Below are 53799 nucleotides of genomic sequence, written 5' to 3' on the forward strand. Positions count from 1 at the left end.
ACCGCACACCATCCGGTGTGCGGTCGAGGACCGTGTTCGACCCAGTACCTACGCCGTCAGGAGATCTTTCGGCGGTACGCGCCAGTGGCCAGGACGTACGCGATCACGAGGATGCCGACGCACCAGCCCAGCGCGACCCAGATGTCGGTGCCGACCGGCTGCTGGGCGAGCAGGTCGCGGATCGTGTTCACGATGGAGGTCACGGGCTGGTTCTCGGCGAACCACCGCACGGGGCCGGGCATGGTCTCGGTGGGGACGAAGGCCGAGCTGATGAAGGGCAGGAAGATCAGCGGGTAGGAGAACGCGCTCGCGCCGTCCACGGTCTTGGCCGACAGGCCCGCGATGACCGCGAGCCAGGTCAGGGCCAGGGTGAACAGGACCAGGATGCCCGCGACACCGAGCCACGCCAGCACACCCGCACCGGAGCGGAAGCCCATGAGCAGGGCCACCAGGACGACGAGGGCCACGGAGACCAGGTTGGCGACGAGCGACGTCAGTACGTGACCCCAGAGCACCGCCGAACGCGCGATCGGCATCGACTGGAACCGCTCGAAGATGCCGCCCTGCATGTCGAGGAACAGCCGGTAGGCGGTGTAGGCGATACCGGACGCGACGGTGATGAGCAGGATGCCGGGCAGCAGGTAGTTCACGTAGCTGCCGGCGCCGGTGTTGATCGCGCCGCCGAGCACGTAGACGAACATCAGCATCAGGGCGATCGGGGTGACGGCGGTGGTGATGATGGTGTCCGGGCTGCGGAGGATGTGGCTCAGGGATCGCCCGGTCAGGACGGCGGTGTCGCCGAAGAAATGCTTGCTCATGGTCTCGTTCCTCACTTGTCCGTGCTGGCGGGGCTGCTGACGGGGCTGCTGGCGGGGCTGCCGGTCGGGTCGCCGGCGTCGCCCGCACCGGTGGCGGGACCGCCGTCGCCGACGACGGCGAAGAACACGTCCTCGAGGGTGGGCTGCTTCTCGACGTACTCGACCTTGGCCGGCGGGAGCAGGGCCTTGAGCTCGGCGAGGGTGCCGTCGACGATGATGCGGCCCTGGTGCAGGATCGCGATCCGGTCGGCGAGCTGCTCGGCCTCGTCGAGGTACTGCGTGGTCAGCAGCACGGTCGTGCCGTTCCGGGCGAGCTCCTTGACGGCGTCCCACACCTCGATGCGGGCCTGCGGGTCGAGGCCGGTGGTGGGCTCGTCGAGGAAGATGATCGGCGGGTTGCCGATCAGGCTCATCGCGATGTCCAGGCGGCGGCGCATGCCGCCCGAGTAGGTGGCGGCCTTGCGCCCGGCGGCCTCCGTGAGCGAGAACCGGGCAAGCAGGTCGTCGGCGATCTTGCCGGGGTCCTTCAGGTGCCGCAGCCTGGCGACCAGGACGAGGTTCTCCCGGCCGGTCAGGACCTCGTCGACCGCGGCGAACTGACCGGTCAGGCTGATCGACTCGCGCACCTCGGCGGCCTGCGTGGCGACGTCGAACCCGTGCACGCTCGCGGTGCCGCCGTCGGCCCGCAGCAGCGTGGACAGGATCTTGACGAACGTGGTCTTGCCCGCGCCGTTGGAACCCAGCAGGGCGAAGATGCTGCCCCGTGCGACCTCGAGGTCCACGCCCTTCAGGACGTGCAGCTCCTTGTACGACTTCTCGATGTTCTGCACTCGGATCGCGGGTTCGCGGCTCCGCTCGGCGTTCGTGCTCATGTTCTTCCCTTTCTCGGGAACGGTGGGAAACGGTGGGTAACGGTTTTTGGGTAGGGGGTAGCCAGGGAGGTGGTTCGGGTTCTTTCTCGGGCCGACGACGCCGGTCCGGGCCTCAGGTCAGGCGGGGCTCACGCCCAGCCGGTGCGCGGAGAGGTCGAGGGACCTCAGGGCCGCCGGACGATGACGTCGCCCCAGCCCGTGCTGGCGTGGATCTCCGCGGTGGCCTCGTTCTCGACGGGGCCGTCCGTGGGGGTGAGCTGGTTGCGGACGGTTCCGTGCTCCGAGGCGATGTCGAGCCAGGCTGCGGTGCCCTCCGGCACGTCGACCTCGATCGAGCCGTAGGACGTCGTGAGCGTGACGCTGCCCGACTCGACCCGGTCGACGCGGATGCCCGCATGCGCCGACTTCACGCTGAGCGTGCCGTGGACGCGGCCCACGGTGATCTCGGAGTGCGCCCCGACGACGTCCAGGGTCCCCGTCACGGATCCGACGGTCGTGGTCCCGTTGCTGGCGCGGACGGTGCCCTCGCCGGAGAACTCCGTGATCCGGACGCCGCCCGCGCTCACCTTCATGGAGGTGGGTCCCGTGGCCCGGCCGACGACGACGGACCCGGCGGAGACCTTGAGGTCGAGGCGGGCCGCCTCGTCGATCCGGACGTCGCCGCCGTTGAGGGTCAGGTCGACCGTGCCGAGCCGGCCCTCGGAGTACAGGGAGCCGGCCTTGCCGCTGAGGTGCGAGCCGACCGGCAGCTCGATGCTGACCTTCGCGCCGCCGGCGGCGAACGGAAGGACGTACTGCTTCCAGGAGGACGGGTAGATGATCGTGACGGCGTCGCCGTCACGCTCGACGCGGGTCTCCTCGGCGGCGCGTACCGAGCCCGACTTGGCGGGGTCGGCGGGCAGGACGGTCACGACGACGTCGTCGCGCTCGGAGGCGACGACGTGCAGGTTGCCGAAGGGGACGTCCACGACGACCGGGACGGGGCTGGTGGCGGAGAAAGTGGGCATGACGGCTCCAGGTGAGGACAAGGGCGGGAAGGTGAAGGGGCAGCGAGCGGGCTGCGCGGCGAGTGGTGTCGGAGTGGTGTCGCCGCGGTCAGCGCACCCAGCCGGTGAGGCGGTTTCCGCTCGGCGGCCCGGAGGGGGCCTGCGGGGCGGGGCGCCCGGTAGGCTGGTCGAGCGCGGCGGCGACCGCCCGCACCAGCCAGGTGTTGACCGAGACGCCGTCACGGGCGGCGGCCGCCTCGGCCTGTGTCTTGAGGTGGTCGGGCAGGCGCAGGGTGGTGCGCGTGGTGGCGCCCGCCTCGGCGTCGGCGGGCGCAGTGCCTGCCGGCCCGGCGGGGGCGGGTGCCGTCGGGGTCTGCCCGGCGACGACGGTGGCGACGCCGGTGCCGACGGCGGTGGGCGCCGTGGGCACGGAGGTCGGCACGGCGGCCGCTGGTGCCGCGACGACGAACTCGGGCTCACCGCCGCGCAGCCGCACGTCGACCGACCCGGGTGCGAGCTCAGCGGAGATCTCCCCGGCTGCGGCGGACAGGGCCTCGAGCAGGACGAGCCGCGCGGCGGCGTCGAGCGGGGCGGTCAGGCGGCCGGCGATCTCGCGCACCTCTTCCCCGCCCGCGGCGGCCGCGGTGGAGAGCTGGCGCTGCAGCTCGTCGACATATCTCGTGAGGTCCATGACCCCACTATGACACCACTCGTGGTGTCAGTGCAAGAGTGATGACGTCATCTGCGACACCAAAGCGGTGTCACGTGGTGTCGTGGGTCTGAAACCGCAGGTCAGAGACGGTAAGTCCTAGCGGCCACCCGGCTGGACGAGCCCGTTCTCGTACGCCGCGATGACGAGCTGCGCGCGGTCGTGCGCGTTCAGCTTCGTCATGACCCGGTTGACGTGCGTCTTGGCGGTGTGCGGAGAGATCGCCAGCAGCTCCGCGATATCGGCGTTGGAGCGGCCGGTGCCCACGAGCGCCAGCACCTCCGCCTCGCGTTCGGTCAGGTCGTGCAGCGCCCGCGACGGCTCGCTGGTGTGCAGACGTTCCGAGCGCACGTACCTGTCGATCAGCGTCCGGGTGGCGACGGGGGACAGGAGGGCGTCGCCCCGGTGGACCGCCCGGATCGCGGCGGCGATGTCGTCCCGTTCCGCCCCCTTGCCGATGAAGCCGCTCGCACCGGCGCGCAGCGCGCCCACGATGTACTCGTCCTCCTCGAACGTGGTCAGCACGAGCACCCGGACCGCGGCGAGGTCCGGGTCCGCGCAGATCTCCCGGGTCGCGGCGATGCCGTCCAGGCCGGGCATCCGGATGTCCATCAGCACGAGGTCCGGACGGCGCTCACGGGCCAGCGCGATCGCCTCGTACCCGTCTGCGGCCTCCCCTGCGATGGTCAGGCCGTCGCTGTGCGTGATCAGGTCGGCGATCGCCGAGCGGATCAGTGACTGGTCGTCGGCGATGAGCACGGAGATCATGAGCAGCTCCCTCCTCCGGGGGCGGGCGCGGGGGCGGGTACGGGGGTCGGCAGGTCGGCGTCCAGCGCCCACGAGCCGACGCCGGCCCTGCCGTGGGTGAGCGTGCCGCGGACGGCCTCGACACGCTCGCGCGCCCCGACGAGGCCGTGCCCGGCTGCGGCAGCCGTGACCCGCGCGGGGACGGGGTTGACCACCGTGACGTGCAGCCGGTCCGGCAGGTACTCGAGCACCACGTGCGCCCGGTGCTCGACGCCGTGCTTGTGGGCGTTGGTCAGCGCCTCCTGGATGACCCGCAGCGCGACGACGTCGACGGCCGCGGGCAGCTCGCGCGCCTCGCCGAGCCTGCGCACGGTGACGTCGAGGCCGTGGCCGCGGAACTGCCGCAGGATCTCGTCGAGCTGGGCCAGGCCGACGGGTGAGGCTCCCGGCCCGGCGTCCGGCGGGGCGGGGTCGCGCAGCGTGGCGAGCAGGTCGCCGATCTGGGTGAGCACGGTCCGCGAGGCCTGGCGGATGACGGCGAGCGAGTGCTCGGCGTCGTCGGGCCGCTCGCGCAGGGCGGAGCCCGCGACGCCCGCGTGCAGGTTGATGACCGCGATCTGGTGCGCGACGGCGTCGTGCAGGTCGCGGGCGATCGCGAGCCGGTCCTCCGCGACGCGTTGGTTGGCGAGGGCCTCCCGCGTCGCCTCGGCCCGCTCCGCGCGTTCGGTGACCGCCGTGAACTGTTCGCGCTGCACCCGGATCATGTCGCCGAGCGCGCCGAAGAGCAGGACGAGGAGCAGGAACTGCATGGGCCCGCGGCTGATCGCGACGACTCCCGCACCGCTCACGAGGACGCCGGCGCCGAGCGCCAGCCACAGAGCGCGCCATCGGGGCAGCGCGCCGCTCGCCGTGAACGTGGCGATCGCGACCGCCAGCACCACCCCGGGGTTGAACAGTCCGAGCGGCACGCTGAGCCAGACCAGGGCCACGGTGGCCGCGAGAGTCAGGACCGGTCGCCGCCGGCGCAGCAGGAGCAGCGCGGCAGCCACGAGTGCGACGGCGAAGAAGCCGGTGTGCCACACGGGCATCCGATAACCGTCGAGCGGGAGCGGGCTCGTCAGCAGCACCGCGACGGACGCCGCGGCGTGACCGGCCCACCGGGGGATCCGGTGGGTGTGGCCGAGCTGCACGTCGTCGTTCCGTGGCATCTCGTCCTCCTGTCCGCCGTCCGTCGGGCGCCGTCCGCCGCTCGCCGGCCGCGCCCGCCAAGCATCCCGTACCCGACGGGTGCGCGCGTCCCGCCCAGGGGGTATCGGGGAGTACTACCAGCGCGGTACCGAAGAGTCATCGTCAGGACGATTCGCGCGCAGGCGCCGTCGCCCAGAGTTGGCCACGTCAACAACTCCGGCACCACGAGAGAGGCGGCCGACGTGGTCTCCCCACTGCTCTCCGTCAGCAACCTGCACAAGACCTACGGCTCCGGCCCCAGCGCCTTCGAGGCCCTGCGGGGCCTGGACCTGGACATCGCCGAGGGCGAGTCCCTCGCGATCATCGGCAAGAGCGGCTCGGGCAAGTCGACGCTCATGCATCTGCTCGCGCTGCTCGACCGGCCGACGTCGGGCAGCATCACCCTGGACGGCGTCGACACGTCGAAGCTCTCCGCCAGGCAGCTCAACCAGACCCGCAACAGCACCTTCGGGTTCGTGTTCCAGCAGTTCTTCCTCAACGCACAGGCGAGCGTGCTGGACAACGTGACCCTGCCGCTGAAGATCGCCGGTGTGGCCCGCCGCGAGCGCCTGGCCCGCGGGATGGCGGCCCTGGCGCAGCTCGAGCTCGACGACAAGGCCGACAACAGGGCGAACGACCTGTCCGGCGGTCAGAAGCAGCGCGTGGTCATCGCGCGGGCGCTGATCAACGAGCCGCGCGTGATCTTCGCCGACGAGCCGACCGGGAACCTGGACACCGCGACGGGCGCCGTCGTCGAGGACATCCTCTTCGACCTCAACCGCAGGCGGGGCATCAACCTGGTGGTCGTCACGCACGACGAGGACCTGGCGTCCCGCTGTGACCGCAGCATCTTCATCCGCGACGGCCTGATCGCCGCGCGCGAGGCGGTGGCGGCATGAGGGGCGTCGACATCGTCTCCACCGCGTTCCGGAACGCCTTCCGGTCCAGGCTGCGCACCAGCCTCACGGTCCTGGCGATCTTCATCGGGGCCTTCACGCTGTCCCTGACGAACGGCCTGGGCACCGGCATCAACCGGTACATCGACGACACGGTCGCCTCGGTCGGCGTCGACGACGTCATGACGGTCACCAAGGCGAGCGAGCACACGCCCGCCGACGGCCCCGCCGAGTACGACCCGAACCAGATCGAGGTGGACAACGGCCCGCCCGGCTCGACGGCCACCGCCCTGACGGACGACGACATCGACACGATCGCCGGCATCGACGGCGTGGAGAGTGTCGAGCCGCTCAAGACCATCGCGATCGACTACGTCCAGCACGACGGCGGGAGCAGGTACCAGCTCTCCGTCACCCAGTTCGTGCCGGGGATGAGGGCCGAGCTCGCGTCCGGCAGGCAGGTCGACCTCGACGCCGCAGGCCCCCAGCTCGTGCTGCCCGAGGGCCATCTCGAGCCGCTGGGCCTCGGGAGCGCCGCCGACGCCGTCGGGCAGACCGTCACGCTTGCCGTCACCGACGGCACCGGGACCCAGACGACGACCGAGGCGACCGTCGTCGGTGTCGCCGAGCCCGGCGTGATCAGCATGGCCGGCGCGATCCCGAACGACGCCCTCACGCAGGAGCTCTACGACCTGCAGACCACCGGGGCGCCCGAGGCGGAGACCACCCGGTACGCGCAGGCCTCGGTCGCGTTCGACGCCTCGGGGGGCGCGCAGGGTACGGAGGCGCTGCAGGACCGGCTGGCCGACGCCGGCTTCACGGGCAGCACGCTGGAGGACCAGCTCGGCACGATCACCGCCGTCATCGACGGCATAGTGCTCGTGCTCAACGGGTTCGCGGTGATCGCGCTGGTCGCGGCCGGTATCGGCATCGTCAACACGCTGTTCATGGCGGTGCAGGAGCGGACCCGCGAGGTCGGGCTCATGAAGGCCATGGGGCTCTCCAGCGGCCGCGTCTTCTCCCTGTTCAGCATCGAGGCGGTGGTGATAGGGCTGGTGGGCAGCGCGGTGGGCGTGCTAGGGGCGGTCGGTGCGGGGCAGCTCGTGAACGGTGTGTCGGGAGACCTCCTGGCGGACCTGCCGGGGCTGGCCCTCATCGCCTTCGACCCGGTGAGCGTCGCGACGGTGGTGCTGGGTGTCATGGCCATCGCGTTCCTCGCGGGTACCCTGCCGGCCCTGCGCGCGGCTCGCCAGGACCCGATCTCGTCCCTCCGCTACGAGTAACGGTCACCACCCCGTTGAGTGCTGGGTATTTGTGAATCTGACGCCTCGGATTCACAAATACCCAGCACTCAACGTGTGAGATGCGGGTGGGGGCGGGTGGTGCCAGCGTGGACGTGTTGCAGAGCCGACCACACAGACCGGAGCGGACGATGAGAGCACTCACGTGGCAGGGCCGGGAGCACGTCAGCGTCGAGACGGTCCCCGACCCGCGGATCGAGGAGCCGAACGATGCGATAGTGCGGGTGACCTCGACGGCCATCTGCGGGTCCGACCTGCACCTGTACGGCGTGCTCGGCGCGTTCCTCGACTCCGGTGACGTGCTCGGGCACGAGGCGATGGGCGTCGTCGAGGAGGTCGGCCCGCTCGCGGGGAACCTGCGTGTCGGCGACCGCGTGGTGGTCCCGTTCGGGATCGCCTGCGGGCAGTGCTGGATGTGCACGCACGGCCTGCAGTCGCAGTGCGAGACCACGCAGGTCACCGCGGAGGACAGCGGCGCGGCGCTCTTCGGCTACACCAAGCTCTACGGGCAGGTGCCCGGCGGTCAGGCGGAGTACCTGCGGGTGCCGCAGGCGCAGTACGGTCCCGTCGTCGTGCCGGACGACGGCGCACCCGACGAGCGGTACCTCTACCTCTCGGACGTGCTGCCCACCGCGTGGCAGGCGGTCGAGTACGCGCAGGTGCCCGACGGCGGTTCGGTGGTCGTGCTCGGCCTCGGACCGATCGGCCAGATGGCGGCCCGCGTGGCCGCCCACCGCGGGGCGGGGCTCGTCGTCGGCGTCGACCTGGTGCCCGAGCGGCTGGCGATGGCGGCACGGCACGGCGTCACGGTCCTCGACTCCGAGCGCGACGACGTCCTGGCCGCCGTCCGCGACCTCACCGCGGGCCGCGGGCCGGACGCGGTGATCGACGCCGTCGGTATGGAGGCGCACGGCTCGCCGGTCGCCGAGACCATGCAGAAGGCCGTGGGCTTCCTGCCGGACGCCGTCGGCAAGCCGCTGATGGAGCGCGCGGGCACCGACCGGCTCGCCGCGCTGTACGCGGCCATCGACCTCGTGCGCAGGGGCGGCACCATCTCGCTCTCCGGCGTCTACGGCGGCGTACGGGACCCGCTGCCGATGCTGCGGCTGTTCGACAAGCAGGTGACGATCCGGCAGGGACAGGCGAACGTCCGGCGGTGGACCGACGAGCTGCTGCGCCTCGTGGCCGACCCCGCCGACCCGCTCGGTGTGCTCGACCTGCGGACCCACCGCTGGCCGCTCGAACGCGCCGCCGAGGCCTACGCGATGTTCCAGCGCAAGGACGACGGCTGCGTGAAGGTGGTGCTCGACCCGGCGGCCTGACCGGCTTACGCGGCGGGGCCGTCAGGCTGCAGCGTCAGCCGCGGTCCGCAGGTCGGCGACGAACGCGTCGAACGTGGCGCCGAACTCCGTGCGGTCCCGCAGCCGCAGCAGTGCCGACGGGTGCGTCGTGATCACGACGTCGTGCGCCTCGCCGTCGAGCACCTGCCCGCGCTCGGCGCCGATCCGCACCTCGCGCCCCAGCACCGCTCGCGCCGCCGTCGCCCCGAGTGCCACCACCACCCGCGGCCGCACCGCCGCCAGCTCCGCCTCCAGCCACGGCACGCACGCCCGGATGTGCGCGACGTCGGGCTTCTTGTGCAGCCGGCGCTTGCCCCGCTCGGTGAAGCGGAAGTGCTTGACCGCGTTGGTCAGGTACACCTCGTCGGGGTCCAGGTCCGCCGCGTGCAGCGCGTCTGCGAGCATCCGGCCAGCCGGCCCGACGAACGGCTCGCCCTCCCGGTCCTCCCGGTCGCCGGGCTGCTCACCGACCAGGACCAGCGCAGCGGAGGCCGGGCCGGACGAGAACACCGCCTGGGTAGCGGGCCCCCACAGCTCGCAGCCCCGGCAGTCGTGCACCGCCCGGGCGAGCGTCTCGACGTCGGCGTTCGCGGGCACCCACTGCTCGGCCCCGGGGCGGGCCGGCTTGGTGCCGGCGCCCTTCGTCCCAGCAGTTCTCGTCCCCCCAGACTTCGTTCCCGCAGACTTGGTTCGTGCGGTCGCGGCACGTGGCACGGGACACCTCCTCGCGTTCGTGTCTCCAGCCTGTCTCTACCCTGGTCCGCGCGCTCTGCGTATGACACTCCACGCATAGCGGACCGGGTGATATCGAGGCACTATGACCCGGTGCCGATGGTCACTGGACAACAACATAGAGCTGAGATCCCCGGCGCGGACGCCGGGGTAGCTGGTGTGGACATCGGCGGGACGGGGTCGCGCCTGCGGGTCGACAACGGACGGCCGGGCGGGGTCTACGAGCTCACGGGCCCGCCCGCGACCATCGTGAACGGGCGCTCCACGGTGCCCGACGTGGTGCGGGGCCTGTGCCGTGACTTCGCGGCCGAGTTCGGCGGGCGGCCCCGGGTCGCGGCGGCCGCCGTGGGGATGCGGGGGTTCCGGTCGCAGGCGCAGTCGGGGAGCCTGGACCCGAACCGCGTGCACGACATCCTGGCCGAGGAGCTGCGCACCGACTCGACGGCGGTGTCGAGCGATGCGGTAACGGCCCATCTGGGTGCCCTCGGTCCCGGACCCGGTGCGACGCTCGCCGTCGGGACCGGCGCAGTGGCCGTGGCCTGCGACGACGTCGGCAGGTGGCACCTTGCGGACGGCATGGGGCCGCACGTGGGCGACAACGGCGGCGGCGCCTGGATCGGCCGGCGCGGGCTCGACGCCGCGGCCCGGTCGATGGACGGCCGCAAGGTGGGTGCGTCACCCGGACTCGTCCAGTCCGCCGAGCGGCACTTCGGCCGGCGCGAGCAGTGGACGACGGTCAACGACGTCTCCCTGTTCGCCGGGTTCGCGCCGCAGGTCATCCAGGCGGCGAGCCGCGGCGACGTGGCCTGCCGCGAGATCCTGGACGAGGCGGCCAGGTCCCTGGCGGACGGGTTGTGCGCGGTGCTGAGCCACCCCGGCGTCGAGCCGATCGCGGTGACTACGGGGAAGCTCCTGATGCATGCGCCGTCGTTCCGGTCGATGGTGCTCCAGCAGCTCCTGGAGAAGCGCGACGACGTGCGCGTGCAGCCGAGTGCCGGGCTGCCGCTCGACGGTGCGCTCAGCCTGGCCAGGATGTTGGCCGCGCACCCGGCCGTCGTCCGGGAGCACGTACCGCTGCTGGCGGTCCGGATCGGTGCCTCGGACTGGCTGGACGACTCCATCACGATGCCGCGCGTGGTGCTCCCGGCCGGCCGGCCGACGCGTGCGGAGAACGAGCCTGCCGCCTGGGCCGTCGAGATCCGGTCCGACTTCGAGTGGTCCGCCGACGAGCTCCTGGAGGACGTCGTGGGACCGGCGACACCCACCGCCGCTGTCGTGCCGCTGACCGGGGCGCGCCTGGTGGTCGGTCGGGCGTCGCGCAGCCGCGGCGTCGTGCCGGACATCGTGTGCGAGGACACCGGCGTCTCCCGCAGGCACTGCGAGATCAGCTGGGTCGACGGCGGCTGGAGCGTGATCGACCTCGGCTCGGCCAACGGAACCTACGTCGCCCCGCGCGGCGAACCCGTCCCGGCCGAACCGCTGCGGTCGGGGGAGCGGCGCTGGCTGTCCGACGGCGACCGCATCTACGTCGGGGGCTGGACCTGCCTGACGGCGCGGGTCGTCACGGCGAACGTGCACTGAGCGGGAGCGCCGGCGGTGGATCGGGTCCGTGCCGGTCGGAGCGGTGCCGGGTGATCGGCCCGGAGCAGGCCGACCGGAGCCGCCGCGCGGTGCTAGGTAGTGCCGGGGAGCAGGTGCCGGGTCTGCTGAACTTCGTTCGTCTACGCCCCTCAGATTTCAGCTGAGCCGAATAGTTCAGCACAGGCGACAAACACGTGGCTGAGTCGAACGCAGATCGGCTCACCTGGCACATGCTGCAGGGGTACACCTTGCCCGCCGGACGGTTCGTCGGCGGATTCACCTGGACCGTTCCCGGCCCTGCTCCTAGGTTGGCGGCATGTCCGGCATCGAGCTCGCCCGCGCCTACTGGGCCGACGTCGTCCGCCCGATCCTCGACCGCGAGCTGCCCGAGGTGCCGCGCGCCGCCGGGCGGCTCGGCACCGGCTCGGACGTGCTGGGGCTCGACGACGAGACGTCCCGTGACCACGACTGGGGGCTGCGGCTAACCCTGCTGGTCCCGGCGGACCGGGTGGACGAGGTCGACCGGGTGCTGACCGCGTCGCTCCCGGCGTCCTACCGCGGATCGCCGACGGCCTTCCCGCTCACCTCCGACATGACCGTCCGGCACCGGGTCGAGATCACGGCGCCGGGACAGTTCGTCCGGTCGCGCACCGGTCTCGACCTCGCCGGCGGCGGGAACAGCGCTCTGCGCCTCACCGACTGGCTGTCGCTGACCGGCCAGTCGGTGCTGGAGGTCACCGCCGGGCCGGTGTTCGAGGACACGTCCGGCGAGATCACCGCGCTGCGCGACCGGCTGGCCTGGTACCCCCACGACGTGTGGCTGCACGTCCTGGCGGCGGACTGGACGCGGATCGCGCAGGAGCTCCCGTTCGTCGGCCGCACCGGGCAGCGCGGCGACGATCTCGGCTCGCGGCTGATCGCGGCGCGGCTCGTCACGGCGCTCCTCCGGCTCGGCTTCCTGCTGGAGCGGCGCTGGCCGCCCTACCCCAAGTGGGCGGGGACGCTGTTCACGCGGCTGCCCGTCGCGCCGTCAGCGGGCGGACCCCTGGCGGCGGCGCTCGCGGCGGCGACCTGGCAGGAGCGGGAGGCGGCCCTGCACGCGGCGTGCGAGGTGCTGCACGAGCGGCAGCGCGCCGTCGGCCTGCCCGCGTTGGACGGAGCCGCCTGCGAGCCTTTCTACGACAGGCCCTTCACGGGCCTGCGCGACGTCGCGGGGGTGCTGCGCGCGGCGGTCGCGGACCCGCAGGTGCGGGCGCTGGCGCACCGCGGGGGAGTCGAGCAGTGGGTCGACGACGTCGGGACGCTCACCGATCCCGGCGTCCGGCGGCGCCTTGCCGCGTCCTGACCCGCCGCGGAGGACGACCTGTGGACGGCGGGGCGGTGGATGTCACCGGTCCGACGTACTCTGACCGGCGATGATTACTCGTGCAGAAGGTGCGTACCTTGGCGCGCTCCGGGCCTTCCAGGAGCCGATGCTGGACCTGCTTCACCGCAGGTACGCACCGCTCGTCGTGTCGCTGCTGTCCCTGGTGTTCACGCCGGAGCGTCCGACGGTCCCGGTCGCGGAGGCGCACACCGAGATCGGCGACGCGCTCGACCAGCTACGTGCCCAGGGCCATGAGTTCAACGCCGACGGCACACGCGCCATCCCGCTCGGCAGCGCGCGGGAGCTGTGCAGGCAGTGGTCCGACGTCGGGTGGCTGAAGCGCCAGATCGTGGACGGCGACATCGAGGTCTACCAGCTCTCGGCACATGCGGTCGGCGCGCTCGAGGTCGCCGGCCGGGCGGGCGGCGCCAGGTCGCGGGTCTCGGAGTCCCGCGTCCGGACCCTCCTGGACGCAGTGGAGCGGCTGGCACAGGACGCCGACCCCGACGTGGCGGTCCGCATGGCCCGCCTCCAGACGCAGATAGACCGGCTGCAGGCCGAGCTGGTGCGGCTCGACCGGGGCGGGGAGGTCGACGAGGTCGACGACGACGAGCTGCTGGAGGAGGCGGAGAACGTCCTGCACCTGGTGCGCGAGCTGCCGGCGGACTTCGCACGGGTGGCGGAGTCGATCAAGGCGATGCAGCGGGACGTCGTGACCGCGCTGCGCCAGGACGAGCGCCCGTCCGGCGACGTGCTGCGCGAGTACCTGGAGCGCGGCGAGCAGGTGATGACGACCACGCCGGAGGGCCGGGCCTTCGCCGGGGCGCTGCGGCTGATCGGTGACCCGCAGCGGATCGACGAGCTGTCGCTGCAGCTCGACACGGTGCTGCGCCACCGTTTCACGGGCCGGCTGCCGAACCAGCAGCGCACCGAGCTGCGCGACATCGGCCGGCGGATCGAGCAGGGTGTCGCCGAGGTGATCAAGGCCCAGCGTCAGGCGTCCCACGTCATCACCACCCAGGTGCGCAACCACGACCCGCTGCGCGACCGGCAGGTCGACGAGCTGCTGCGCGAGGTGATGATCAGCTTCCAGGCGTGGATGCCGGCGACGCGCCGCGGCCAGGAGGTGGACCCGTTGCGCAGGCTGCCGGTGGCGGACGTCGCGCACCTGCGCCAGTCGACGAGCGACCTGAGCCCGCCGCAGCCCCCGGCCCCGCTGCAGACAGCGGACGACGGCGCGGACACCGACCTGGAGGACGGCGCCCGGGAGTGGGGCGGACCCCACTACGCCGAGCTGCGCGAGCACCTCGCCTCGTTCGCGGGCGCGGCGGGCGGCAACGGTGACGGCGACGTCGGCCGCGCCGACCTCGCCGAGGTGTTCCGGGCCGCACCCGAGTCGATCCGGCGGCCGGTGGACCTCCTCGGCCTGCTGGAGCTCGCCGATCACCAGGGCATGACCGAGACCGACGAGGTGGCGGTCGTCGAGGCGATCCGGCCCGACGGCACCCGGCGGCGGTTCGCCTTCGGCGGCGTCACGGTGCGGACGGGGCCGGACGCCGAGCAGGACACAGACACAGACACAGACACAGAGCAGGACGCGAAGCTGGACACCGAACGACGTACGAAGGACTACGCACATGAGTGAGACCGCCGTCGAGGAGCACGTCGCAGAGATCGACGGCGAGGTAGAGACAGAGACGGACGGCGAGGCAGAGACCGGCGGCGGGGCAGAGACCGACGGTGGGGCGGAGACCGACGGCGGGTTCATCGCGCCGGTGCCGATGGAGGAGGACCCGGAGGAGCTGTTCGCCGGCGACTCCGGGACGCTGGACGCCGCGGTGCGCCGGGTGCTGGTGCGGCTGCTGCGGGGCAGGTTCCTCGTCGCGGAGCGGAACCGGGCCCAGTGGAAGGTCCTCCTGGCGAACCAGCAGGTGATCGAGTCCCGGCTGCACGACCTGTTCATCCATCTCGTCGTGGACCACGACCGGGGCATCGCGTACAAGAAGCAGGTCCGCCCCGCCGAGCTGGACGTCCCGATCCTGCTGAAGGACGACCCGTACACCCGCGCCGAGACGCTGGTCCTGGTCCACCTGCGCACGGTCTTCCAGCGGGAGCAGGGGGCGGGGGAGTCGTCGGCCCGGGTGGACGTCGAGGAGGTCGAGCAGACGGTGCTGACGTTCTTCGACCCCGACGACAAGAACCTGGCCGCGCGGCAGACGGAGATCCGCACCGCCGTCCGGCGGCTGGAGAAGGAAGGGCTCATCGAGGAGGAGTCCGAGGGACGGTTCCGCGTCACGCCGCTGGTCGAGATCGTGCTCAGCAACGAACGGCTCGGCGAGCTGCGGGAGTGGCTGCGCACACAGACCCAGCAGACCCAGCAGACCCAGCAGAACCAGCAGGTCCAGCCACACGAGCAGAGCCAGCCAGACCAGGAGAACCAGCGATGACGATGATCGACACCCTGTTCGGGATGATCCCAGCGGCGTCGACCGGCCAGCAGTGGGTCGCGCGCGACCTCCAGCTCGTCAACTGGGGCGGCTACGACGGTCACCACCAGGTACGCCTGGCCGCGACGGCGACCCTGCTCTCCGGCGGCTCCGGCTCCGGCAAGTCGACGCTCATGGACGCCTACATCGCGCTCCTCATGCCGCACACCACGCCGTTCAACGGTGCGTCCAACGGCAGCGTCGTCGGGCGGCCCCGCGGCAAGGACCAGCGCAACATCCTGTCCTACGCGCGCGGCAAGATCGACGAGTCCCGGACCGACGACGGCACCCGGCAGCGGGTGCTGCGAGGCGACGGCCGGGACACCTGGTCGGCGATCGCGATGACGTGGGTGGACCAGTCCGGTACGAGCTTCACCGCTGTGCGCGCCTGGTACGTCCCGTCCGCCGCGCGCACCCTCGAAGAGGTGGTGCCGCTGCGTGCCACGTGCGACGGCGCCTTCGACCTGCGCGGCCTGGAGCGGGCCGCCGCCCAGCGGCTCGCCCGTACCGAGGTCACCACGGCGGGGCTGACCTGCTTCGACACCGACCGGGAGTTCACGGCGCGCCTGCACTCGACGCTCGGCATCGGCGCGTCGGGCGACGGCAACAAGGCCGTGGCGCTGCTCGGCCGCATCCAGGCCGGCCAGCAGATCACCACCGTGGACGCCCTCTACAAGGCGATGGTCCTGGAGGAGCCCGAGACCCTGGCGAAGGCGGACGAGGTGGTCGAGCACTTCGACAAGCTCGCCGGCACCCGCGAGCAGATGATCACGGCCCGCCAGCAGGTGGGCGCGCTCGCTCCGATCCGTGGCTACCACGCGGCCATCGAGGGTGCGGTCGAGCGGCTGCGGGTCATCGACGAGATCGGTTCTTTCGCGGATGCCGCGTCGCCCGCCGCGCTGTGGCGCAACGGCCGGCGGCTCGGCCTGCTGCGCGCCGTCGAGCACGATCTCCAGGCCGAGCACCGCACGGCGCTGGGGCGCGCCGAGGAGACCAGGGTCCGGATCACCGCGGCGAAGTCCGAGCTGGACGGCGTGCTGGAGACCCTCCGCGCGTCGGGCGGCGACCGGCTGGCCACCGCGCAGCGCGAGCTGAAGGGCGTCGACTCGCGGCTGGCCGAGGTCGAGCGCGCCCGCGGCAGGCTGGACGAGGCCCTGGCCGTGCTGGAGGCGGAGGCAAGTTCGGAGGCCGAGTTCTCGGCGGTGGCCGCGCGCGCCGGTGCGGCCCTGGCCGACGTCGGCACGAAGAAGGCCGCACGCGACACGTTCGGCGAGGCGATGTCGGCGCGGAACGCCGCGCGCGCCGAGCTGGCGGAGCTCGAGGCCGAACGGTCGGCGGCCGCCGAACGGCGCGGCAACATCCCCGACCACCTGCACCGGGCGCGTGCCACGCTGGCCGAGGCCGCAGGACTGACCCCGGAGGACCTGCCCTTCGTGGGTGAGCTGCTGGAGGTCCGCACGGAGTTCGAGCCCTGGCGCGGGGCGTTCAACCTGGCGCTGGGCGGCTTCGCGACCAAGATGCTCATCGACTCGGCGCGCATCCAGGCCTTCCGCAAGGCGATCGACGCCGTCCCCACGTCCACGCGGATCCGGTTCGAGGGTGTGCCCACCGGGATGCGCGACGAGCTGGGCCTCGACAAGCGGACCCTGCCCGGCCGGCTCGACGTCCGCGGCGGGCCTTTCGCCGGCTGGCTCAAGCACGAGCTGGCGCAGCGGTTCGCCTACGTCTGCGTGGACACCCCGGGGCAGCTCGGGCAGCACAAGATGGCGCTCACCCGGTCGGGCCAGCAGTCCGAGGGCCACCGCGGCGCGCACGGCGGAAACCTCAGGTCCAACGTGCTGGGCTTCACCAACGGCCGCGCGCTGGCCGACCTCGACGAACGCCTCGGCGAGGCACGCGAACGGCTCGCGGAGGCGGAGCGCCGCGTCGCGGGCGCCGAGGCGCGCCTCAACCGGTACGACGACGAGCTCGCCGCCTATCGCACGGTCAGCGGCCTGACCTGGGACCAGGTGGACGTAGTCGCCGTCCGGGAGGAACGGTCCCGCTGGACGCAGGTCATCCACGAGGTCACCGCGGGCAATCCCGAGATCACGCGCCTGCGGGACCAGTCGGGCGCGCTCGAGAAGCAGATCGACGCCCTCAACCAGGACCTCGGCAAGACGACGGCCCGCGCCGACGCGCTGGAGGCACGCTGGACGGCCGTCACCGACGACGTCGACGCCGCCCAGCAGGCGCTCGACGACGCCGAGGCGGCCGAGGTCGCCGTCGGGCCGGACCAGGGTGAGTACCTCGACGCGCTGTTCCGGGCCGCCGACCTCGACGCTGCGAGCGGTGGTGCGGCGGCCGCCGCGGCGCTCGAGGCGTTCGACGGCGCGTTGCGGCAGGCCACCGAACGGCTCAAGGCGGACCGGGAGGCCGCGCAGACCGCCCTCGGCACGGCGAGGGACGCGCTCCGCCGGACCTTCGAGAACTTCCACGAGCGCTGGCACGACCCGAACCTCGGGACCGACCCGGAGGCGTCCTACGGCGACTACGACCGGATCCTGACGGACCTGGAGACCAGCGGGCTCCACGAGCTCGAGACGGACTGGCGCAACAGCCTCCTGCGTCTGTCCGGGAACGACCTCACCGACCTGTACCGGGCCCTGGCCGGCTCGGTCCGCGAGATCAAGGAGCGGATCGGCCCGGTCAACGACATCCTCGCGAACCTCCCGTTCGCCGACGACGAGCACCGCCTGCGGATCGACGCGCGCGACAACCAGTCGACGGTTGTCGCCGCGTTCCGCAAGGAGCTGCGCAACCTGCGCGAGTCGCTGACCCGCGAGGCGACCGACGCCGAGCGTGAGCGGCGGTACCTGCGGATGGCCAAGGTGATCGACCGGATCCGGCGGAACGCGCCCGACTTCGCCGACCTCGTCGACGTCCGGCGGCACGTGCGGCTCAGCGCCGAGAAGGTCGACCTGGACGGCAACCACGTGGCGCACTACGACGGCATCGGCGAGAAGTCGGGCGGTGAGTCCCAGGAGCTCGTCGCGTTCATCGTCGGCGCGGCCCTGCGCTACCAGCTCGGCGACGCCGGGGCGGAGCGGCCGCGGTACGCGCCGGTGTTCCTCGACGAGGCGCTCATCAAGGCCGACGCGCGGTTCACGGGGCGGGCCGTCGGCGCGTGGCGCGGGCTCGGCTTCCAGCTCGTCATCGGTGCGCCCAACGACAAGTACAGCGCCCTGGAACCGCACGTCGACCTGAAGTACATCGTCCTGAAGGATGCCACTGGCCGGTCCCGGACGAAGGCGGTGGCGGGCGTGGCCGAGCCTGCGGGGCAGCTGGTCACCAACAGCGCCGACTGACCGAGGCTCAGCAGGCCAGGGCGAACCACAATCCTCGCGATTACGGTTCGCCCTGGCCTGTGGACCCCGGTCGGTTGGTCGGTCCCCTCAGCGGCCGAGTGCTGGCTCAGCCCGCCGCGCCGTCCTTCAGCATCGGTGGGCAGGTGCCGCCCGGCTCGGTCAGCAGCTCGAAGTGCCACATCTCGTTCTCGTACACCTGGCACAGCCCGTAGTCGGTGCCGTGCTGGATCATCCAGTAGTCGGCCTCGGTCGGCCCGATGTCGACGGCCTTGCCGCCGATGTGCCGGGACTTCTCGGGCGTGGCGACGACGCGGCGGGCGGCCTCCAGGCTGCCGTGCTTCCGGACCGCCGCGTCCAGCAGCTCCTGCTGGTAGGCGGGGCTGCGCCAGCCGCTCGTGATCCAGAAGTCGATGTCGTCGGCCGCCGCGTCGGCCGCGGCCTGGCGGACGGCGTCGGCGAGCGCCGGGTCGAGGCCCGTGATCGCGGGCAGGTCGTCGTCGAGCGTCGCCGCGCCGTCTGGTATCTCGCCGCCTGCCACGCCGGTCGGGCCGGACGCCGTCGTGCCGTGGTCCAGGGCATCGTCGATCGTCTGGACGACCGGCGAGTCGACGCGGTCGAGCAGGGGGTAGACGCCGAAGAGCGCGGCGAGCAGCACCGCCCCGACCACGAGCACCGCCGGTGTGCGGCGGCCGCCGGAGCGGCCGCGGGCGGGTGCGCCCGCGTGCGCGGGCGGGAGCTGCGCCGGGGGAAGCTGTGCCGGCGGGAGCTGCGCCGGCGGAAGCTGAGTGAGGTCCTGTCGCGTCATGTCCCCAGCCCATCGCGGACGACGTTGCCAGGGCGTCTCCGTTTTTCGATATGCGCCCGATACACCGGGCGGTCGCGGGCACCGGAACGGGCACGGTCACACCCGCGGAGCGGCGGCCCCCTGGGCGTGCAGGACGGGCAGCTGGACCGTGACGCGGAGCCCGCCGTCCGCCCGGGGGGCGAGGGCGAGGGTGCCGTCGTGCGCGGTGGCGATGCTCCGGACGATCGCCAGCCCGAGGCCGACCCCGGCGTGGTCGCCGCGTACCCGTCCGGTGCCGCGCTGGAACGGTTCGGTGAGGGTCGAGACCAGCGCCGGTGTGAGCTGTTCTCCCGTGTTCTCGACGGTGAGCGCCACCGTTCCGGCGCGGACGCTGGTCGTGACCCGTACGCTGCCGTGCTCGGGCAGGTTGTGGACTATCGCGTTGTGGACGAGGTTGGTGGTCAGCTGCAGCAGGAGTGCGTACGAGCCGAGGGCCGGGGCGACATCGCCGGAGGTCTCGATGGTGAGGCCGTGCTTCTCCGCCAGGGGCAGCAGGGTCTCCGTCGCTTCCTCCGCGACGAGGGACAGGTCGACGGGCTCTCGGGCGAAGGAACCCTGGTCGGCGCGGCTGAGGACGAGCAGCGCCTCGGTGAGGTCGATCGCCCGCGTGTTGACGTACCGGAGGCGGTTGATCAGCTCGTCGGCGTCGCGTGCCGGATCGTCGCGGGCGACCTCGAGGAGGGTCTGGGTGATCGCCAGCGGGGTGCGCAGCTCGTGGGAGGCGTTGGCGGCGAATCTTCGCTGTTCGGCGATGTGCGCCTCGAGCCGCGCCAGCATGGCGTCGAACGTGTCGGCCAGCTCGCGGAACTCGTCCTGGCGGCCCTCGAGGTGGATCCGGTGGGACAGCGAGCCGGTCGTGCGGCGTGCGGCGTGGGTGATGCGGCGCAGCGGGCTGAGCATGCGCCCGGCGAGGACCCACCCGCCCAGGAGCCCGAGCACCAGCAGCACCGCCAGCGCCACCGTCGCCCGGGGGAAGAAGGCACGCGCCAGGTCGCCCTGGTTGGGGATGAACTCCGATCCGAGCCCGCCGGGTGCCGAGCTCCCGGGGGCGTAGGTCTGCTCGGGCACGTAGCGCAGCAGGAACACCCACACGATCGCGAGCAGCAGGACGCCGGTGACCATGAGGAACCCGGCGTAGCTGAGGGTGAGCCTGAGGCGGACGCTCATTCCCGGCTGCCTAGCCACGGTCCGCGTCCCGGCTGCCGTCGGCGGGCGCTGCGCCAGGTCCCGTGTCGATGCGGTAGCCGACCCCCGGCACCGTGGCGATGATCCAGGGTTCGCCGAGCCGCTTGCGCAGCGCCGAGACGGTGATGCGTACCGCGTTGGTGAACGGGTCGGCGTTCTCGTCCCAGGCCCGTTCCAGCAGCTCCTCGGCGCCGACGACGCCGCCGTCCGCGGCGACGAGCACCTCGAGGACGGCGAACTGCTTCCTGGTCAGCGCGACGTAGCGGCCGTCCCGGTAGACCTCGCGGCGGAACGGGTCCAGCCGGAGCCCCGCGAGCTCGCTGACCGGGGGCCTGGTGTGCCCGCGCCTGCGGTCGAGCGCCCGCAGCCGCAGCACGAGCTCGCGGAGCTCGAACGGCTTGGTGAGGTAGTCGTCGGCGCCGAGCTCGAACCCCGAGGCCTTGTCGTCCATCCGGTCGGCCGCCGTCAGCATCAGGATCGGGATGCCACTGCCCGAGGCGACGATGTGCCTGGCGACCTCGTCGCCGGACGGGCCGGGGATGTCGCGGTCGAGGACCGCGAGGTCGTAGGAGTTGACGCCGAGCAGCTCCAGGGCGGAGTCGCCGTCGCCGGCGATGTCGGCGGCGATGGCCTCCAGCCGCAGTCCGTCCCGGACCGCCTCGGCGAGGTAGGGCTCGTCCTCCACGATCAGCACGCGCATAGGGGAACCCTAGGCCGTGGGTGCCGTACGCGGCCGGACGCCCGACGCCGTCGTGCCGGGTGCGCACCGGCGGCGTCGGGCGTGCGGCTGCCCGTCGTGCGGGCTAGCCGGCGGCCTGCAGCTGCGGGTACAGCGCGGACAGCGGCCCGGAGAGCGCCTGCTTGACCCGGCGGCTCGTGTCGTCCGCGAGCACCTCGGGCTCGCCGGCCTCCAGCCCGTCGTAGATCGCCGCGACGATGTCCCGCGGGTCCTCCTTCGGCACGTCGAGGGCGGCGATCATCGGCGTGTCCGTGTAGCCGAGGTGCGCGCCCAGCAGGTGGGTCTTCTGGTCCAGCAGCTCGACGCGCAGCGCGTTGCTGAACGACCAGAAGGCGGCCTTCGTCGCGGAGTAGGTGCCGAGGCCGAGCCAGCTCAGGGCGGAGTGCACGTTGATGACGGCGCCACCGTCGTTCCGGGCCAGGACCGGCGCGAACGCCTGGGTGACCGCGAGCTGCCCGAACACGTTCGTCTCGAACACCGAGCGGACGGCGTCCAGCGGCGTGCTGAGGACGGGCTGCCCGGAGTCGGAGATCCCCGCGTTGTTGATCAGGACGGTCGTGTCGGCAGCCTGCTCGGCCGCCGCGGCGATCGAGTCGGGCGAGCTGATGTCCAGCGCCAGCGGTACCACGCGGGGGTCGCTCCACTCCCGCGGCGTGCGGGCGGTGGCGTAGACCTTGGCGGCGCCGCGCTGGAGGGCCTCGGCGACGAACGCGCGGCCCAGGCCGCCGTTCGCGCCGGTGACCAGGACACTTGCGTTCTTGAGGGTAGTCATCGTGACGAGCTCGCTTTCATGAGGTTGTCGTGCGAGGTGGCTTGGGAAGTGGTGGCGCGGGAGGGGACGGCCTGCGAGGGGACGGCGCGCGAGGGGACGGGAAGGGCTGGGACCGCACCGGGCGCGGACGCCGGGGAGCGGAGAGCGAGAAGGGCGGCGAGCGTCAGCGCTACGACGGTCGCGCTGCCCGCGACCAGCGCGGTCTGCAGGTCGACGGCGGTGCCGAGGGCGCCCACCCCGAGCGCGACCACCGCCTGGACGAGGTAGGCGACCAGGTAGGCCGACGACGTCGTCGCGGCCCGGTGCTCCGCCGGCGCGCTCCGGGTGACGAGCGTGACGCCGCCCGAGAAGAGGAGGCTGTAGCCGGCGCCGCCGACCAGCGAGTACAGGACGAGGAACGGCATCGAGTGGGTGGCGCCGGCCGTGATCATCAGCGCCTGCCCGGCCACCGCAGCGAACGCACCGAGGCGGAGCGCCGTGGCTGCCCTGAGCCGCCCCGCGAGGAGCGCGACGACGCCGATCGCCGCTGCGGAGATCGCCAGCACCACGCCGTTTGCGAAGGCGTCGTCGGAGCGCACGGTGTCGCGTGCGAACTGCGCGCCGACGCCGAGGAAGATCGCGCCGAGCGCATAGGCGGCGGAGACCCCGAACGTTCCCGCCAGGAACGGCATCCGCCGCTCGGGCACGGCCAGCCGGCGCGGGCGCCAGCGGCCCGCGGTGGTGCGTGCGGGGCCGGGTGCGGAACCGGGCGCGGAGCCAGGTACGGAGCGAGGCACGGCGCGGGGCAGGAACCAGACGGCACCCAGCCCGACGACGACGCCCGCGAGCAGGACGCCGTAGGCGGCGTGCAGCGGGCTGGGCCCGTACTGCACCGTCGCGCCGCCGACGAGCAGCGCCGTGATGATGCCTACCGAGCTTGCCCCGGCGGTGATGGCGCCGGTGCGGTCGCGGCCGCCGTCGCGCCCCGCTGACGCGATGACGCTCGACGCGATGACGCTCGTCGCCGGGCCCAGGCTGAGCCCCACCCCGATGCCCATGAGCGCGCGGCCGGTGAGCAGGAGCGCCAGGTTCGGCGCGAGCAGGAAGGTGAGGGCGCCGAGCCCCAGGAACCCGAGCCCGGCGAGGATCGCGTTCCGGCTGCCCACCGTCTCCGCGAACCCGCCGAGCAGGAGCAGCGTGCCGATCAGTGCGACGGGGTAGGCGGCGAACACGGCGGTCGTGATGGCGGTCGTCAGGTGCCACTCTGCCGCGTACGCCGGATAGACGAGCGTCGGCGCGGCCGATGCCCAGAGTGCGAGGGCCACGGCAGAGGCTGCGGCCCAGCGACTGCCCCGCGGCGCCCAGGTGAAGGCCATGGGAACTCCTGTCTGAGTTGGAAATGCCAACCTAGCAGGGCTAAGTTTGGATCTACAACTCAGAGGCGTAGGATGTGGCCATGAGCACAACGCCCCGCGAACGAAATGCCCGCTGCTCCGTGGCCAGGAGCCTGGACGTGCTGGGGGAGAAGTGGACGCTGCTCGTCGTCCGGGAGGCCTTCTTCGGGGTGACGCGGTTCGCGGACTTCCGCGCGCGCCTGGGGATCGCCCCCGACGTGCTGACGGCCCGGCTGGAGACCCTTGTCGAGGGCGGGGTGCTGGCACGCCGGCCGTACCGGGACGAGGGGCAGCGGCAGCGCGAGGAGTACGTGCTCACCGAGGCGGGGGCCGAGCTCAAGACGATCCTCGCGGCGTTCGTCGCGTGGGGTGACGTGCACCGGCCCTCGGGTTTCGGACCCTCGACGGTCTACGTCGACCGCGACACGGAGGAGCCGGTGCGCATCGCCTTCCTGACCGACGACGGCCGGGAGCTGGCGCCCGAGGACGTCGGCGTCGTCGCCGGGCCGGGTGCCCTGGCCGCGTAGCGGGTCCGCCTCGATCACGCGGTCGCGCATGCTTTGGCGCCCGGAATCACGCACAACCGTGTGATCGAGGCGGATCTCCATGCTGCGCCCGGTCAGCGGGTCAGCAGGTGGTACTGCGCTGCCACCTCCCGGGGGTGATCGCGCGGTCAAGGACCTGGCCGCGGTGCGCGGCCGCTGAGACGGAGCGGCATGGAGTGGTGGAGCTCGCAGCGCGAGTTCGCCGAGGTGGGCTCGCTGGGGTGGGCTCGCCGGGGTGAGGTGGCCCCGAGTGAAGGGTGCCGGGGCTGCTGAACTTCGTCCGGCGTGGCCACGTCTGAATCACTCTTGCTGAATAGTTCGGTTCAGCCCGCGAAGTCGGGGCTCAGGCGAACGAAGTTCAGCAGAGCTGGCACCCGCCACAAGGGCACACCGTGCCCGACCCCGTGGCCCGCGAACGGCTCAGTACTCTCACCTCGCCGCGGGTGTGCTCCGTTCCCGCGGCCCGACGGGGAGCAGCGCGGGGGAGGGTTGGCCCGTCGTCAGCCAGTGGGCAAGGGTCTCGTGGAACAGATAGGGGTCCTCGAGGCTCCAGACGTGGTGCATGCCCGGTGCCAGTCGCGCCACCGCGCGGGGTGCGCGGGACGTGACCTCGCCCAGCGCGTCGCGGAACGTCCGTGGCTCCTTCTCTCCGACGATCGCCAGCACCGGTGCGTCCAGCCGGTGCAGGCCGTCGAGCAGCGCGCTCGGGACGCCGTCGTAGATCTCCGGGACCATGCGACGGGCGGATTCCCGGTCGATCCCGAGGCCGGTCTCGACGAACAGGTCGACGGAGTCCGCCGGCATCCGGTACGCCCGCGCCAGGAACTTCCAGTACGCGGGGCGGTCCCACAGCGGGACCTGCGCCAGTCCGGCCCAGCGGCCGATGCCCCGCATGCCGCGCAGGATCGCCCCGCTCGCGAACACGCTGCGGACGAGCTCCGGGTGGCGCGCGGCGAGGGCGACCCCGACGATCGCGCCGAGCGACAGCCCGACCACGTGAGCCCGGCCGCCGTGGGCGCGCTCGCGGACGACCTCGGCGACCTGGTCGGCCGTGCTCGCGAGGTCGGTCCACGGTTCGTGCGCCGACCTGCCGAAGCCCGGCAGGTCGGGCACGAGCGCGTGGTGGCCGGGCAGCGCCTCCGCCTGGTCGGTCCACATCCAGCCGGCGACGTTGCCGCTGTGCAGGAACAGGACCGACTCGCCGGCGTCGGGCCGCTGCTCGGCGACGTAGAGGCTCACAGGGCGGCCTCCAGCTCGTCGAGCCACGTGAGCTCGGCCTGGACCTCGAGGATCCCCTTACGCAGCGTCGCCGACCGGAGCCGGGCGGACAGGTCGCCGTCCACCACCGGGAGGCTCTCCAGCGTGGCGAGCAGACGGCGCGCCGCCTCGCGGCGCTCCGCGATGAGCGTCCGGACCAGCTCTGGGTCGTCCTCCCGGCCGGCGAAGAAGAGCCTGCCGAGGAACGGCTCACGGGGCTTCTCGTCGGGCAGGGGGGACCGCAGCCATGCGGTGAGCCTGGCCCGGCCGCCGTCGGTGAGCCGGTGCTCGCGCCGGTCGGGCTTGCCCGCCTGCGGCACGACGCGGACGTCGACGAGGCCGTCCTGCTCGAGCCGGGCGAGCGTGCGATAGATCTGCGACTGGTCGGCGGACCAGAAGTGGGCGACGGTGCCGTCGAAGGCTTTCTTGAGGTCGTAGCCGGTCATGGGGCGCAGGTCGAGGAGGCCGAGGATCAGGGCGTCGAGTGCCATGCCGCATACCCTACAGGACATATATAAGACAATGCACATATGGGCGGGCCGGTCCCGGGCCGAACCGCTGGATCGCCCCGCCGTGCGCGGCAAGGGTTGTCCACAGCCTCGGTCGGCTCGTCCCGCCGATCCGTGGCAGGCTGTGCGCCATGTTGAGAACGACTCTCGTTCGCGCCCGCCTCGAGGGAGGGCGCTGACGTGGCGAACCTGCTCATGATCGAGAGCTGGCTGCAGTCCACCGGCCTCATGCTCCCGCCTCTGCTGCGCGACGGCGGCCACCGCTACGTCCTGGTGACGCGCGACCCCGACCTCTACCGCCTGCCCGACGGCGAACCTCATCCCGTCCTGGCGCTCGCCGACGATGTGGTGGTGGCCGAGACCAACGACGACGCCGCGCTCGTCGCCGTGGCCCGGGCCGTCGCGGTTCGGCGGGGGATCGACGGCGTGCTGACGACCTGCGACTACTACCTGCCGGCCGTCGCGGTCGTCGCCGAGGCGCTGGGCCTGCCGGGCGCACCGGCCGACGTCCTGCACACCGCCACGCGCAAGCACCGCGTGCGCCAGGTGCTTGCCGCCAAGGGCGTGCCGGACGTGCCGTACGCGGTGGCGTCCACCTGGGCGCAGGCGCACAAGGCGGCCGCCGATCTCGGCTATCCGCTGGTGGTCAAACCCGTCGACATGAACTCCGGCACCAGTGTGCGCAAGGTGCACGACGAGGCAGGGCTGGCCGTCGCCTTCGCCGAGGCGACGGCGCCCGAGCGCAACACCCGCGACCAGCCGTTGGAGCGGCTCGCGCTGCTCGAGGCGGTGCTGGAGGGGCCCGAGTACAGCGTGGAGTCCGTGACCAGGGACGGCGTCACGCAGGTGCTTGGCATCACCGCGAAGTCGGTGGCGGAGCCGGGTGTCGAGGCAGGGTCCGGGTTCGTCGAGTCGGGGCACCTGTTCCCGGCGCCGCTGCCGTCCGACGAGCGCGCCGCGATCGAGCGCCACGTCGTGGCCGTGCTCGACGCCGTCGGGCTCACGCACGGGATCAGTCACACGGAGGTGCGGGTCACCGCCGCCGGACCGCGTCTGGTCGAGCTGAACCCGCGGCAGGGCGGTGGTTACATCTTCGAGCTCGTGCGACTGGTGACCGGGTTCAACCCGCTGCAGGTGCTGGTGGACCTGGCCCTCGGCCGGGAGCCGGTGCCCGGGCCCCCGGCCGCGGCCAGCGCGGCGGTGACGTTCCTGCTGCCGCCGTCCGACGGCGTGGTGCGCGAGGTGCGGGGCGTGGAGCGCCTGGCGGCTGACGACCGCGTGGTCGGCTACGAGACGCCGTCGGCGGGCCGTGAGGTGCGGCCCGGTGACAACAACGAGCGGATCGGGCACGTGCTGGTCGCGGACCGGCGGGGTCGGGACGCGAAGATCTGGGCGGACGAGCTGGCGGCAGGCCTCGACGTCCGGATCGACACGACGGTCGCGGCCCGCTGACCGAGCGCTCGCGCGCACAACAAACGCCCCGGCGCTGAGCGCCGGGGCGTCGTGCGTGGTGCGTCACGCCGGCCCGGGAGGATCGGTCCGGGACGATCAGTCCGGGACGATCAGACCACGCCGGACGGCGGGGACCAGCCGGGCCGGGACCTTTACCTGGCGTCCGTCCACGGTGGTCACCGGGACGAGCTCTGGCACTTGGGCCTTCCACTGCGAGCGCCGGGTTCGCGTGTTGGACCGGGACATCTTTCTCTTGGGGACCGCCATGACGGCCTCCTTTCTGTCAGCGCTCCTCGCGGAAGTCCACGTGCTTGCGGACCACGGGGTCGAACTTGCGCAGGACGAGGCGGTCAGGGGTGTTGCGCCGGTTCTTGCGGGTCACGTAGGTGAAGCCGGTGCCCGCCGTCGAGCGCAGCTTGATGACCGGTCGGAGGTCAACGCGTGAGGCCATCAGTTGCCGCCCTTGTTCTCGTCGGTGCCGTTGTTGGTGCTGCTGTTGCCGTGCCTGGCGTAGCGCTGGCGGAACTTCTCGACGCGGCCGGCTGTGTCGACCACGCGGGCCGAGCCGGTCCAGAACGGGTGGCTCTCGCTGCTGATCTCGATGTCGACCACGGGGTACGTGTTCCCGTCGGACCACTCGATGGTGGCCGTCGGGCGGCCGGGACCGCCTGCCGTGTCACCGGCGAGCGTCGAGCGGGTGAGGAACGTGAAGTCCGCGCTCGTGTCCCGGAACACCACGGGGCCGTAGGTGGGGTGGATGTTCTTCATGACTGGCTCCTTCCGCTCAGCCCTGGCGCGCCTTCCAGCGCGGGTTGAGCTTGTTGATCACGAACGTCTTGCCGTGCCGGCGCACGACCTTCGCGCCGGGCTTGTTCTTCAGGGACCGCAGGGACGCGCGAACCTTCATGTGTCACTCCTTCGATGTGGGGTCCTGGGGCCGAGTGGGCCGGGTGGGTCGCCGGCCGGCCGTCACCAGCTCGACTTCGTCACCCCGGGCAGCTCGCCCCGGTGCGCCATGTCGCGCAGCCGGACCCGGGACAGGCCGAACTTGCGCGAGTACGCGCGGGGTCGGCCGTCGACGACGTCGCGGTTGCGCAGCCTCGTCGGGCTGGCGTCGCGCGGCTGCGCGGCCAGCTCGCTGACGGCGGCGGCGCGCACGGCGGCGTCCAGGGTCAGGTTCCGGATGATGCCGCGCAGCTCGGCGCGTCGCTCCGCGTACCGGGCGACCACCTCGCGGCGTCGGGCGTCGGCGGCGATCTTCGACTTCTTGGCCATCAGACCTTCTCCCCTCGGGCAAGGATCTGGGCCACGACCACGTCGATGCCCTTGCGATCGATGGTCTTGATGCCCTTCGCACTCACGCGGAGCGTGACGTTGCGGCCGAGCGACGGAACCCAGTAGCGCTTCTTCTGGATGTTCGGGTTGAACCGGCGCTTGGTACGCACGTGGGAGTGCGAGACCGAGTGGCCGAACCCCGGCACGGTGCCCAGCACCTGGCATCTGGCTGACACATGACCTCCTGCTGCTGCGACGGCGACCTGGCCGCCGCGTGTGAGAACGGTTCTCATAACGCGCTACAGTGAACCAGAACTGAGAACGGTTATCAATAATTCCCGGCTGGACCGGGGCGAGGAGGCAGCATGTACCGAACCGGCAAGAACCGCGGAACCATCCCGGTGAGCGTCCTGGCCACGACCGATCCGGTGCTGCGCGACTCCGCGCTGTTCGGCCTCCTCATGGACGCGCCAGGGGTCGTCGCCGTGCGGCACGACATCCACGCCGACCACCTGCGCCGCGTCGTCCTGGACGCCACCGGCGTCATCGAGGACGTGATCGTGCCGCTCGAGCACGCCTGCCTGTCCTGCGCCGTCCGCGAGGACGCCGTCCCCACCATCGCCCGCCTCGCCCGCGACGGCCGCTGGACCCAGGTACTGCTCGCCCTGCCCGTCAGCGCCGAACCGCTTCCCGCCGCCCGCGCCCTCGCGATCGCCGCGGAACCCGGGGGAGCGCTGGACCACACCCGCGTCGCGACCTCCTTCACCGTCGTCGACCTCGACGCGCTCCAGCACGACCTCCTCGGCGAGGACACCCTCGCCGAACGCGACCTCGAGCTCACACCCGACGACGAACGCTCGGTCGGCGAGGCGCTCGCGGCCCAGATCGAGCAGGCGGACCTGGTCGTGACGAGCTCGACGGCGCCGGATGCCACCTCGTCCGGCCTGCTCGACCGCCTCCGCGGTACCGGGACGCGGCGGGTGGACGGCCTGCACGCGCTCTCGGCGTCGCACCTCGCCGCCGCCACGCACTCACCCGCACGCGCCGAGCGCCGGGCCCACCCCCTGGGAGCCGTGGTGTTCACCGGCCCGGGCAGCCTGCCCGGCGACCGGAGCTGGACGCTCGAGCTGCGCTCGGCCCTGCCCTTTCACCCGGAGCGGCTGCTCGACCACATCGAGGACCTGAGCGCGGGCGGACTCCGGGCGCGCGGCGTGTTCCACGTCGCCGACCGGCCAGGGCTTGCCTGCCTGTGGGACGGCGCCGGCGGCCAGCTCGCATTCGCCGACCTCGGGCCGTGGCCGGAGGTGTGCGCGGGCACGAAGCCGCACACCCGGATAGTGGTGGTCGGCGTGGCCGACGACCAGGGCCCCGGCCTGGACGGCGAGCAGCAGCGGCTGCGCGATGCCTTCCACGCCGCCCTCTGCACCCCGGAAGAGCTGGCCGCGGGCGTCGAGTGGCTGTGGCGCGAGGACCACCTCGCCCCGTGGCTGGGCGCGCGCTCCGTCTAACCCCTCGTTGAGTGCTGGGTATTTGCGCTCTCGGAACGTTTCGACAGGGCAAATACCCAGCACTCAACGGACGGTCAGCGGGGGGAGAGGTAGGCGGCCGACTGCGGGCGGGTGCCGGACGGGGTCGTCCAGCTTGCCGGGCCGGCTGTTATCCGCGTCCAGCCCAGGCGTTCGTAGAGGCGGACGGCGGGGCCGCCGTCGTCCACGACGTCGAGGACGAGCCGACGTCCGCGGCGGGGTGGCAGGTCCTCCACCCGCTCCAGGAGGGCGGTGGCCACACCCGTGCCGCGGGCCGCCGGGGTGACGAACAGGCGGCTGACGCCGGCGAGGCCGGTGACCGGGACCTTGGCGGCCTCCGCGAGCTCGGCCGCGTGCTCGACCTTGCCGCCCTCGACGATCATGACGTGTCCGACGATCTCGCCGTCGGCGAGCGCCACCCACGCGCCCAGCGTGCCGTCGGGCGTGAGCCAGGCGATCGGGTCGTCCGGCCAGACCATCGGGTAGCTGTCGCTCTCGTGGACCAGTCGCAGTGCGTCCGCCACCCGGTCGAGGTGAGCGGCGTGGCGCGGGGCGATCATGACGTCGGGCACGGGGCTCAAGGTATCTGACGCCGATTGCGCCGGTGTTGCGCGGGCCGGGACCGTAGTCGCTCAGGAGCGCGCGGCAGGCCTGCGGAAGTAGCGCGCCCACCGGCGGATCGTCGTGACGACGAACCAGAGCCCGAGACCGGCCAGCGGGCAGACGACGAACCAGGGGAACGGGTCACCCTCGGTGAACCCCCTGGGTCTCGGACCCTCGATGTGGTTGACCTGGGCGTTCCACCAGCCGAACCACGTGACGGCCGCAAGACCCAGGAAGATCAGCGCCAGGACCGTCGAGTTGTGCGCCAGCCGCCTGGCCTCGGCGGGATCCCTGCTTCCCTGCGCCGTCCCGCTCACGCGGCCACCGCCCGGACCAGCACGCCGAACGTCGGATCGGCGTCGATCCGCTCCGGTGGTTGCAGCGCGTCGAGCTGTCCGGCCTGCAGGCGCCACACGCCCCCGGCGTCGATCTTGACGGCGGCCGTCCGGACCGCCCCGCTCGACCGGCTCACCTCGATGCTGCCGCCGAACGGGCCGCGACCGGCCTCCTCGAACCCCGCCCGCACGTAGCCGGCCGCCGCCTGCTCGACCGGGAGGCCGGGCCTGACCGGGCAGACGACCCACAGTCCGTAGGGCGCGGGTTCGAGGAACACCGTCCCGTTCGGCGCGGACACGAACACGGCGACGGACTTCTTGTCGCCCGCCACCGTGACCGCCTCGACCCACGTCGTCGCCGTGCCGCAGATCCCGGCGAGGGCCGCCGCCTCGTCCACCGGCCGGACGCCGTCGTCGCTGGTGTCGACCTTGCCACGGGCGATCAGCGTGCTCATGCCGACCCCGACGGCGGGAGAGTCGGTGCTCAGCGCAGGCAGGTGCAGCATCGAACGAGTGCGCAGCGCAGCCTCGGTCCCGGTCGCGGAGAGGATCGCGGTGATCTCGAACCCGGTGAACCCCGTCACGATGTTCCGGAGGTCGGGCGGGGCGGTCTGGTTCGTCATGGGCTACCTCTCGTCGTGCAGGTTCGTGCGTGCTCGTGGGGCGGGGCCGTCGTCACGCCAGGCTCGACGCGAGCACCCGGAAGGTCGGGTCAGGATTCGTGGGGGCCGGTTCCGGGACGTCGCGGCCCGGACCGCTCGACAGGCTCCAGGACCGGTCGTGCGCCACGGTGACCACAGACGACCTCGTCGTGCCGTCGCCGTTGATGACCCGGACGCTTCCGGCGAACGGCCGGCCCTCCGGCAGGCTGCCGAACGCCGCGGCGACGAGCCGCGACCCGATCACCGGCAGCGGGTCCTCCCGCGGCATCGGCCAGACGTGCCACACGTCGTACGGGCGGGGTTCGAGCAGCACCGTCCCCGTGCGCGAGCGGACCAGCGCGGCGACCTTCGTCGCGTCGTCGGTGGTCCCGATCACCTCGGCCCACTGCTCCCCGTCCATCAGGGTCGACGCGATCTCGTTGACCGGACCCTGCGGCGCGAGCCGGCCCTCGACCACCCGGGCCAGGTGCCGCACGAGCAGCGATCCGACACCCGCCGTGGTGATCGGCGAGTCCAGGCCGTCAGTGGGCAGGTTGAGCAGGACCCGGGCCCGGTCCGTGGCCCCGTTGCGGCGCATCGAGACGAGGGCGAGGAGCTCGACCGTGGCCAGCTCGACCCGGGCGCCACCGCCTGTCGTGCCGCCTCCTGGTGCTTCGACGCTGATCCCGGTGATCGTCATGCCCTTCCTCCGGTGCGGCTCTCAGGCGTTGTGATGTCCTGCCTGGTCATCAGTCTGGTCATCTGGCTGGTCATCGTCAGAACCCGAGCAGGTCGCCGGCGTCCTCGAGCAGGTCACGTCCGCCGTCGACGACGTCGTTCGCGGCGTCCCCGATCGAGTCGGCGGCTGAGTCGACGGCATCGATGGCGTCGCCCGTGATCTCCATGCCCTCCCAGAAGATGGGTTCGTAGACGTCGTGGGCGGCGTCCGCGAGATCCTCCGAGAGCTGCGTGTCGGAGAACTCGTTGTAGACCGTGCCGACCAGGCCGTAATCGACCATGTTCTGAGTGAGCGGGCGGTCGGACACGAGGCCGTTGACGATGGACGCCCCGCCCCATACCGCGCCCGCGATGGCGAAGGCCGGGGCGACCGGCGGGACGAGCGAGCCTCCGGAGAGGACCGCGCCGACCCAGCCGTCACCCGCGCTGTACAGGTCGCGGGACTCGCCGGAGAACACGAAGTCGACCATCGAGTCGGCGGTCTGATATCCGCCGGTCAGCACACCGGCGACGCCGAACACCCCGCCGGCGCCCTTGCCGGCGTCCGACCAGCCACCTTCGCCGAGCAGCTCGAGCGCGTAGGCAGCGAGCCCTGGGGGCGTGGTGAGCGGGCCGAGGTCGTCGATGAGCTGTCGGAACCAGCCCGGCTCCTCGCCGTAGAACTCCGCGGGGCGGTCCGCGTCGACGCCGATGCCGTTCCCGGCATGGACGCCGACCCCCGGTCCCACGCCGATGCCGCGTCCGTCGTCGACGCCGATGCCGTGTCCGCCGCCCGACAGCTCGTCCGACGTCGCCTCCTGGCTGTCGGCGTTCCCGCGCACGGTGTCCGCGACCGTGGCCAGAGCCTGGGCCGACGCCGCGATCGACGGGCCGTGCGACCCGTACCACTCGTCCCGGAAGCTGTCCGCGTCCATGCCGCTCCACTGCTCCGGGACGGGCATGGCGGACTCGACGGCGCGAACCACGCCGTCCAGCACCTCACCACCGCGCGCGATGCGGTCCGCGAGCTGCCGCAACGCCTCGACGTCCGCGCCGTACATGTTGCCGGTCACCCGCACCTCCGCTCACCTCGCACGTCCGGACCTCGGCAGTGCCACGCCATCGGCGCCGTACGCAAACGTAGGCAGCCGCGCTTGCAAGAACCTTGTGCGCGGCTTGCAGATCCTGCTCGGCACGTTGAATTGCCGTCTGGAGAGAGCCGATGTCTGACATGTCACAGCGCCGAGATCACGCCCTAATCGTTTAGGTTTTCGCGAGCATTGACCCCATAGATCCGATTTATTTAGACTGGGAGCGCTTCCAGGTGATGCCTGACCCGTTTCGCGGCGACGGACCTCACCTGCGATGCCGCCCCACAGGTCCTCAACGATGCTGACCACAAGGAGCTACGTCCTATGTCGAGATTCAGATCCGCTCTCGTGTGCCTCGCGGCCGCGATCGTCGTGGCGACGTCCGGGGGTGTGACAGCGCAGGCCGCCGAGACGTCCCAGGCCGGCGCCTCCGACGTCTCCGTGGCCGCCAGCTCCGGCTGCGGCAAGGCCCCGACCCTCGCCAGCGGCAAGCACAACATCCAGAGCAGCGGCCAGAACCGCAGCTACATCCTCAAGGTCCCCGCGAACTACGACCGCAACAAGCCGCACAAGCTGATCTTCGGCAACCACTGGTTGGGCGGCACCGCCGAGCAGGTCGCAGGCGGCGGCTCCGACGGCGCCGTCTACGCGCACTACGGGCTCGACGCCCTGTCCAACGGCTCGGCGATCTTCATCGCGCCACAGGGCCTGAACAACGGCTGGGCCAACTCGAACGGCCAGGACGTCGTGTTCTTCGACGACATGATCCGGACGGTCGAAGCCGCCCTCTGCGTCGACGAGTCGCAGCGGTTCTCCCTGGGCTTCAGCTATGGCGGCGCGATGAGCTACGCGCTGGCGTGCGCCCGCCCGAACGTGTTCCGCGGGGTCGTCGCGATCGCAGCGCCCGGCGGGATCAGCGGCTGCAGCGGGGGCACGGGAGCAGTCGCCTACATGGGCGTTCACGGCGTCTCGGACAACATCGGTGCCGGGCGCGGGATGCGCGACCGGTTCCTCTCCAACAACGGCTGTGCCCCGCAGAACGCGCCGGAGCCGGCGGTCGGCAGCCTGACGCACACCCTCACTACCTACTCCTGCCGCGCCGGCTTCCCGGTCGTGTGGGCACCGTTCGACGGCGGCCACCAGCAGGGACCGGTCGACGGTTGCCGCGGTTGCGAGAGCGGCGCCCGGAGCTGGGTGAAGGGCGAGATCTGGCGCTTCATCAGCCAGTTCTCCTCGACCCCGCCCGCCGACAGCGGCCAGGTGCGCAACAGCGGCGCCAACCGCTGCCTGGACGTCTCCGCGCAGTCGCAGTCGAACGGTGCGGTCGTGCAGCTGTGGGACTGCCACAACGGGGCGAACCAGCAGTGGTCCGTCACCGCCTCGAAGCAGCTCTCCGTCTACGGCGGCAAGTGCCTCGACGCCGAAGGTGCCGGGACCTCACCGGGGACCAGGGCCATCATCTGGGACTGCCACGGCGGCGCGAACCAGCAGTGGAACGTGAACGCCAACGGCACGATCACCGGCGTCCAGTCGGGGCTGTGCCTCGGCACGACCAACAACGGGACGGCCAACGGGACGGTGGCGGTCCTGTCGACCTGCAACGGCTCGGCGAGCCAGAACTGGACCCTGAGCTAGTCCGCCGACCGGCGCACCCGCCGCGCCACGCACGACGGAACGGGCCTTCCGTGTGGGGGCCCGTTCTGCTGTGCCCTTGAAAAGACCTCGATGCGCCCCGAGCGCGCGTGCCAGGGTCGTCCCATGCTGATCGCTCCTGAGCAGCGCCTCCTCGACGCGGCGCTCGAGACGGCCTCCCGCCTCCCGGCGGACGGCACCTACCTGAACACCGTCGCGTCCGCCGTCATGGACGTCCACGGCGACATCTACACCGGGGTGAACGTCGGGCACTTCACCGGCGGCCCGTGCGCGGAGCTCGTCACGCTCGGGGTGGCGGCCGCCGCTGGGGCCGGCCCGATCGCGCTGATCGTCGCGGCAGGTGACGAGGGGCGCGGCGTCATGCCCCCGTGCGGACGGTGCCGCCAGGTCCTGCTCGACCAGCAGCCGGACTGCCGCGTCATCGTGCCCGACGGCGACGACGCGAGCTCCGTCCCGGCCCGCGAGCTGCTTCCGTACCCGTCCCAGCACCCGGACGCGGATCCGCCGCGCCTGCTGCGGTTCAGCCCGGGTCACTGGGACAACGTGGTCGCCGGCGTCAAGACGGCCACGACCCGCTTCAACGACCCCGCCACGCCGGGGCCGGCTACGTTCCTGTTCGAGTTCGACGACCGGTACCGGTCCCTGCCCGGGGTGGTCGAGTCCGTCGAGCACGTCCGGTTCGCCGACATCACCGACGCCCAGGCCGCCCTGGAGGGCTGTTCCGCCGACGAGCTGCGCACGGCGCTGCGGACCTACTACTACCCGGAGATCGTCGACGACGACGTGGTCGACTTCGTGCGGTTCCGCGTCGTCGAGAACGGCTGACCGGCGAGGCGTTCGTCGCGGGCCGCGCTCGTCCTACGCTGGGGCTGAGCAGCCGAAGGATGCCTCAGGACAAGGGAGTCGTGAGATGGCGCGGTACCTGATCTCGTTCGAAGACGGTGCGATGACGTTCCCGGAGGCGGACCTGCCCGACGTCGCGAGGGCCGCGCACCACGTGGTCCAGCAGGCCAAGGACGAAGGTGTGTGGATCTTCGGGGCGGGTCTGAACGTCCACGAGGTGAGCGTCGTGGACACGGACGGTTCGGTGACCGACGGCGTTCCCCCGCGCAGCACCGAACGCCTCGGCGGGTTCTCGATCATCGACGTGCCCTCACGCGAGGAGGCCAACGCGTGGGCCGCCCGGTTCGCCGTCGCCTGCCGGTGCGCGCAGGAGGTCCGGGAGCTGATGTCCGACCCGGAGTCCTGATCCGGCCCTCAGCCCGTTGGCTGGAGCATCGCGAAGCTGCGTTCGAGCAGTTCGGAGATCGTGGTGTCGTCGTCGACGTTCGCCCAGGTGGTGAACGCGACGTCGAGGCAGGCGAGGGCTGCCTGGACGATGATCTCGGCGCGTAGTGCGGTGTCGTCGCCGTCGGCCAGCCGGGCCGCGACGAGGGGGACGAGCATGCGTCCCCAGAGCTGGTGCTTCTCGAGGTTGCGGGCGCGCAGGGACGCGGTGCTGACGAGCACCCGCATGGCCACCTTGCCGCGCTGGACGCGGCCGTTCTGCGCCAGGAGGTCGACGAACGCCTCGAAGGAGGCCAGGAGCGAGTCCCAGACGGGCTCGTCGGCGGGGCGGGCCGCGAAGGCGTCGCGGACGAACTCGCCCCACTGCTCGGGCTCACCGACCACGACGTCTTCCTTGGCGGGGAAGTAGCGGTGGAACGTGCGGCCCGACATGCCCGCGGCTGCGGCGATCTGTTCGACGGTGACCTGGTCGAACCCGTGCTCGGCGAACAGGTCGAGCGCGATCTCGGTGATGCGTGCGCGCACGGCGTCGCGGCCTATCTCGCGCAGGCTCGGCCCGCTGCTCGTCGTGCTCGGCATGGCTCCAGCCTACCGTCCGTGCCACTCGTGTCAGTGGCTGACAGAAGTGGCGTATGCTGACAGCCATCGCCTCACAGCTAAGGAGTCTCATCATGGAGACGCGCACACTGGGCCGGCAGGGCCTCACCGTTTCAGCGCTGGGCTACGGCGCCATGGGGACGGCGGCGTTCTACGGGCCCACCGACGACACCGAGTCGATCGCCGCGATCCGCCGCGCCCACGACGAGGGCGTCACCTTCTTCGACACGGCCGAGCTGTACGGCTGGGGAGAGGGGGAGAAGCTGCTCGGCCACGCGCTCGCGCCGATCCGCGACGAGGTGGTCATCGCAACGAAGTTCGGCTTCACCGAGACGTACGGGTCCGACTCGCGGCCCGGCCACATCCGAGAGGTGGTCGACAACAGCCTGCGGAACCTGAACGTCGACACCATCGACGTGCTCTACCAGCACATCCCGGACCCGAACGTCCCGATCGAGGACGTCGTTGGCGTCATGAAGGAGTACGTGGACGCCGGCAAGGTCAAGTACCTCGGCCTCTCGAACGCCGACGAGGACACGATCCGGCGGGCCCACGCGGTGCATCCGATCTCGGTGGTGCAGGAGGAGTACTCGATCTTCGACCGGGAGTCCGAGGCGCTGCAGCCCGTGCTGGAAGAGCTCGGCATCGGGTTCGTCGCCTACTCACCACTTGCGCGCGGCTTCCTGAGCGGTGCGACCAAGCCGCGCGACCAGTACGACGCCGACGACGTGCGCCAGCTGATCGGCTGGTGGGCTCCCGAGAACTTCGACGCCAACGTCGAGATCTCGCGGCGGCTGGGGGATCTTGCGGCGAGCAAGGGCATCACGCTCGCGCAGCTCTCGCTGGCCTGGCTGCTGGCCCGGAAGGACTATGTGGTGCCGATCCCGGGGTCGCGCAACCCTGAGCGCGTGGCCCAGAACGTGGCGGCGGCCGGCATCACCCTGACGGACGACGACCTGGCGCGGATCGCGGAGATCGTCCCGGACGGGGCGGTGGGGAGCCGGGGCGTGTGACCCTCCGCTTCGGAGGGCTCGCGGCGACAAGACGACCATGCAGTTGCTGCCAAGATGCCGCGCATCCTGGCAGCAACTGCATGGTCATCTTGAGTCCTGCCCAAGGTGGAGTCCACCCTCGGATTACTGCGGACGGCCTGGTCGTGGTCGGGATGTGAAGCGCTGAAGAGGGTCCGCCTAGGCTCTCTCACGTGGCACGATGCCGCTTATGGCCCGCATCGTGCACATCTTCACGTTCCGCGCTTTCCCGTCCGTCGCCGACGGCGTCCCGCTGACCGAGGCTTATGACTTCGGGCGGTTCAGCCCGCACCTCGTGAACCGCCCCGGCGACACCCTGCGTGTCACGAGCCTCGGTCAGCACGACGACGTCCGGGTCGCCACGGACACGTCCACCCTCGCGCCGCTCGACATGACCGCACGGCTGTGGTCGGACGGGGCCTCGCTGGCCCAGCTGCACCTCTCGTACGAGCTCGATGCCCCGACTCCGCACGAGGTTGCGAACCACTTGGCGGTCTTCTGCCACGAACGGACCTCGCTGTCGCTCGACGGCGTTCCGCTGGTCGAGTGGCTCGTCGACAAGGCGAACCTCGGAGGGGAACCCCGGCTCGGCCAGGACGTCCTGCAGTTCGTCGAGTTCGACGACGCCACCGGCCTGGTCACCGACGAGAACGAGCCCAGCAACGACGCCATCGCGATGATCTACCGCGCCGCTGAGCGGCTGCCGGACGGCGGTGTCCCGGCCAGGATGCCGACCGCGCTCAACTCGTTGGCCGGCGCGTTCGCAGCCCATGGGCGCGGCGTCGTCGTGCTCGGCGGGCAGAGCCTGGCGACGGCGGCGACCGTGCGCCTGACAGCCTGCGAGCTGCTGTTCGCCGTCGGGCGGGCCCGGCATGCGCGAGCCAAGATCGAGAAGCTGCTCGAGGGATCGCGCACCCGGGACGAGGCCTCCGGGATCTGGGACGACGCGGTACGCCTGAGCGAGGTCGCCCGGGAGGTCCGCAGGCAGCGCACCATCATGGCGCTCGACGTGCAGGGCTATGCCGACGGTCTGTTCATGCCCGAGCTCGTGATCGACAGCTTCCGCACCAGCTTCGCCGAGGCGCTCCGCCTCAGCGAGCTCACCGAATCGACGGTCGGACTCATGGACGCACTCAGCGACGTGATCGGCTCCAGCCTCGCCGACGTCCAGCTGCGCGCCGCAAAGCTCGCCGACACCCGGGAGCGCCGCTGGCAGCTCGGGGTCGGCATGGCGTCCGGGATCGCGATCCCCGTCGCGTTGCTCCTGTCGTACTTCGGCGTCTCCAGCGAGGCCACCATCCCCGCTGACCGATCGATCTACGACCTCACCGTCTACGGTCTGGTGTGGGCGCTCGCGGTCGCCTCAGCATTAGCGATCGCTGCGATGACGCTCAGGCAGTACTTCCGCACGAAGAACGGGGACAGCACGACATGGCGATGATCAGCGCGCACCGGTGCGGGGCGGGGAGCGACCTGGACCTGGAGAACACCAGGGCCGCGCTCGACAGGGCGCTCACCCTCGACGTCGACTACGTCGAGTTCGACGTCCAGCGGCTCGGCGACGGCACCTTCGTGCTCTTCCACGACGACTTCGTGGAGCTCGACGGCCGGACCGTGCCGATGGCAGGGCTCACGTTCGAGCAGTTCTCCGGCATGGCGGACCACTTCATGCGGTACGACGACGTGCTCGCCGCGCTCAAGGGCGTGAAGCACGCGCACATCGACCTCAAGTTCGTCTCGCCCGAGTCCTCGTACGCGGACCCCGAGTCCACCTACGAGGTTGCCGCGACCAAGCAGGCGCTGGAGATCCTCGGAGCAGGCCAGTTCATCATCACGACCCTCGAGGACCGGTCCGTGCGCGCGGTGCGGGACTGGGCCGACGGCATCGGGCTCGACCTGCTCGTGGGACTGTCGCTGGGGCGGGACATCGCGGAGATGTCGCTGGTCGAGGCCGTGCGGACCCGGCTGTCGGAGTTCTTCCCCGGGGCGCGGATCCGTGACTCGCGCGCGAACCTCGTCGTCTGCCACCAGAGGATCGCCCGGTATACGGTGGCGCGCTTCGCACGACGGCGCGGGCTGCCGTTGCTGGTCTGGACCGTGGACGAACCGGACGCGCTTGCGTACTGGCTGACGCCGGATGCGGCGTGGCTCGTGACGACCAACTATCCGGAGCGGGCGATCGGGCTCGTCAAAACGGCTTAGCCCCTGTCGGGGTGCTCGAAAAGCAGTGGATCAGCGCCGCCGTGCGCCATTAGCGTGCTGCCGAACCAAGTCGTCGAGCCAAGGACGTGCCGTTGTACACCCTGTGAGATCTCCCGAGTGCTGATTAGTCGCGCGTCGCGAATGTGCGCCGCGCACCTTTTTGCTGCGGACCTCTCACTGAGACCGGTGTACTTCTATGCTCAAGACCTGGGCAGTCGTGCCCACCTGCCTGCCGCTCGTTCGCCGCCGTTGTCACGCGTGCGAGTCCGAGCGCTTCCGGGCAAGCGGAAAATTCCGCGTCAACGCACACCACAAACTCATCGATGCCTGGCTTCTCGTGCTCTGTACCGTCTGCGAGGAGACCGTCAAGCTCACGGTTCTGGAACGGGTCAAGGTGCGTTCCATCCGGCCGGAGCTACTGGACCGGCTGCACCACAACGATCCTGGCCTGGTGCCTGAGGTGCTCCAGGATCCGGCGGTGCAGCGCCGCAACCGCATCACCCTCGACTGGGACGGCGCCTGGCGTCTCGACACCGGCCGACCCGATGGCCTGGATCACGAGGTCATCGACGTCTCGGTCCGGTTCGGGGCGCGGATCCCGGTGCGGCCAGTGCGGCTGATCGCAGAGGGTTGCGGTCTTTCGCGAGGCGAGGTCGAGAGGCTGATCGTGGCGGGGAAGCTCGTCTCGGCGGTCCGGCTGAGCGGCAAGCTCTCCGGCGACTTCACCTTCACGCTCAAGCGCTGAACCTCGCTTGGCTCTGCGGCCTGTCCGGCACGATCTGCCGGACAGGCCGCGTTCCGGCGCGCGGACCCCGCATCACTCGGCGACGAACGACCGAGCCAGCTCCACCATCGCGTCCTTGACCTCGGCGAGGTCCCTGCCCTCCTCGGTCAGCCAGTACGCGATCATCTCGCCCGACAGTGCCGCCAGGAGCGCGTCCGCGCGCAGCACGGGGGAGGGTGCGCCGGCGAGGCTCAGCAGATGACGGCAGTGTGTGCGCCAGAGGGCGTGCGCCCCGCTGCGGAATCGGGCGCCCGGAGCCGCGGTCTGCGACAGCAGGACCAGCTCCAGCTGTTCGGCGACGAGCTCGGTGTAGCCGGCGACGAACGCCGTCAGCCGCTCGGCAGGCTCAGCGCCTGGGCCGAGCGGGGGCGGTCCGGAGATCATCAGCTCCTGGAACTGGCGCTCGCGCTCGCCGAGCAGGGCCATCGCCAGCCCGGCCTTGTCGCCGAAGCCGCGGTAGAGCGTCCCCACGCCGACGCCGGCCTCCTTGGCCACGGCCTGCATGGTCACGCGCTCCACGCCGTCGCGCGCGAAGAGCCGCTCCGCCGCGTCGAGGACCTTGCCCTGGTTGCGGGCGGCGTCCGCGCGCCGGGAACGCGCCGCGCCTTCGGGCTGCCCGTGTACGGGCAGACTCGTTGACAAAGCGGAATCGGTTCCGCTAACTTCCCTCATGAAGCGGAACCTATTCCGTTTTTGCGTTGCCGTCGACCCGACACACCGGAGCTGACCATGACCCGACTGTTGCACATCAGCGCTTCCCCACGCGGCGAGGCGTCCGAGTCCCTGGGCCTCGCCACCACGTTCCTGGACAGCTATCGCGAGGCCAACCCCGGCGTTGCCGTCGAACACTTCGACCTGTGGGACGGCACGCTGCCGGAGTTCGGTCCCGCCGCGGCGAAGGCCAAGATGGACGTCTTCGCCGACGTCGAGCCGAGCGGGGAGGGCGTCGCCGCGTGGGCGGCGGCCAAGGCGACCTTTGCGCGGTTCGACGCCGCCGACCGGTACCTGTTCAGCGTCCCGATGTGGAACTCGGGCGTGCCCTACGTCCTCAAGCAGTTCATCGACGTCGTCTCGCAGCCGGGCATGGTGTTCGGCTTCGACCCGGTCACGGGCTACGAGGGGCTGCTGACGGGCAAGAAGGCCGCGGTGATCTACACCGGCGCGGTCTGGGGCGAGGACCGCGGGCCGGAGTTCGGGAGCGACTTCCAGAAGCCGTTCTTCGAGGGGTGGCTGCGGTGGGCGGGGATCGACGACATCACGAGTGTGCGGTTCCAGCCGAACCTTGCCGCGGAGGACGTCGATCTAGCACGCAAGAAGGCGCATGCTGCGGTGCTCGACGTGGCGGGGTCGTTCTGAATCTGGGCTAGCCGCAGGGATCCCCGCCCGAGTAGCAAGGGTCGTAGTCCACGTTTTGCTCTACGGGCGGGGGGTCGTTGTCGAGGGAGACCCAGTCCACCTGGGGCACGATCAGCAATGCGAGCGCCGCGACCGCCCAGATCCCGACCAGCACATGCCAGACGTATGCGATGGTGCGCGCGTTCCGTCGACGGGCGGAGGTGAAAGTCCAGGCGACCCCGGCCAGCATGATCGCGGCGACGACTGCGTAGAAGATGGTGTGCCGCGGCTCCGGTGTGGACGACGTCAGGAATCCGTAGGCGTCCAGCAGGTTCATCAGCAGCGCGACAGGGCCGATGAGGGCGACGAGCGATCCGACGACTTCGCCTGCTGTTCCGGGACGTGCGTTGGCGAGTCTCTCGTCCTGGCTGCTTGTCATGACGGCTCCTGATCCTCATGAGGCGGCGTGGTTCCGTAAGAGATCAGGGAGGAACCGCAGCGGGCAGGCGGTCAGGCTCCCATTCCGGGCGATCGCGGCCTGTCCAACTCTGACGGCACGCATCCTTCCGGGCCGACGGTCAGCCCCGCCATCGTGGCAGATCTGCGAGCTGCGCGTAAGCCGTCCGACGGATCGCTCGGCCCACTCCTGGGGGTCGATGGAGCGTCGGCTGCTCGGTGGCGCTGAACCCGCCACGGCGGGGTGATGCCTCCATGCCGTCATGCCTCTGACCAGTAGTGTTACTACATGGTCACCGACGAGGCCCGTCAAGCGCTCCGCGCGTTCGTCAGAGAGCGCGACTGGGCGCAGTTCCATACGCCCGAGAACCTCGCCAAGAGCATCGCGATCGAGGCCGGTGAACTGCTTGAGTGCTTCCAGTGGAATGCGGAACCGGATCCGCAGATGGTCAGGGATGAACTCGCCGACGTGCTCTCCTACTGCCTCCATCTTGCGGACCGGCTCGGAGTGGACCCTGACCAGATCGTGCTCGACAAGTTGAAGCGCACGGAGGAGAAGTACCCCGTAGAGAAGGCTCGCGGAAACAGCACGAAGTATGACCAGCTCTGACGTGGAGGCGCTGAAGTACGTCGAGCAGCGCGCTTACTCGTCCAGGACGATCAGTCTCCTGAAGAACGCCGGCGGCCGATATGTCAACTGGCCGGTCGTGTACGTGCTGGACAACGGATCGCAGGTGTATGTCGGAGAAAGCGGGAACGTTGCCAGCCGGATGGAACAGCATCTCCTGAGCAAGAAGCATCTCCGGCGGCTGAAGATCGTGTTGCACGACCGCTTCAACAAGTCAGCCTGTCTCGATCTTGAGTCGCGTCTCATCCAGCTCTTCGCGGGCGAGGGGCAGATGAAGGTCGTGAACGGCAACAAAGGCGTTGTAGATCCCAACTACTTCGACCGTCCTGCCTACCGCAAGGACTTCGACGCGGTCTTCGAGGAGCTGAGATCCCTCGGCCTGTTCAGGCGCAGCATCCCGCAGATCGAGAACGGCGAACTGTTCAAGTACTCGCCGTTCAAGGCGCTCAACGAAGACCAGGCCCTGGTCGTGGACAAGATCGCCAAGGGACTGATCGACGACCTTCCGGCCGGCGCCTCCACCAGCACCGTCATTCAGGGCGCTGCCGGGACCGGCAAGACAATCGTCGCGGTCTTCCTCCTCAAGCTGCTGCGCGACGTTGCGGATGCCGACCCGGATGACCCGGTGGACGAGGACACAAGGTTCGCGGACCTGCTGACGGCCGAGCACATCGACGTCCTACAGGGTCGAAATCTCGGCCTGGTCGTTCCCCAGCAGTCCTTGCGCAAGACCCTCCGGAGAGTGTTCGCCAAGACGCCCGGCCTGGCCAAGGAGATGGTGCTGTCGCCTTTTGACGTCGGCGTCAGCGACACCATGTACGACCTCCTCGTCGTGGACGAAGCTCACCGCCTTGGCCGGCGATTCGGCCAGTCGTCCGCTCCGGCCAACAGTCGATTCCGAGAGATCACCGTCAAGCTCTTCGGCCGAGACGACTACTCGAAGACCCAGCTCGACTGGATCCGGGCGCGGAGCCGGCACCAGGTCTTCCTCTTGGACAGCCGGCAGACCGTTCGGCCAAGCGATCTGCCGGTCAAGGCGCAGATGGGCATCGTCGATACCGCGGACTTCAGCTTCCAGCTCCGGTCACAGATGCGCGTGCGGGCAGGCTCTGACTATGTGGGCTACGTGCAGAACGTACTGGCCGGCGTAGCGTCCTCACCCGAGTCGTTCGGGGAGTATGACCTGCGCTTCTTCGACGACCTCGGTGAGATGTACGAGCAGATCCAGGAGCGGGACGCGGAGTCCGGCCTGGCGCGTCTCGTCGCGGGTTTCGCCTGGCCTTGGCCGACGAAGGGTCGCAAGGACCCGAACGTCTTCCACATCGAGATCGACGGCCTTCGTCTTGCCTGGAACCGGAGCGAAGAGGACTGGATCAACTCGAAGGGCTCGCTCCACGAGGTGGGATCGATCCACACCGTGCAGGGCTACGACCTCAACTACGCGGGGGTCATCATCGGCCCGGACCTCCGACTGAACCCGGAGTCCGGGGCGATCGTGGTGAGCCCTGAGCACTACCGTGACGGGAAAGGTAAGCAGGGCAGCCCCAAGTTCGGTGTGGCCAGGCCGACCGAGCAGGAGCTGGCGACGCTGATCAAGAACATCTATGCCGTTCTGCTGACCCGAGGTATCCGGGGCACGTACGTCTACGTGTGCGATCCGGCGCTCCGCGAGAAACTGCGCCCGTACTTTTCCGTCGGGGAAGAGCCCTGAACATGACGGGGACGGGCCTCCGCACGTCTCCGTGGGGTTTTCCGCAGCCCTGAGAGCGAGTCGCATTCTTAGGTTGGGTGGCATGCCCAAGACGCCCAACCGGTTCCGCCGAACTACCGCCGTCCTCATTGTTTCGGCCATTGCCGTCACCGGAGCCCTGACCCTCGTCCTGACGCTCGCCCGGGGCCAGGTCATGGGCGGGGTGGTCACGGTGAATGCCGCATCGACCTCGGCCCTCCTGCTCTCATCCACCGAACCAGGATTGTCCGGCACCTGGACCTCCGGCTCGCCTCGCCTCGACGGCGCCCAGTCACCGTCGGGCAACGAGCACTTCCGCATCGGGAGCATCACCAAGACCTTCGTCGCCACAGCGATCCTCCAGCTCGTCGACGACGGCCAGATCGAGCTCCACGCACCCATCGAGACCTACCTGCCCGGCGTCGTCCCGAACGGCGCCCACATCACGGTGCGCCAGATCCTCAACCACACCAGCGGCCTCTACGACTACATGAAGGGCGAAGGCTGGTCCACCAACCGGTGGCGCGGCGATGCCCGTTTCACCACCTACTCGCCCGACCAGTTGCTGGCCGAGGCGTTCCGACACCAGCCCTACTTCGCGCCAGGTACCAAGTTCCGCTACTCGAACACCAACTACATCGTCGCGGGCAAGCTCATCGAGGCGGTCACAGGCCAGCCGTACGGCACCGTGATCGAGCATCGGATCCTGAGGCCACTGAACCTCGCCGGTACATCGTTCCCGGGCTCGGAACCATCGATCCCGGAACCCGCTGTCCATGCGAGCGCCACACTCGAGAACGGCCGGACTGTCGACGTCACCGAACAGAACGTCTCCCTCGACTGGGCCGCCGGCGAGATGATCTCGACCAGCCAGGACCTGCAAACGTTCTTCGACGAGCTTCTCGGTGGTGGCCTGATCAGCGAGGACGCCCTCGCCCAGATGCGCACCACCGTCCCGATGGGAATGGGTTTCCACTACGGTCTCGGCCTGGAGCGCTTCGACCTACCGTGCGGCGGCCAGCTCTGGGGCCACGGAGGCCAGCTCCTCGGCTACGTCACCTACGCCTACCGGCGCGACGACGGCCGGGGCCTCACTATCCTGCTCGCCTCCGGCAAGGGCGACGGCTTCATCTCGTTCGCGGCCGCTACCGGAGCGGCGTACTGCCTGACGTGACGGAAAGCTTGGTCAGCCCTCCGGATCGGCCAGCACGACAACCCCAGGAGCCGCCTCCACCAACGGAACCGTCCGCTGAGCTGCATCGCTCACGTGGATCCGCGGGTGCGCAGGCGGCTTGGTCTCGTAGTACGTCCCCGGACCGTAGAACTGCCCGTACCGAACGACGACCCCACCGGCGTCCAGCACCGCGCCCTCGTGCCACGCGACGGCGTCGGCCCGCCCGGGCGGCGTCCAGGCGATCGACTGCGCCAGCATCCGCGCCCCACCCGCAGCCGATGCCGCCGCGAGCAGATTGGCCGTCCCCTCGGTCCGAATCCGCGAGTTCGCGGCGGCCCGCGCCGGGATGTCCGCTGCGTCATCGGGCAGATCCGTGAGCTGGTGCATCACCAGGTCAGGCCGGGATTCGACGACGGCGGCGGTGAGCGCCTCGACGTCGTACACGTCCACGACGACCGGAGTGCCGCCGGCCTTCTCGATCATGCCCGCGCGCTCGGCCGAGCGCGTCGTCCCCGTGACGTCATGGCCGGCGCCGACGAGCAGCGGCAGCAGTCGGGACCCGATGACACCGGTCGCCCCGGCGACGAAGATGCGCACCGGATCACCCTATGAATGGGCAACGTCCCCATGCAAAGCCACCCGCCCGCAGTGCCGTCCGGGTTGCATTATGGAGATGTCAACCATGCAGCGTGTGATTCACGTGGTCGAGAGGCATACGTAGCCTGGAAGCGTGTCCGTACGCGAGGAGGTCGCTGATGGCTGGTCTATGGGGTAGGAAGTCTCGCGCGAAGAGCTTGAAGCGCGGCACCTGGGGAAGCACGACAAAGGGCCGCAGCAAGAGCCTGTTCAAGAGGCTGTGGGGAAGCAGCAACAGCAAACGCCGCAGCAAGGGCGGCGGCCTGTGGTGAACGCATAAAGCGAAGGGCCCGGACCGACGGTCCGGGCCCTTATCCAACGCCTCTGGCGTCACGACTCCAGATACCGCAAGATCGCCTGCACCCGCCGGTTGTACCCGTCCTCGGCCAGCAGCCCGAGCTTGTCGAAGATCGCGTTCGAGTGCTTCTCCACCGCCGACGTCGACACGTACAGCGCCCCAGCGATCCCGGAGTTGGTCCGTCCCTCGGCCATCAGCCCCAGCACCTCCCGCTCCCGCTCGGTCAGCATCCCGAGCGGGTGCGACGTGTCCCGAAAGAGCTGCCGCACCACGTCCGGGTCCAGCACCAGTCCGCCGGCGCGGACCCGGTCCAGCGCGTCGAGGAAGTCGTCGACGCCCATCACCCGGTCCTTGAGCAGGTACCCGACGGCGCGGGCGTCGTCCCCGAGCAGCACCTGCGTGAACTCGCGCTCGACGTACTGCGACAGCACGAGGATCCCCACCTCCGGCCAGCGCGCCCGGATCTGCACGGCGGCCCGCACGCCCTCGTCGGTGTGGGTGGGCGGCATGCGCACGTCCAGCACGACGACGTCGGGGCGTTCCGCCTCCAGGCGCTGCATCAACCCTTCGGCGGAGCCGTACGCCGCGACGACGTCGTGCCCCTCCTCCGTCAGGAGGCTGCGGATGCCCTCGCGGAGCAGGGCGGAGTCCTCGGCCAGCATCACGCGCACGGCAGGGTCACCTCGATCTTGGTCGGGCCGCCGGGCGGGCTGTCCACGGCGAGGGTGCCGCCGGCCGTGGCGACTCGGCCGGCGAGGCCGGCCAGGCCATGGCCGGGGTGGGGGAGGGCGCCGCCGGTGCCGTTGTCGGTGACGGCGACGCGGACCTCCGGCGCCGGGAGGTCTCGACCAACCCAGACGCGCACCCGCGCCTCGTCGGCGCCCGAGTGCTTGGCCACGTTCGTCAGGGCCTCCGACACCACGTAGTAGATCGTCGTCTCCACCTCCGGCGGCAGACGTTCCGGGGTGGCCCACTCCAGCACCGTCGGCGGCTCGGCACGCGACACCAGCTCCGCCAGCACCGGCGCCAGCCCGTGCGTGTCCAGGGTCGTCGGCCGCACGCGCCACGCGACGTCCCGCAGGTCCGTCACCAGCAGCTCCGCCTCCCGTGCGGCCTGCTCCAACAGAAGAGAACCAGACGAAGAACCGACCGCCCGCCGCGCCCGGTTCACCAACAACCCGAGCGCCACCGCCCGCTGCTGCACCCCGTCGTGCAGGTCCCGCTCGATCCGCCCCCGCTCCGCGTCCAGCGCGGCGAGCAGGTCGGCCCGGCTCACCGTCAGCGACTCGACCTGCGCCGCCAGCCGCTCGTTCCTGCTCGGCGCCAGCCACCGCGCGGCCGCCGACCGGTCCAGCAGCGCCACGCCGATCAGCCCCATCAGGTCCAGGTACAGCAGGATCGCGCCGACCGGGATCATCCCGAGCAGGCCGGCCGTCGACAGCCCGTCACCCTCGAACGCCTCGTCGACGGTGAGCCGCACGTCGAACAGCCACGACGCCAGCCCCGCGACCACCGCGAACAGCCCGTACGCCAGCAGCCCGAGCACCAGCGTGCCCACGAGACCGACAACGACCCGTGCGGCGAGATACCGCGCGGCCCGGGGAGGGGTGAGCACCACCCCGTCGTCGGCCCAGCCGAGAAAACGCACGGTACGACGGCGGTGCCAGGCGACCAGCGACCGAACCGGCCCGAACGGCGTCGGACGCCGCACCAGCGAGAGCTGCAGCAGCGAGACCATGGAAAAGACCAGGTCCACGGGCCACGTCACCGTGCCGAGGGTCGCGCCCCACAGCATGCGGGCAGGGGTGCTGCGCCAGACGGCGGGGGCGGGATCCACCTCGCCAGGATAGAGACGCGGTGGCCTGCGCGGACTGCGGAAAACCACACCCCACCTGCGGCATATCCCCACGAGCCGACGGGGAACCGCAGTCAACCGACCCCCTCGTCGTCAAATAGCGTAGGGGCCATGACGACACAAAGCTTCGCCACGACCGTCGCCGACTGGGCCGTCGGGCTCATGGAGACCCTCGGCGCACCGGGCGCTGGCGTAGCGATCGCCCTCGAGAACCTGTTCCCGCCCCTGCCGAGCGAGGTGATCCTGCCGCTGGCCGGCTTCACCGCCGCGCAGGGCACTCTCGTCCTGTGGCACGTGCTCATCTGGACGACGGCGGGTTCCGTGGTCGGCGCCGTCCTCCTGTACGGCCTGGGCGCGTGGCTGGGCCGCGACCGCCTGCGCGCCATCGTGGACCGCATGCCGCTCGTGTCGCTGGAGGACGTCGACAAGGCCGAGGCCTGGTTCACCCGGCACGGGGACAAGGCGGTGCTCATCGGCCGGCTCATCCCGATCGTGCGCAGCCTGATCTCCATCCCCGCGGGCGTGGAGCGCATGTCGATCTGGCGGTTCCTCGCCTTCACGACGCTCGGCTCCGGCGTGTGGAACACCCTGCTCGTCGGCGCGGGCTACCTGCTGGGGGACCAGTGGCACATCGTCGAGGAGAGCGTCGGCGTGTTCCAGAAGGTCGTCATCGTCGTCGTGGTCCTGCTGGTGGTGTGGTGGCTGGTCAAGACGCTGCGCGGTCGCCAGGAGCAGGACTCGCCCCGGCACGTGCGGAAGCGCTGAGCGTCTCCAGGCCCTCGGCGATCATCCGCAGCGCCTCCTCGAAGTCGCCGCTCCGGGCGGGCTGCGCGCTCGCGGTCTCCGGGTCCAGCGACTCGGCCGCCGGCAGCAGCCCGAACGAGTCGGCGCTCAGGCGCTGCTGCTCGTGGAACGTGTACCCGACGACGAAGTGCATCACGGCCTCCGCGGCGACCCTGGACATCGAGTCCGGCACGCCGTCGCGGCGGGTGACCGCCATCAGGTGCGGGCGGACCGGCGAGTCGACGAGCCCGAGCGCCAGCGAGCTCGACACCAGCTCGGCGGCGTCGCGGTAGGCGAGCAGGCACTCGCGTAGCCGCGCGCCCAGCCCCCGGACGGCCTCGGACATGGTCATCTCCTCGACCCGTACGTCGGCCATCGGCCCGAGGATCCGCGCGCTGACCGAGGCCAGCAGTGCCTGCTTGTTCGGGAAGTGCCAGTACAGCGCGCTCGCCCGCACCTCGAGGGCCGTGGCGATGTTCCGCATCGTCAGGTCGGGCAGCCCGTACTCGTCCAGGAGGCGGAGGGCCATGTCCGAGACGTCGTCACGGCTGTGTCTTGGTGATCCGCTCATTGCCACAGTATGGTGCAGAACGCCGTTCAGGTGAACACCGTTCAGGATGAAGCGAGGACTCAAGTGCGAGACGACAACGGAACACCGCGCAGAGCGTTCGAGGCGAGCGACCTGGCCCGCGTCGCGGTCTTCGCCGCCCTCATCGCGGCCCTCGGCCTGCCGGGCAGCTTCAGCGTCTTCGGCGGCGTGCCGATCACCGCGCAGACCTTCGGCGTGATGCTCGCCGGCGCGATCCTCGGGCCGCGGCTCGGGGCGCTCGCGGTCGTCGCGCTGCTCACGCTCACCGCGGCCGGGCTCCCGCTGCTGGCCGGCGGGCGCGGCGGCATCAGCGTCTTCGTCGGACCGTCCGCCGGCTACCTGATCGGCTGGATCGCGGGGGCGTTCGTCGTCGGCCTGATCGTGCACTCGTCCGCCCGCAAGCCGACGGTCTGGCGGACGGCGCTCGCGATGGTCGTCGGCGGCATCCTCGTGATCTACGCCTTCGGCCTGCCCGTCCAGAGCCTGGTGACCCGGCTGTCGCTCCCGCAGACGGCGATCGCCAGCCTCGCGTTCGTCCCCGGCGACCTGGCGAAGGCCGTGCTGGCGACCGTCACCGTCTCCACGCTCCTGCGCGCGTACCCGCGCGCGTTCCGGCGGAACTGGCGCTCGGTCGAGAGCCGGGCAGCCGAGAGCCGGGAAACCGACAGGCTGGAGGCCGAGAGCCGGGAAGCCGACGACCGGACACCGCCGACCCCATGACAGGGCGCATGGTCGTGCTCGACGGCGCAACGCACGGGCTGGTCGACCGCCTCCGCGCGGTGCGCGCGGCAGGCGACATCCCGCTTGTCGACGACGTGCGCCGGCCCGACGCCGAGCGGGAGGCCGTGCGCGCCCTCGTGCGCGACGCCCGGCCGCCGGCAGGCGCGGCCTGGGCGACGCTCACCTCCGGGAGCAGCGGCACCCCGCGCACGGTGCTGCGCACCGCCGCGTCCTGGGCCGAGTCGTTCCCCGCCGTCTCGGCGCTCCTCTACGACGACGCCGTGCCGGACGCCGACCGCGTGGTCGCCCTGCCCGCGCCGCCGTCGTCCTCACTGACGCTGTTCTCCCTCGCGCACGCGCTGGGCGGCGGCCCGCGTCCGGTGTTCCCGGGGCAGGACGGACTTGGCGACGGCTTCGCCGAGGCCACCTCGTTCCACGGCACGCCCCAGGCGCTGCGCGCCCTGCTCGACGGCGGAGGGCTCCCTCGCGTGCGGACCGCGCTCGTCGGCGGCTCCCACCTGGACGAGAACCTGCGGGCGGACGCCGAGTCCCGGGGCATCCGCGTGATCGCCTACTACGGCGCGGCGGAGCTCTCGTTCGTCGCGGTCGACGACGGCTCCGGCCTGCGTCCCTTCCCCGGGGTTGACCTCGACGTGCGCGACGGCGAGCTGTGGGTGCGGTCCCCGTACGTGGCCCTCGGGTACCTCGGGTCCGGCGGCCCGCTGCGGACCGACGGGGAGTGGGCGACGGTGGGCGATCTCGCCGACCTCGATCCGGTGCTCGATCCTGGGACCGGTGTCGACACCGGCACCCGGACGCTCCGGCTCCGCGGCCGCGCCGACGGCGCCATCATCACCTCCTCGGCGACCGTGATCCCCGAGGAGGTCGAGGCCGAGCTCCGCCGGCTACCCGCCGTCGCGGACGCCGTCGTCTTCGGACTTCCCGCGGGAAACGTCGGGGCGCTCGTCGCCGCGATGGTGGAGCAGGCGCCCGGTTCCCCCGCGATCACCGCCGGCGTGCTGCGCGGCAGCACGGCGTCCCGCCTGGGTCCGGCCCACCGGCCGCGGATCTGGTTCACCGGTGAGCTGCCGCGCAACGCGGCGGGCAAGCCCGCTCGCGCCGAGGTCGTCCGCCGGGCGCTCGCCGGGGAGGTGACCAGGGTTGCCGGATGAAGCGGTAGTCATCGCGGCCCGCCGGACGCCGGTCGGCACGCGCGGGCGGGCGCTGGCGGCCCTGAACGTCGAGCAGCTCGCCGCACCAGTCCTGCGCGCCGTGCTCGCCGACGCGGAGGCGGCGGTGGGGGACACCACGAATCCGAGGTCGGTTGCTGTCGGTAGACAACGTCTACGCAGAGCAACCGACCCTGGATCCGTAGTGTCCCCGGCAGGACGCCGGCTCGCGATCGCCGACGTTGTGCTCGGCAACTGCATGGGCCCCGGCGGCAACCCGGCCCGCGTCTCCGCGCTGGCGGCGGGCCTGGGGGCCGAGGTTCCTGGCGTGACCGTGGACCGGCAGTGCGGCAGCGGCCTCGCGGCGGTGCTCGACGCCGCGACGGCGATCCGTGCCGGGGACGACCGGCCGCGGATCGCGGGCGGCGTCGAGAGCCCGTCGACGGCCCCGGTCCGGTCGCTCGACGGAGTGCCCTACGACCGCGCCCCGTTCGCCCCGCAGGGCTGGCCGGACCCGGACATGGTGCGCGCCGCCGAGGACCTGGCCGCTGCCGACGGCATCAGCAGGGAACGCCAGGACGCCCACGCCGCACGCAGCCACCGCCGCGCACGAGCCGCCCGCGACGAGGGGCGCTTCGCGGCCGAGCTCGTCCCGGTCGCGGGACTGACCGCCGACGACTCCATCGGCGTCGCCGAGCCGCTGCTGCCCCGGCTGCCCGTCCTGTTCGAGGGCGGGACCCTCACCGCGGGCACGGCCACGCGGATCAGCGACGGCGCCGCGGCGGTCGCCGTCGTGCCCCGCCGGCTCGCGGGCCGCGCGCCCGGCCTCGTGCTGCGGGGGCAGGCGGTGGTCGGCTGTGACCCGGCCCTGCCCGGGATCGGGGCCGCGCCGGCCGTGCGCGCAGCGCTCGACACCGCCGGGGCCGACCTCGGCGACGTCGCGGCGTTCGAGATCGTCGAGGCGTTCGCCGCCCAGTCCCTGGCCGTGCTCGACCGCCTCGTCCTCGCCGACGACGACCCGCGCGTGTGCGCCGACGGCGGAGCCCTGGCGCTGGGCCATCCGTGGGGCGCGAGCGGCGCGATCAGTGTGGTGCGCCTGTTCGGGCGGCTCGTCCGCGCGGGGGCCCCCGCCGGGACGCTCGGCGTCGCGGCGGCGTCGGTGGGCGGCGGGCTGGGCGTCGCGGCGGTCTTCGAGGTGATGCGGTGAGCGGTATCGAGCTCCAGGGCGCGGGCGTGCGCCTGGGCGACACGGAGGTGCTGCGCGACGTCACGCTCTCGCTGGACGCGCGGACGATCGCCGTGATCGGCGAGAACGGTTCCGGCAAGTCGACGCTCGGGCGCCTGCTCAGCGGGCTGGTCCCCGCCACCGCGGGCGCGGTGCACGTCCTCGGCCTTGACCCCGTGCGGCAGGCCGCCGAGCTGCGCCGCCGCGTCGCGGTGATCTTCAGCAACCCGGACGCGCAGATCATCATGCCCACCGTCGCCGAGGACGTCGCCTTCTCGCTGCGCACCGAGAAGGCGCCCCGCGCGGAGAAGGCAGTACGGGTCATCGCGGCGCTCGAGGAGTTCGGGCTGGCCGAGCTCGCCGACCGGTCGTCGCA

59 protein-coding genes (1 of these 59 only partly in view) are annotated in these 53799 nt (G+C 71.4%); 27 read left to right on the forward strand and 32 right to left on the reverse strand.

Annotation, left to right across the window (positions count from 1 at the left end):
• Window positions 1-56: 56 nt before the first annotated feature.
• The 6 genes from ACFWE2_RS02100 to ACFWE2_RS02125 all read right to left on the reverse strand — a co-directional run bounded on the left by ACFWE2_RS02100 (window position 57) and on the right by ACFWE2_RS02125 (window position 5340).
• Window positions 57-818 (reverse strand): ABC transporter permease, encoded by a 762-nt coding sequence (locus tag ACFWE2_RS02100; RefSeq protein WP_377222548.1) that lies wholly within the window; start codon window positions 816-818, stop codon window positions 57-59.
• Between the two features lie 11 nt (window positions 819-829).
• Window positions 830-1690: an ABC transporter ATP-binding protein gene (locus ACFWE2_RS02105; protein ID WP_377222549.1), complete on the reverse strand. Its 861-nt coding sequence runs from the start codon at window positions 1688-1690 to the stop codon at window positions 830-832.
• A 164-nt stretch (window positions 1691-1854) separates the two neighbouring features.
• A complete protein-coding gene (locus ACFWE2_RS02110) occupies window positions 1855-2697 on the reverse strand; it encodes a DUF4097 family beta strand repeat-containing protein (RefSeq protein WP_377222550.1) in 843 nt (280 codons plus the stop codon).
• A gap of 88 nt (window positions 2698-2785) precedes the next feature.
• On the reverse strand, window positions 2786-3367 hold the full coding sequence (locus tag ACFWE2_RS02115; protein WP_377222551.1) for a histidine kinase: 582 nt from the start codon (window positions 3365-3367) through the stop codon (window positions 2786-2788).
• A 117-nt stretch (window positions 3368-3484) separates the two neighbouring features.
• On the reverse strand, window positions 3485-4153 hold the full coding sequence (locus ACFWE2_RS02120) for a response regulator (RefSeq protein WP_377222552.1): 669 nt from the start codon (window positions 4151-4153) through the stop codon (window positions 3485-3487).
• On the reverse strand, window positions 4150-5340 hold the full coding sequence (locus ACFWE2_RS02125; RefSeq protein ID WP_377222553.1) for a sensor histidine kinase: 1191 nt from the start codon (window positions 5338-5340) through the stop codon (window positions 4150-4152). Before ACFWE2_RS02125 ends, ACFWE2_RS02120 begins: the two co-directional genes overlap by 4 nt.
• A 222-nt stretch (window positions 5341-5562) precedes the next feature.
• Here ACFWE2_RS02125 and ACFWE2_RS02130 point away from each other — a divergent pair, with 222 nt between their 5' ends.
• The 3 genes from ACFWE2_RS02130 (at window position 5563) to ACFWE2_RS02140 (ending at window position 8878) form a co-directional block, all read left to right on the forward strand.
• Window positions 5563-6258, forward strand: a complete 696-nt coding sequence (locus ACFWE2_RS02130; RefSeq protein ID WP_377222554.1) for an ABC transporter ATP-binding protein — start codon at window positions 5563-5565, stop codon at window positions 6256-6258.
• Window positions 6255-7538 carry an ABC transporter permease gene (locus ACFWE2_RS02135; protein WP_377222555.1) on the forward strand — a complete coding sequence of 428 codons (1284 nt, stop codon included), beginning with the start codon at window positions 6255-6257 and terminating at the stop codon, window positions 7536-7538. The genes ACFWE2_RS02130 and ACFWE2_RS02135 overlap by 4 nt, the downstream gene beginning before the upstream one ends.
• 149 nt (window positions 7539-7687) lie before the next feature.
• Window positions 7688-8878, forward strand: coding sequence for a zinc-dependent alcohol dehydrogenase (locus ACFWE2_RS02140; protein ID WP_377222556.1), 1191 nt, complete (start codon window positions 7688-7690; stop codon window positions 8876-8878).
• Between the two features lie 21 nt (window positions 8879-8899).
• On the opposite strand, the gene ACFWE2_RS02145 is transcribed toward ACFWE2_RS02140, so the two are convergent.
• A complete protein-coding gene (locus ACFWE2_RS02145) occupies window positions 8900-9493 on the reverse strand; it encodes a UdgX family uracil-DNA binding protein (RefSeq protein ID WP_377222557.1) in 594 nt (197 codons plus the stop codon).
• 234 nt (window positions 9494-9727) lie between these two features.
• On the opposite strand from ACFWE2_RS02145, the gene ACFWE2_RS02150 reads away from it, so the two are divergent.
• From ACFWE2_RS02150 to ACFWE2_RS02170, 5 genes are all read left to right on the forward strand, one after another.
• Window positions 9728-11209 carry a BadF/BadG/BcrA/BcrD ATPase family protein gene (locus ACFWE2_RS02150; protein WP_377222612.1) on the forward strand — a complete coding sequence of 494 codons (1482 nt, stop codon included), beginning with the start codon at window positions 9728-9730 and terminating at the stop codon, window positions 11207-11209.
• A gap of 316 nt (window positions 11210-11525) precedes the next feature.
• Window positions 11526-12554 carry a DUF4037 domain-containing protein gene (locus ACFWE2_RS02155; protein WP_377222558.1) on the forward strand — a complete coding sequence of 343 codons (1029 nt, stop codon included), beginning with the start codon at window positions 11526-11528 and terminating at the stop codon, window positions 12552-12554.
• Window positions 12555-12624: 70 nt separating this feature from the next.
• Entirely contained in the window at window positions 12625-14220 is a 1596-nt protein-coding gene (locus ACFWE2_RS02160) for a DUF3375 domain-containing protein (protein ID WP_377222559.1), read from the forward strand.
• A gap of 136 nt (window positions 14221-14356) precedes the next feature.
• Entirely contained in the window at window positions 14357-15022 is a 666-nt protein-coding gene (locus ACFWE2_RS02165; protein WP_377222613.1) for a DUF4194 domain-containing protein, read from the forward strand.
• Window positions 15019-18408 carry an ATP-binding protein gene (locus ACFWE2_RS02170; protein ID WP_377222560.1) on the forward strand — a complete coding sequence of 1130 codons (3390 nt, stop codon included), beginning with the start codon at window positions 15019-15021 and terminating at the stop codon, window positions 18406-18408. The genes ACFWE2_RS02165 and ACFWE2_RS02170 overlap by 4 nt, the downstream gene beginning before the upstream one ends.
• Window positions 18409-18514: 106 nt before the next feature.
• On the opposite strand, the gene ACFWE2_RS02175 is transcribed toward ACFWE2_RS02170, so the two are convergent.
• The 5 genes from ACFWE2_RS02175 to ACFWE2_RS02195 all read right to left on the reverse strand — a co-directional run bounded on the left by ACFWE2_RS02175 (window position 18515) and on the right by ACFWE2_RS02195 (window position 23303).
• The gene (locus ACFWE2_RS02175; RefSeq protein ID WP_377222561.1) at window positions 18515-19213 is read right to left on the reverse strand and encodes a M15 family metallopeptidase; all 699 of its coding nucleotides are present in this window, start codon (window positions 19211-19213) and stop codon (window positions 18515-18517) included.
• 96 nt (window positions 19214-19309) lie between these two features.
• Window positions 19310-20419 (reverse strand): sensor histidine kinase, encoded by a 1110-nt coding sequence (locus tag ACFWE2_RS02180; RefSeq protein WP_377222562.1) that lies wholly within the window; start codon window positions 20417-20419, stop codon window positions 19310-19312.
• 10 nt (window positions 20420-20429) lie between these two features.
• Window positions 20430-21137, reverse strand: a complete 708-nt coding sequence (locus ACFWE2_RS02185) for a response regulator transcription factor (RefSeq protein WP_377222563.1) — start codon at window positions 21135-21137, stop codon at window positions 20430-20432.
• 103 nt (window positions 21138-21240) lie between these two features.
• The gene (locus tag ACFWE2_RS02190; RefSeq protein WP_377222564.1) at window positions 21241-21948 is read right to left on the reverse strand and encodes an SDR family oxidoreductase; all 708 of its coding nucleotides are present in this window, start codon (window positions 21946-21948) and stop codon (window positions 21241-21243) included.
• A complete protein-coding gene (locus ACFWE2_RS02195; protein WP_377222565.1) occupies window positions 21945-23303 on the reverse strand; it encodes an MFS transporter in 1359 nt (452 codons plus the stop codon). Before ACFWE2_RS02195 ends, ACFWE2_RS02190 begins: the two co-directional genes overlap by 4 nt.
• Before the next feature lie 80 nt (window positions 23304-23383).
• Here ACFWE2_RS02195 and ACFWE2_RS02200 point away from each other — a divergent pair, with 80 nt between their 5' ends.
• Window positions 23384-23848, forward strand: a complete 465-nt coding sequence (locus ACFWE2_RS02200; RefSeq protein WP_377222566.1) for a winged helix-turn-helix transcriptional regulator — start codon at window positions 23384-23386, stop codon at window positions 23846-23848.
• A 447-nt stretch (window positions 23849-24295) separates the two neighbouring features.
• Here the strand turns inward: ACFWE2_RS02200 and ACFWE2_RS02205 are convergent, their stop codons facing one another.
• Both ACFWE2_RS02205 and ACFWE2_RS02210 read right to left on the reverse strand, forming a co-directional pair.
• Entirely contained in the window at window positions 24296-25105 is an 810-nt protein-coding gene (locus ACFWE2_RS02205) for an alpha/beta fold hydrolase (RefSeq protein WP_377222567.1), read from the reverse strand.
• Window positions 25102-25614, reverse strand: coding sequence for a PadR family transcriptional regulator (locus tag ACFWE2_RS02210; RefSeq protein WP_377222568.1), 513 nt, complete (start codon window positions 25612-25614; stop codon window positions 25102-25104). Before ACFWE2_RS02210 ends, ACFWE2_RS02205 begins: the two co-directional genes overlap by 4 nt.
• Before the next feature lie 198 nt (window positions 25615-25812).
• Between ACFWE2_RS02210 and ACFWE2_RS02215 the strand changes: the two genes are divergently transcribed.
• Window positions 25813-27084 carry an ATP-grasp domain-containing protein gene (locus ACFWE2_RS02215; RefSeq protein ID WP_377222569.1) on the forward strand — a complete coding sequence of 424 codons (1272 nt, stop codon included), beginning with the start codon at window positions 25813-25815 and terminating at the stop codon, window positions 27082-27084.
• 96 nt (window positions 27085-27180) lie between these two features.
• Here ACFWE2_RS02215 and rpmF read toward each other — a convergent pair whose 3' ends face one another.
• From rpmF to rpmB, 6 genes are all read right to left on the reverse strand, one after another.
• A complete protein-coding gene (gene rpmF / locus ACFWE2_RS02220) occupies window positions 27181-27351 on the reverse strand; it encodes a 50S ribosomal protein L32 (protein ID WP_377222570.1) in 171 nt (56 codons plus the stop codon).
• 16 nt (window positions 27352-27367) lie between these two features.
• Entirely contained in the window at window positions 27368-27535 is a 168-nt protein-coding gene (rpmG, locus tag ACFWE2_RS02225) for a 50S ribosomal protein L33 (protein WP_377222571.1), read from the reverse strand.
• Entirely contained in the window at window positions 27535-27852 is a 318-nt protein-coding gene (locus ACFWE2_RS02230; RefSeq protein ID WP_377222572.1) for a type B 50S ribosomal protein L31, read from the reverse strand. Before ACFWE2_RS02230 ends, rpmG begins: the two co-directional genes overlap by 1 nt.
• 16 nt (window positions 27853-27868) lie before the next feature.
• Window positions 27869-27991 carry a type B 50S ribosomal protein L36 gene (ykgO, locus tag ACFWE2_RS02235; protein WP_189671490.1) on the reverse strand — a complete coding sequence of 41 codons (123 nt, stop codon included), beginning with the start codon at window positions 27989-27991 and terminating at the stop codon, window positions 27869-27871.
• 62 nt (window positions 27992-28053) lie between these two features.
• On the reverse strand, window positions 28054-28359 hold the full coding sequence (gene rpsN, locus ACFWE2_RS02240) for a 30S ribosomal protein S14 (protein ID WP_377222573.1): 306 nt from the start codon (window positions 28357-28359) through the stop codon (window positions 28054-28056).
• Entirely contained in the window at window positions 28359-28595 is a 237-nt protein-coding gene (rpmB, locus tag ACFWE2_RS02245) for a 50S ribosomal protein L28 (protein ID WP_129787203.1), read from the reverse strand. The genes rpsN and rpmB overlap by 1 nt, the downstream gene beginning before the upstream one ends.
• 129 nt (window positions 28596-28724) lie before the next feature.
• Here rpmB and ACFWE2_RS02250 point away from each other — a divergent pair, with 129 nt between their 5' ends.
• Window positions 28725-29867: a GTP-binding protein gene (locus ACFWE2_RS02250; RefSeq protein ID WP_377222574.1), complete on the forward strand. Its 1143-nt coding sequence runs from the start codon at window positions 28725-28727 to the stop codon at window positions 29865-29867.
• A 74-nt stretch (window positions 29868-29941) separates the two neighbouring features.
• On the opposite strand, the gene ACFWE2_RS02255 is transcribed toward ACFWE2_RS02250, so the two are convergent.
• From ACFWE2_RS02255 to ACFWE2_RS02275, 5 genes are all read right to left on the reverse strand, one after another.
• A complete protein-coding gene (locus ACFWE2_RS02255; RefSeq protein ID WP_377222575.1) occupies window positions 29942-30457 on the reverse strand; it encodes a GNAT family N-acetyltransferase in 516 nt (171 codons plus the stop codon).
• A gap of 60 nt (window positions 30458-30517) precedes the next feature.
• Window positions 30518-30805, reverse strand: a complete 288-nt coding sequence (locus tag ACFWE2_RS02260; protein WP_377222576.1) for a hypothetical protein — start codon at window positions 30803-30805, stop codon at window positions 30518-30520.
• The gene (locus ACFWE2_RS02265; protein ID WP_377222577.1) at window positions 30802-31446 is read right to left on the reverse strand and encodes a hypothetical protein; all 645 of its coding nucleotides are present in this window, start codon (window positions 31444-31446) and stop codon (window positions 30802-30804) included. Before ACFWE2_RS02265 ends, ACFWE2_RS02260 begins: the two co-directional genes overlap by 4 nt.
• Before the next feature lie 52 nt (window positions 31447-31498).
• Entirely contained in the window at window positions 31499-32164 is a 666-nt protein-coding gene (locus tag ACFWE2_RS02270) for a hypothetical protein (protein WP_377222578.1), read from the reverse strand.
• 76 nt (window positions 32165-32240) lie between these two features.
• Entirely contained in the window at window positions 32241-33254 is a 1014-nt protein-coding gene (locus tag ACFWE2_RS02275; RefSeq protein ID WP_377222579.1) for a WXG100 family type VII secretion target, read from the reverse strand.
• A 342-nt stretch (window positions 33255-33596) separates the two neighbouring features.
• Here ACFWE2_RS02275 and ACFWE2_RS02280 point away from each other — a divergent pair, with 342 nt between their 5' ends.
• The 3 genes from ACFWE2_RS02280 (at window position 33597) to ACFWE2_RS02290 (ending at window position 36174) form a co-directional block, all read left to right on the forward strand.
• The gene (locus tag ACFWE2_RS02280) at window positions 33597-34907 is read left to right on the forward strand and encodes a ricin-type beta-trefoil lectin domain protein (protein WP_377222580.1); all 1311 of its coding nucleotides are present in this window, start codon (window positions 33597-33599) and stop codon (window positions 34905-34907) included.
• Window positions 34908-35030: 123 nt separating this feature from the next.
• On the forward strand, window positions 35031-35750 hold the full coding sequence (locus ACFWE2_RS02285; protein ID WP_377222581.1) for an ASCH domain-containing protein: 720 nt from the start codon (window positions 35031-35033) through the stop codon (window positions 35748-35750).
• 85 nt (window positions 35751-35835) lie between these two features.
• Entirely contained in the window at window positions 35836-36174 is a 339-nt protein-coding gene (locus ACFWE2_RS02290; protein ID WP_377222582.1) for a YciI family protein, read from the forward strand.
• A gap of 8 nt (window positions 36175-36182) precedes the next feature.
• Here the strand turns inward: ACFWE2_RS02290 and ACFWE2_RS02295 are convergent, their stop codons facing one another.
• The gene (locus tag ACFWE2_RS02295) at window positions 36183-36791 is read right to left on the reverse strand and encodes a TetR family transcriptional regulator (RefSeq protein WP_377222583.1); all 609 of its coding nucleotides are present in this window, start codon (window positions 36789-36791) and stop codon (window positions 36183-36185) included.
• Window positions 36792-36883: 92 nt separating this feature from the next.
• On the opposite strand from ACFWE2_RS02295, the gene ACFWE2_RS02300 reads away from it, so the two are divergent.
• The 4 genes from ACFWE2_RS02300 to ACFWE2_RS02315 all read left to right on the forward strand — a co-directional run bounded on the left by ACFWE2_RS02300 (window position 36884) and on the right by ACFWE2_RS02315 (window position 40787).
• Window positions 36884-37822, forward strand: coding sequence for an aldo/keto reductase (locus tag ACFWE2_RS02300; RefSeq protein WP_377222584.1), 939 nt, complete (start codon window positions 36884-36886; stop codon window positions 37820-37822).
• A 208-nt stretch (window positions 37823-38030) separates the two neighbouring features.
• Entirely contained in the window at window positions 38031-39281 is a 1251-nt protein-coding gene (locus ACFWE2_RS02305) for a hypothetical protein (RefSeq protein WP_377222585.1), read from the forward strand.
• On the forward strand, window positions 39272-40042 hold the full coding sequence (locus ACFWE2_RS02310) for a glycerophosphodiester phosphodiesterase (RefSeq protein WP_377222586.1): 771 nt from the start codon (window positions 39272-39274) through the stop codon (window positions 40040-40042). The genes ACFWE2_RS02305 and ACFWE2_RS02310 overlap by 10 nt, the downstream gene beginning before the upstream one ends.
• 196 nt (window positions 40043-40238) lie before the next feature.
• Window positions 40239-40787: a DUF1062 domain-containing protein gene (locus tag ACFWE2_RS02315; RefSeq protein WP_377222587.1), complete on the forward strand. Its 549-nt coding sequence runs from the start codon at window positions 40239-40241 to the stop codon at window positions 40785-40787.
• 72 nt (window positions 40788-40859) lie between these two features.
• On the opposite strand, the gene ACFWE2_RS02320 is transcribed toward ACFWE2_RS02315, so the two are convergent.
• Window positions 40860-41468 (reverse strand): TetR/AcrR family transcriptional regulator, encoded by a 609-nt coding sequence (locus ACFWE2_RS02320; protein WP_377222588.1) that lies wholly within the window; start codon window positions 41466-41468, stop codon window positions 40860-40862.
• Between the two features lie 87 nt (window positions 41469-41555).
• Here ACFWE2_RS02320 and ACFWE2_RS02325 point away from each other — a divergent pair, with 87 nt between their 5' ends.
• Entirely contained in the window at window positions 41556-42182 is a 627-nt protein-coding gene (locus ACFWE2_RS02325) for an FMN-dependent NADH-azoreductase (protein ID WP_377222589.1), read from the forward strand.
• Between the two features lie 7 nt (window positions 42183-42189).
• On the opposite strand, the gene ACFWE2_RS02330 is transcribed toward ACFWE2_RS02325, so the two are convergent.
• Window positions 42190-42600, reverse strand: coding sequence for a hypothetical protein (locus ACFWE2_RS02330; RefSeq protein WP_377222590.1), 411 nt, complete (start codon window positions 42598-42600; stop codon window positions 42190-42192).
• A gap of 306 nt (window positions 42601-42906) precedes the next feature.
• On the opposite strand from ACFWE2_RS02330, the gene ACFWE2_RS02335 reads away from it, so the two are divergent.
• From ACFWE2_RS02335 to ACFWE2_RS02345, 3 genes are all read left to right on the forward strand, one after another.
• Window positions 42907-43227 carry a nucleotide pyrophosphohydrolase gene (locus ACFWE2_RS02335; protein WP_377222591.1) on the forward strand — a complete coding sequence of 107 codons (321 nt, stop codon included), beginning with the start codon at window positions 42907-42909 and terminating at the stop codon, window positions 43225-43227.
• Window positions 43214-44956 carry a DNA/RNA helicase domain-containing protein gene (locus ACFWE2_RS02340; protein ID WP_377222592.1) on the forward strand — a complete coding sequence of 581 codons (1743 nt, stop codon included), beginning with the start codon at window positions 43214-43216 and terminating at the stop codon, window positions 44954-44956. The genes ACFWE2_RS02335 and ACFWE2_RS02340 overlap by 14 nt, the downstream gene beginning before the upstream one ends.
• A gap of 82 nt (window positions 44957-45038) precedes the next feature.
• Entirely contained in the window at window positions 45039-46148 is a 1110-nt protein-coding gene (locus ACFWE2_RS02345) for a serine hydrolase domain-containing protein (protein ID WP_377222593.1), read from the forward strand.
• A 12-nt stretch (window positions 46149-46160) separates the two neighbouring features.
• On the opposite strand, the gene ACFWE2_RS02350 is transcribed toward ACFWE2_RS02345, so the two are convergent.
• The 3 genes from ACFWE2_RS02350 to ACFWE2_RS02360 all read right to left on the reverse strand — a co-directional run bounded on the left by ACFWE2_RS02350 (window position 46161) and on the right by ACFWE2_RS02360 (window position 48919).
• Entirely contained in the window at window positions 46161-46745 is a 585-nt protein-coding gene (locus tag ACFWE2_RS02350; RefSeq protein WP_377222594.1) for an NAD-dependent epimerase/dehydratase family protein, read from the reverse strand.
• A 369-nt stretch (window positions 46746-47114) separates the two neighbouring features.
• Window positions 47115-47753, reverse strand: coding sequence for a response regulator (locus ACFWE2_RS02355; protein WP_377222595.1), 639 nt, complete (start codon window positions 47751-47753; stop codon window positions 47115-47117).
• Window positions 47744-48919, reverse strand: coding sequence for a sensor histidine kinase (locus ACFWE2_RS02360; protein WP_377222596.1), 1176 nt, complete (start codon window positions 48917-48919; stop codon window positions 47744-47746). The genes ACFWE2_RS02355 and ACFWE2_RS02360 overlap by 10 nt, the downstream gene beginning before the upstream one ends.
• A 129-nt stretch (window positions 48920-49048) precedes the next feature.
• On the opposite strand from ACFWE2_RS02360, the gene ACFWE2_RS02365 reads away from it, so the two are divergent.
• Window positions 49049-49702, forward strand: coding sequence for a DedA family protein (locus ACFWE2_RS02365; RefSeq protein WP_377222597.1), 654 nt, complete (start codon window positions 49049-49051; stop codon window positions 49700-49702).
• Here the strand turns inward: ACFWE2_RS02365 and ACFWE2_RS02370 are convergent.
• Window positions 49644-50291, reverse strand: coding sequence for a TetR family transcriptional regulator (locus ACFWE2_RS02370; RefSeq protein ID WP_377222598.1), 648 nt, complete (start codon window positions 50289-50291; stop codon window positions 49644-49646). The genes ACFWE2_RS02365 and ACFWE2_RS02370 overlap by 59 nt on opposite strands.
• 63 nt (window positions 50292-50354) lie before the next feature.
• Between ACFWE2_RS02370 and ACFWE2_RS02375 the strand changes: the two genes are divergently transcribed.
• The 4 genes in view from ACFWE2_RS02375 to ACFWE2_RS02390 are tightly spaced (each overlapping or abutting the next) and all read left to right on the forward strand, a layout consistent with a single transcriptional unit that may run on beyond the window.
• Entirely contained in the window at window positions 50355-51029 is a 675-nt protein-coding gene (locus ACFWE2_RS02375) for a biotin transporter BioY (RefSeq protein WP_377222599.1), read from the forward strand.
• The gene (locus ACFWE2_RS02380) at window positions 51026-52201 is read left to right on the forward strand and encodes an AMP-binding protein (protein WP_377222600.1); all 1176 of its coding nucleotides are present in this window, start codon (window positions 51026-51028) and stop codon (window positions 52199-52201) included. The genes ACFWE2_RS02375 and ACFWE2_RS02380 overlap by 4 nt, the downstream gene beginning before the upstream one ends.
• Window positions 52191-53405: a thiolase family protein gene (locus tag ACFWE2_RS02385; protein ID WP_377222601.1), complete on the forward strand. Its 1215-nt coding sequence runs from the start codon at window positions 52191-52193 to the stop codon at window positions 53403-53405. The genes ACFWE2_RS02380 and ACFWE2_RS02385 overlap by 11 nt, the downstream gene beginning before the upstream one ends.
• Window positions 53402-53799 carry the 5' portion of an energy-coupling factor ABC transporter ATP-binding protein gene (locus ACFWE2_RS02390; protein ID WP_377222602.1) on the forward strand. It continues 304 nt past the right edge of the window, so 398 of the gene's 702 nt are visible here — the first part of the coding sequence; the start codon lies at window positions 53402-53404; the stop codon falls past the right edge of the window. Before ACFWE2_RS02385 ends, ACFWE2_RS02390 begins: the two co-directional genes overlap by 4 nt.

The organism is Promicromonospora sp. NPDC060271, assembly GCF_042726755.1.
Lineage (GTDB): Bacteria > Actinomycetota > Actinomycetes > Actinomycetales > Cellulomonadaceae > Promicromonospora.

Excerpts from the sequence above, each read along its gene's own strand:
- ACFWE2_RS02100 (WP_377222548.1), bottom strand. The coding sequence starts at position 818 with ATGAGCAAGCATTTCTTCGGCGACACCGCCGTCCTGACCGGGCGATCC.
- ACFWE2_RS02105 (WP_377222549.1), bottom strand. The coding sequence starts at position 1,690 with ATGAGCACGAACGCCGAGCGGAGCCGCGAACCCGCGATCCGAGTGCAG.
- ACFWE2_RS02110 (WP_377222550.1), bottom strand. The coding sequence starts at position 2,697 with ATGCCCACTTTCTCCGCCACCAGCCCCGTCCCGGTCGTCGTGGACGTC.
- ACFWE2_RS02115 (WP_377222551.1), bottom strand. The coding sequence starts at position 3,367 with ATGGACCTCACGAGATATGTCGACGAGCTGCAGCGCCAGCTCTCCACC.
- ACFWE2_RS02120 (WP_377222552.1), bottom strand. The coding sequence starts at position 4,153 with ATGATCTCCGTGCTCATCGCCGACGACCAGTCACTGATCCGCTCGGCG.
- ACFWE2_RS02125 (WP_377222553.1), bottom strand. The coding sequence starts at position 5,340 with ATGCCACGGAACGACGACGTGCAGCTCGGCCACACCCACCGGATCCCC.
- ACFWE2_RS02135 (WP_377222555.1), top strand. The coding sequence starts at position 6,255 with ATGAGGGGCGTCGACATCGTCTCCACCGCGTTCCGGAACGCCTTCCGG.
- ACFWE2_RS02140 (WP_377222556.1), top strand. The coding sequence starts at position 7,688 with ATGAGAGCACTCACGTGGCAGGGCCGGGAGCACGTCAGCGTCGAGACG.
- ACFWE2_RS02150 (WP_377222612.1), top strand. The coding sequence starts at position 9,728 with ATGGTCACTGGACAACAACATAGAGCTGAGATCCCCGGCGCGGACGCC.
- ACFWE2_RS02155 (WP_377222558.1), top strand. The coding sequence starts at position 11,526 with ATGTCCGGCATCGAGCTCGCCCGCGCCTACTGGGCCGACGTCGTCCGC.
- ACFWE2_RS02160 (WP_377222559.1), top strand. The coding sequence starts at position 12,625 with ATGATTACTCGTGCAGAAGGTGCGTACCTTGGCGCGCTCCGGGCCTTC.
- ACFWE2_RS02165 (WP_377222613.1), top strand. The coding sequence starts at position 14,357 with ATGGAGGAGGACCCGGAGGAGCTGTTCGCCGGCGACTCCGGGACGCTG.
- ACFWE2_RS02170 (WP_377222560.1), top strand. The coding sequence starts at position 15,019 with ATGACGATGATCGACACCCTGTTCGGGATGATCCCAGCGGCGTCGACC.
- ACFWE2_RS02175 (WP_377222561.1), bottom strand. The coding sequence starts at position 19,213 with ATGACGCGACAGGACCTCACTCAGCTTCCGCCGGCGCAGCTCCCGCCG.
- ACFWE2_RS02180 (WP_377222562.1), bottom strand. The coding sequence starts at position 20,419 with ATGAGCGTCCGCCTCAGGCTCACCCTCAGCTACGCCGGGTTCCTCATG.
- ACFWE2_RS02185 (WP_377222563.1), bottom strand. The coding sequence starts at position 21,137 with ATGCGCGTGCTGATCGTGGAGGACGAGCCCTACCTCGCCGAGGCGGTC.
- ACFWE2_RS02190 (WP_377222564.1), bottom strand. The coding sequence starts at position 21,948 with ATGACTACCCTCAAGAACGCAAGTGTCCTGGTCACCGGCGCGAACGGC.
- ACFWE2_RS02195 (WP_377222565.1), bottom strand. The coding sequence starts at position 23,303 with ATGGCCTTCACCTGGGCGCCGCGGGGCAGTCGCTGGGCCGCAGCCTCT.
- ACFWE2_RS02200 (WP_377222566.1), top strand. The coding sequence starts at position 23,384 with ATGAGCACAACGCCCCGCGAACGAAATGCCCGCTGCTCCGTGGCCAGG.
- ACFWE2_RS02210 (WP_377222568.1), bottom strand. The coding sequence starts at position 25,614 with ATGGCACTCGACGCCCTGATCCTCGGCCTCCTCGACCTGCGCCCCATG.
- rpmF (WP_377222570.1), bottom strand. The coding sequence starts at position 27,351 with ATGGCGGTCCCCAAGAGAAAGATGTCCCGGTCCAACACGCGAACCCGG.
- rpmG (WP_377222571.1), bottom strand. The coding sequence starts at position 27,535 with ATGGCCTCACGCGTTGACCTCCGACCGGTCATCAAGCTGCGCTCGACG.
- ACFWE2_RS02230 (WP_377222572.1), bottom strand. The coding sequence starts at position 27,852 with ATGAAGAACATCCACCCCACCTACGGCCCCGTGGTGTTCCGGGACACG.
- ykgO (WP_189671490.1), bottom strand. The coding sequence starts at position 27,991 with ATGAAGGTTCGCGCGTCCCTGCGGTCCCTGAAGAACAAGCCCGGCGCG.
- rpsN (WP_377222573.1), bottom strand. The coding sequence starts at position 28,359 with ATGGCCAAGAAGTCGAAGATCGCCGCCGACGCCCGACGCCGCGAGGTG.
- ACFWE2_RS02250 (WP_377222574.1), top strand. The coding sequence starts at position 28,725 with ATGTACCGAACCGGCAAGAACCGCGGAACCATCCCGGTGAGCGTCCTG.
- ACFWE2_RS02265 (WP_377222577.1), bottom strand. The coding sequence starts at position 31,446 with ATGACGAACCAGACCGCCCCGCCCGACCTCCGGAACATCGTGACGGGG.
- ACFWE2_RS02270 (WP_377222578.1), bottom strand. The coding sequence starts at position 32,164 with ATGACGATCACCGGGATCAGCGTCGAAGCACCAGGAGGCGGCACGACA.
- ACFWE2_RS02280 (WP_377222580.1), top strand. The coding sequence starts at position 33,597 with ATGTCGAGATTCAGATCCGCTCTCGTGTGCCTCGCGGCCGCGATCGTC.
- ACFWE2_RS02285 (WP_377222581.1), top strand. The coding sequence starts at position 35,031 with ATGCTGATCGCTCCTGAGCAGCGCCTCCTCGACGCGGCGCTCGAGACG.
- ACFWE2_RS02290 (WP_377222582.1), top strand. The coding sequence starts at position 35,836 with ATGGCGCGGTACCTGATCTCGTTCGAAGACGGTGCGATGACGTTCCCG.
- ACFWE2_RS02295 (WP_377222583.1), bottom strand. The coding sequence starts at position 36,791 with ATGCCGAGCACGACGAGCAGCGGGCCGAGCCTGCGCGAGATAGGCCGC.
- ACFWE2_RS02300 (WP_377222584.1), top strand. The coding sequence starts at position 36,884 with ATGGAGACGCGCACACTGGGCCGGCAGGGCCTCACCGTTTCAGCGCTG.
- ACFWE2_RS02305 (WP_377222585.1), top strand. The coding sequence starts at position 38,031 with ATGGCCCGCATCGTGCACATCTTCACGTTCCGCGCTTTCCCGTCCGTC.
- ACFWE2_RS02310 (WP_377222586.1), top strand. The coding sequence starts at position 39,272 with ATGGCGATGATCAGCGCGCACCGGTGCGGGGCGGGGAGCGACCTGGAC.
- ACFWE2_RS02315 (WP_377222587.1), top strand. The coding sequence starts at position 40,239 with ATGCTCAAGACCTGGGCAGTCGTGCCCACCTGCCTGCCGCTCGTTCGC.
- ACFWE2_RS02325 (WP_377222589.1), top strand. The coding sequence starts at position 41,556 with ATGACCCGACTGTTGCACATCAGCGCTTCCCCACGCGGCGAGGCGTCC.
- ACFWE2_RS02330 (WP_377222590.1), bottom strand. The coding sequence starts at position 42,600 with ATGACAAGCAGCCAGGACGAGAGACTCGCCAACGCACGTCCCGGAACA.
- ACFWE2_RS02335 (WP_377222591.1), top strand. The coding sequence starts at position 42,907 with ATGGTCACCGACGAGGCCCGTCAAGCGCTCCGCGCGTTCGTCAGAGAG.
- ACFWE2_RS02340 (WP_377222592.1), top strand. The coding sequence starts at position 43,214 with ATGACCAGCTCTGACGTGGAGGCGCTGAAGTACGTCGAGCAGCGCGCT.
- ACFWE2_RS02345 (WP_377222593.1), top strand. The coding sequence starts at position 45,039 with ATGCCCAAGACGCCCAACCGGTTCCGCCGAACTACCGCCGTCCTCATT.
- ACFWE2_RS02365 (WP_377222597.1), top strand. The coding sequence starts at position 49,049 with ATGACGACACAAAGCTTCGCCACGACCGTCGCCGACTGGGCCGTCGGG.
- ACFWE2_RS02370 (WP_377222598.1), bottom strand. The coding sequence starts at position 50,291 with ATGAGCGGATCACCAAGACACAGCCGTGACGACGTCTCGGACATGGCC.
- ACFWE2_RS02380 (WP_377222600.1), top strand. The coding sequence starts at position 51,026 with ATGACAGGGCGCATGGTCGTGCTCGACGGCGCAACGCACGGGCTGGTC.